At 71.7% G+C, this 55,883-nt stretch carries 55 protein-coding genes and 1 riboswitch (2 of these 56 only partly in view); of the genes, 28 read left to right on the top strand and 27 right to left on the bottom strand.

Features of this window, described 5'->3' with window-relative positions:
* On the bottom strand, positions 1 to 285 hold the 5' end (the start) of the coding sequence (locus IEY82_RS24495; RefSeq protein ID WP_189126538.1) for a tetratricopeptide repeat protein. Its footprint begins 606 nt before the window's first position; only the first 285 of its 891 coding nucleotides appear in the window; it begins with the start codon at positions 283 to 285; its stop codon lies beyond the left edge, outside the window.
* Between the two features lie 345 nt (positions 286 to 630).
* On the opposite strand from IEY82_RS24495, the gene IEY82_RS24490 reads away from it, so the two are divergent.
* Positions 631 to 1,683: a glycoside hydrolase family 113 protein gene (locus IEY82_RS24490; protein ID WP_189126537.1), complete on the top strand. Its 1,053-nt coding sequence runs from the start codon at positions 631 to 633 to the stop codon at positions 1,681 to 1,683.
* Positions 1,684 to 1,851: 168 nt separating this feature from the next.
* Positions 1,852 to 2,559, top strand: a complete 708-nt coding sequence (pgeF, locus tag IEY82_RS24485) for a peptidoglycan editing factor PgeF (RefSeq protein ID WP_189126536.1) — start codon at positions 1,852 to 1,854, stop codon at positions 2,557 to 2,559.
* Between the two features lie 492 nt (positions 2,560 to 3,051).
* Here pgeF and IEY82_RS24480 read toward each other — a convergent pair whose 3' ends face one another.
* Positions 3,052 to 3,978 carry a maleylpyruvate isomerase family mycothiol-dependent enzyme gene (locus IEY82_RS24480; RefSeq protein ID WP_194518800.1) on the bottom strand — a complete coding sequence of 309 codons (927 nt, stop codon included), beginning with the start codon at positions 3,976 to 3,978 and terminating at the stop codon, positions 3,052 to 3,054.
* A complete protein-coding gene (locus IEY82_RS24475) occupies positions 3,978 to 4,535 on the bottom strand; it encodes a sigma-70 family RNA polymerase sigma factor (RefSeq protein WP_225263113.1) in 558 nt (185 codons plus the stop codon). Before IEY82_RS24475 ends, IEY82_RS24480 begins: the two co-directional genes overlap by 1 nt.
* 150 nt (positions 4,536 to 4,685) lie before the next feature.
* On the opposite strand from IEY82_RS24475, the gene IEY82_RS24470 reads away from it, so the two are divergent.
* Together IEY82_RS24470 and glgX are read left to right on the top strand one after the other, a co-directional pair.
* Complete coding sequence (locus tag IEY82_RS24470; protein ID WP_189126533.1) at positions 4,686 to 5,111, top strand: OsmC family protein; 426 nt, start codon at positions 4,686 to 4,688, stop codon at positions 5,109 to 5,111.
* Positions 5,112 to 5,144: 33 nt separating this feature from the next.
* A complete protein-coding gene (gene glgX / locus IEY82_RS24465; protein WP_189126532.1) occupies positions 5,145 to 7,268 on the top strand; it encodes a glycogen debranching protein GlgX in 2,124 nt (707 codons plus the stop codon).
* A gap of 203 nt (positions 7,269 to 7,471) precedes the next feature.
* On the opposite strand, the gene IEY82_RS24460 is transcribed toward glgX, so the two are convergent.
* Positions 7,472 to 7,876, bottom strand: coding sequence for a hypothetical protein (locus tag IEY82_RS24460; RefSeq protein ID WP_189126531.1), 405 nt, complete (start codon positions 7,874 to 7,876; stop codon positions 7,472 to 7,474).
* 146 nt (positions 7,877 to 8,022) lie between these two features.
* Between IEY82_RS24460 and IEY82_RS24455 the strand changes: the two genes are divergently transcribed.
* From IEY82_RS24455 to IEY82_RS24445, 3 genes are all read left to right on the top strand, one after another.
* Positions 8,023 to 8,748 (top strand): pyrimidine reductase family protein, encoded by a 726-nt coding sequence (locus tag IEY82_RS24455; protein WP_189126530.1) that lies wholly within the window; start codon positions 8,023 to 8,025, stop codon positions 8,746 to 8,748.
* Complete coding sequence (locus tag IEY82_RS24450) at positions 8,741 to 9,937, top strand: ATP-dependent DNA ligase (protein ID WP_189126529.1); 1,197 nt, start codon at positions 8,741 to 8,743, stop codon at positions 9,935 to 9,937. The genes IEY82_RS24455 and IEY82_RS24450 overlap by 8 nt, the downstream gene beginning before the upstream one ends.
* A 72-nt stretch (positions 9,938 to 10,009) precedes the next feature.
* Entirely contained in the window at positions 10,010 to 10,354 is a 345-nt protein-coding gene (locus IEY82_RS24445) for a hypothetical protein (protein WP_189126528.1), read from the top strand.
* Between the two features lie 110 nt (positions 10,355 to 10,464).
* Here the strand turns inward: IEY82_RS24445 and IEY82_RS24440 are convergent, their stop codons facing one another.
* Positions 10,465 to 11,814, bottom strand: coding sequence for an ankyrin repeat domain-containing protein (locus IEY82_RS24440; RefSeq protein WP_225263114.1), 1,350 nt, complete (start codon positions 11,812 to 11,814; stop codon positions 10,465 to 10,467).
* 146 nt (positions 11,815 to 11,960) lie between these two features.
* Here IEY82_RS24440 and IEY82_RS24435 point away from each other — a divergent pair, with 146 nt between their 5' ends.
* Together IEY82_RS24435 and IEY82_RS39345 are read left to right on the top strand one after the other, a co-directional pair.
* Positions 11,961 to 12,623, top strand: a complete 663-nt coding sequence (locus IEY82_RS24435) for a DUF1707 SHOCT-like domain-containing protein (RefSeq protein ID WP_189126527.1) — start codon at positions 11,961 to 11,963, stop codon at positions 12,621 to 12,623.
* Between the two features lie 66 nt (positions 12,624 to 12,689).
* Positions 12,690 to 13,544 carry a sigma factor gene (locus IEY82_RS39345; RefSeq protein WP_225263116.1) on the top strand — a complete coding sequence of 285 codons (855 nt, stop codon included), beginning with the start codon at positions 12,690 to 12,692 and terminating at the stop codon, positions 13,542 to 13,544.
* 19 nt (positions 13,545 to 13,563) lie between these two features.
* Here the strand turns inward: IEY82_RS39345 and IEY82_RS24425 are convergent, their stop codons facing one another.
* From IEY82_RS24425 to IEY82_RS40175, 6 genes are all read right to left on the bottom strand, one after another.
* A complete protein-coding gene (locus IEY82_RS24425; RefSeq protein WP_189126526.1) occupies positions 13,564 to 14,418 on the bottom strand; it encodes a sirohydrochlorin chelatase in 855 nt (284 codons plus the stop codon).
* Positions 14,400 to 15,128, bottom strand: coding sequence for a phosphoadenylyl-sulfate reductase (locus tag IEY82_RS24420; RefSeq protein WP_189126525.1), 729 nt, complete (start codon positions 15,126 to 15,128; stop codon positions 14,400 to 14,402). Before IEY82_RS24420 ends, IEY82_RS24425 begins: the two co-directional genes overlap by 19 nt.
* A gap of 136 nt (positions 15,129 to 15,264) precedes the next feature.
* Complete coding sequence (locus IEY82_RS24415; protein WP_189126524.1) at positions 15,265 to 16,938, bottom strand: nitrite/sulfite reductase; 1,674 nt, start codon at positions 16,936 to 16,938, stop codon at positions 15,265 to 15,267.
* A 109-nt stretch (positions 16,939 to 17,047) separates the two neighbouring features.
* On the bottom strand, positions 17,048 to 17,131 hold the full coding sequence (locus tag IEY82_RS40380; protein WP_354532976.1) for a putative leader peptide: 84 nt from the start codon (positions 17,129 to 17,131) through the stop codon (positions 17,048 to 17,050).
* Between the two features lie 61 nt (positions 17,132 to 17,192).
* On the bottom strand, positions 17,193 to 17,318 hold the full coding sequence (locus IEY82_RS39950; protein WP_263648104.1) for a hypothetical protein: 126 nt from the start codon (positions 17,316 to 17,318) through the stop codon (positions 17,193 to 17,195).
* A gap of 8 nt (positions 17,319 to 17,326) precedes the next feature.
* A complete protein-coding gene (locus IEY82_RS40175) occupies positions 17,327 to 17,584 on the bottom strand; it encodes a hypothetical protein (RefSeq protein WP_308425863.1) in 258 nt (85 codons plus the stop codon).
* A gap of 38 nt (positions 17,585 to 17,622) precedes the next feature.
* Between IEY82_RS40175 and IEY82_RS24410 the strand changes: the two genes are divergently transcribed.
* The 4 genes from IEY82_RS24410 to glyA all read left to right on the top strand — a co-directional run bounded on the left by IEY82_RS24410 (position 17,623) and on the right by glyA (position 20,997).
* Positions 17,623 to 18,138, top strand: coding sequence for a TIGR03084 family metal-binding protein (locus IEY82_RS24410; protein ID WP_225263176.1), 516 nt, complete (start codon positions 17,623 to 17,625; stop codon positions 18,136 to 18,138).
* 44 nt (positions 18,139 to 18,182) lie between these two features.
* Entirely contained in the window at positions 18,183 to 18,578 is a 396-nt protein-coding gene (locus IEY82_RS24405) for a YccF domain-containing protein (protein WP_189126523.1), read from the top strand.
* Between the two features lie 40 nt (positions 18,579 to 18,618).
* The gene (locus tag IEY82_RS24400) at positions 18,619 to 19,557 is read left to right on the top strand and encodes a YihY/virulence factor BrkB family protein (protein WP_225263118.1); all 939 of its coding nucleotides are present in this window, start codon (positions 18,619 to 18,621) and stop codon (positions 19,555 to 19,557) included.
* Positions 19,558 to 19,642: 85 nt separating this feature from the next.
* Positions 19,643 to 19,719: riboswitch (ZMP/ZTP riboswitch) on the top strand.
* 24 nt (positions 19,720 to 19,743) lie between these two features.
* Complete coding sequence (gene glyA / locus IEY82_RS24395; RefSeq protein ID WP_189126522.1) at positions 19,744 to 20,997, top strand: serine hydroxymethyltransferase; 1,254 nt, start codon at positions 19,744 to 19,746, stop codon at positions 20,995 to 20,997.
* 147 nt (positions 20,998 to 21,144) lie between these two features.
* Here the strand turns inward: glyA and IEY82_RS24390 are convergent, their stop codons facing one another.
* The 3 genes from IEY82_RS24390 to IEY82_RS24380 all read right to left on the bottom strand — a co-directional run bounded on the left by IEY82_RS24390 (position 21,145) and on the right by IEY82_RS24380 (position 24,020).
* Positions 21,145 to 22,461, bottom strand: a complete 1,317-nt coding sequence (locus IEY82_RS24390) for a CHRD domain-containing protein (RefSeq protein ID WP_189126521.1) — start codon at positions 22,459 to 22,461, stop codon at positions 21,145 to 21,147.
* A 291-nt stretch (positions 22,462 to 22,752) separates the two neighbouring features.
* The gene (locus tag IEY82_RS24385) at positions 22,753 to 23,475 is read right to left on the bottom strand and encodes an anti-sigma factor family protein (protein ID WP_189126520.1); all 723 of its coding nucleotides are present in this window, start codon (positions 23,473 to 23,475) and stop codon (positions 22,753 to 22,755) included.
* Positions 23,472 to 24,020, bottom strand: a complete 549-nt coding sequence (locus IEY82_RS24380; protein WP_225263120.1) for a sigma-70 family RNA polymerase sigma factor — start codon at positions 24,018 to 24,020, stop codon at positions 23,472 to 23,474. Before IEY82_RS24380 ends, IEY82_RS24385 begins: the two co-directional genes overlap by 4 nt.
* Positions 24,021 to 24,309: 289 nt before the next feature.
* On the opposite strand from IEY82_RS24380, the gene rsgA reads away from it, so the two are divergent.
* Together rsgA and IEY82_RS24370 are read left to right on the top strand one after the other, a co-directional pair.
* A complete protein-coding gene (rsgA, locus tag IEY82_RS24375) occupies positions 24,310 to 25,407 on the top strand; it encodes a ribosome small subunit-dependent GTPase A (protein WP_189126519.1) in 1,098 nt (365 codons plus the stop codon).
* A 70-nt stretch (positions 25,408 to 25,477) separates the two neighbouring features.
* On the top strand, positions 25,478 to 26,107 hold the full coding sequence (locus tag IEY82_RS24370; RefSeq protein ID WP_189126518.1) for a phosphoribosyltransferase: 630 nt from the start codon (positions 25,478 to 25,480) through the stop codon (positions 26,105 to 26,107).
* 27 nt (positions 26,108 to 26,134) lie between these two features.
* Here the strand turns inward: IEY82_RS24370 and IEY82_RS24365 are convergent, their stop codons facing one another.
* Complete coding sequence (locus IEY82_RS24365; RefSeq protein WP_189126517.1) at positions 26,135 to 26,464, bottom strand: ATP-binding protein; 330 nt, start codon at positions 26,462 to 26,464, stop codon at positions 26,135 to 26,137.
* Between the two features lie 273 nt (positions 26,465 to 26,737).
* Between IEY82_RS24365 and IEY82_RS24360 the strand changes: the two genes are divergently transcribed.
* Complete coding sequence (locus IEY82_RS24360) at positions 26,738 to 27,628, top strand: Sco1979 family transcriptional regulator (RefSeq protein WP_189126516.1); 891 nt, start codon at positions 26,738 to 26,740, stop codon at positions 27,626 to 27,628.
* Positions 27,629 to 27,741: 113 nt separating this feature from the next.
* Positions 27,742 to 27,975: a DUF397 domain-containing protein gene (locus tag IEY82_RS24355; RefSeq protein WP_189126515.1), complete on the top strand. Its 234-nt coding sequence runs from the start codon at positions 27,742 to 27,744 to the stop codon at positions 27,973 to 27,975.
* A 193-nt stretch (positions 27,976 to 28,168) separates the two neighbouring features.
* On the opposite strand, the gene IEY82_RS24350 is transcribed toward IEY82_RS24355, so the two are convergent.
* From IEY82_RS24350 to IEY82_RS24335, 4 genes are all read right to left on the bottom strand, one after another.
* Positions 28,169 to 28,480: a WhiB family transcriptional regulator gene (locus IEY82_RS24350; RefSeq protein WP_080036407.1), complete on the bottom strand. Its 312-nt coding sequence runs from the start codon at positions 28,478 to 28,480 to the stop codon at positions 28,169 to 28,171.
* A gap of 102 nt (positions 28,481 to 28,582) precedes the next feature.
* Positions 28,583 to 29,467, bottom strand: a complete 885-nt coding sequence (locus tag IEY82_RS24345) for a sucrase ferredoxin (protein ID WP_225263124.1) — start codon at positions 29,465 to 29,467, stop codon at positions 28,583 to 28,585.
* 105 nt (positions 29,468 to 29,572) lie between these two features.
* Positions 29,573 to 31,072 (bottom strand): glycerol-3-phosphate dehydrogenase/oxidase, encoded by a 1,500-nt coding sequence (locus tag IEY82_RS24340; protein ID WP_189126513.1) that lies wholly within the window; start codon positions 31,070 to 31,072, stop codon positions 29,573 to 29,575.
* Positions 31,035 to 31,604 carry a TetR/AcrR family transcriptional regulator gene (locus tag IEY82_RS24335; protein WP_189126512.1) on the bottom strand — a complete coding sequence of 190 codons (570 nt, stop codon included), beginning with the start codon at positions 31,602 to 31,604 and terminating at the stop codon, positions 31,035 to 31,037. Before IEY82_RS24335 ends, IEY82_RS24340 begins: the two co-directional genes overlap by 38 nt.
* A 31-nt stretch (positions 31,605 to 31,635) precedes the next feature.
* On the opposite strand from IEY82_RS24335, the gene IEY82_RS24330 reads away from it, so the two are divergent.
* Complete coding sequence (locus IEY82_RS24330) at positions 31,636 to 33,192, top strand: FAD-binding oxidoreductase (RefSeq protein WP_189126557.1); 1,557 nt, start codon at positions 31,636 to 31,638, stop codon at positions 33,190 to 33,192.
* A 13-nt stretch (positions 33,193 to 33,205) separates the two neighbouring features.
* On the opposite strand, the gene IEY82_RS24325 is transcribed toward IEY82_RS24330, so the two are convergent.
* The gene (locus IEY82_RS24325; RefSeq protein ID WP_189126511.1) at positions 33,206 to 33,616 is read right to left on the bottom strand and encodes a hypothetical protein; all 411 of its coding nucleotides are present in this window, start codon (positions 33,614 to 33,616) and stop codon (positions 33,206 to 33,208) included.
* Between the two features lie 128 nt (positions 33,617 to 33,744).
* On the opposite strand from IEY82_RS24325, the gene IEY82_RS24320 reads away from it, so the two are divergent.
* Together IEY82_RS24320 and IEY82_RS24315 are read left to right on the top strand one after the other, a co-directional pair.
* A complete protein-coding gene (locus IEY82_RS24320; RefSeq protein WP_225263125.1) occupies positions 33,745 to 35,235 on the top strand; it encodes a metallophosphoesterase family protein in 1,491 nt (496 codons plus the stop codon).
* 20 nt (positions 35,236 to 35,255) lie between these two features.
* On the top strand, positions 35,256 to 36,821 hold the full coding sequence (locus IEY82_RS24315; RefSeq protein ID WP_229697664.1) for a bifunctional 3'-5' exonuclease/DNA polymerase: 1,566 nt from the start codon (positions 35,256 to 35,258) through the stop codon (positions 36,819 to 36,821).
* A 79-nt stretch (positions 36,822 to 36,900) separates the two neighbouring features.
* Here the strand turns inward: IEY82_RS24315 and IEY82_RS24310 are convergent, their stop codons facing one another.
* The 5 genes from IEY82_RS24310 to IEY82_RS24290 form a co-directional block, all read right to left on the bottom strand.
* Positions 36,901 to 38,175: an MFS transporter gene (locus tag IEY82_RS24310; RefSeq protein WP_225263127.1), complete on the bottom strand. Its 1,275-nt coding sequence runs from the start codon at positions 38,173 to 38,175 to the stop codon at positions 36,901 to 36,903.
* A gap of 164 nt (positions 38,176 to 38,339) precedes the next feature.
* On the bottom strand, positions 38,340 to 40,586 hold the full coding sequence (locus tag IEY82_RS39340) for a serine/threonine-protein kinase (protein ID WP_225263128.1): 2,247 nt from the start codon (positions 40,584 to 40,586) through the stop codon (positions 38,340 to 38,342).
* Between the two features lie 157 nt (positions 40,587 to 40,743).
* Entirely contained in the window at positions 40,744 to 42,123 is a 1,380-nt protein-coding gene (locus tag IEY82_RS24300) for a YlbE family protein (protein WP_189126508.1), read from the bottom strand.
* Positions 42,120 to 43,457, bottom strand: coding sequence for an AllF/FdrA family protein (locus tag IEY82_RS24295; protein WP_189126507.1), 1,338 nt, complete (start codon positions 43,455 to 43,457; stop codon positions 42,120 to 42,122). The genes IEY82_RS24300 and IEY82_RS24295 overlap by 4 nt, the downstream gene beginning before the upstream one ends.
* 23 nt (positions 43,458 to 43,480) lie before the next feature.
* Positions 43,481 to 44,332, bottom strand: a complete 852-nt coding sequence (locus IEY82_RS24290; RefSeq protein WP_189126506.1) for an oxamate carbamoyltransferase subunit AllH family protein — start codon at positions 44,330 to 44,332, stop codon at positions 43,481 to 43,483.
* Between the two features lie 130 nt (positions 44,333 to 44,462).
* On the opposite strand from IEY82_RS24290, the gene IEY82_RS24285 reads away from it, so the two are divergent.
* The 8 genes from IEY82_RS24285 (at position 44,463) to IEY82_RS24250 (ending at position 53,516) form a co-directional block, all read left to right on the top strand.
* On the top strand, positions 44,463 to 46,076 hold the full coding sequence (locus tag IEY82_RS24285) for a PucR family transcriptional regulator (RefSeq protein ID WP_189126505.1): 1,614 nt from the start codon (positions 44,463 to 44,465) through the stop codon (positions 46,074 to 46,076).
* An 11-nt stretch (positions 46,077 to 46,087) separates the two neighbouring features.
* Positions 46,088 to 46,291, top strand: coding sequence for an RNA-binding S4 domain-containing protein (locus IEY82_RS24280; protein ID WP_189126504.1), 204 nt, complete (start codon positions 46,088 to 46,090; stop codon positions 46,289 to 46,291).
* 553 nt (positions 46,292 to 46,844) lie between these two features.
* Positions 46,845 to 48,203 carry a uracil-xanthine permease family protein gene (locus tag IEY82_RS24275; protein ID WP_189126503.1) on the top strand — a complete coding sequence of 453 codons (1,359 nt, stop codon included), beginning with the start codon at positions 46,845 to 46,847 and terminating at the stop codon, positions 48,201 to 48,203.
* On the top strand, positions 48,200 to 49,072 hold the full coding sequence (locus IEY82_RS24270; RefSeq protein WP_189126502.1) for an FAD binding domain-containing protein: 873 nt from the start codon (positions 48,200 to 48,202) through the stop codon (positions 49,070 to 49,072). The genes IEY82_RS24275 and IEY82_RS24270 overlap by 4 nt, the downstream gene beginning before the upstream one ends.
* 9 nt (positions 49,073 to 49,081) lie before the next feature.
* The gene (locus tag IEY82_RS24265) at positions 49,082 to 49,558 is read left to right on the top strand and encodes a (2Fe-2S)-binding protein (RefSeq protein WP_189126501.1); all 477 of its coding nucleotides are present in this window, start codon (positions 49,082 to 49,084) and stop codon (positions 49,556 to 49,558) included.
* A gap of 4 nt (positions 49,559 to 49,562) precedes the next feature.
* The gene (gene cutA, locus IEY82_RS24260; RefSeq protein ID WP_189126500.1) at positions 49,563 to 51,911 is read left to right on the top strand and encodes an aerobic carbon-monoxide dehydrogenase large subunit; all 2,349 of its coding nucleotides are present in this window, start codon (positions 49,563 to 49,565) and stop codon (positions 51,909 to 51,911) included.
* A gap of 18 nt (positions 51,912 to 51,929) precedes the next feature.
* Entirely contained in the window at positions 51,930 to 52,949 is a 1,020-nt protein-coding gene (locus tag IEY82_RS24255) for a leucine-rich repeat domain-containing protein (protein WP_189126499.1), read from the top strand.
* A gap of 117 nt (positions 52,950 to 53,066) precedes the next feature.
* On the top strand, positions 53,067 to 53,516 hold the full coding sequence (locus IEY82_RS24250; RefSeq protein WP_189126498.1) for a hypothetical protein: 450 nt from the start codon (positions 53,067 to 53,069) through the stop codon (positions 53,514 to 53,516).
* Between the two features lie 163 nt (positions 53,517 to 53,679).
* Here IEY82_RS24250 and cydB read toward each other — a convergent pair whose 3' ends face one another.
* The gene (cydB, locus tag IEY82_RS24245) at positions 53,680 to 54,567 is read right to left on the bottom strand and encodes a cytochrome d ubiquinol oxidase subunit II (protein ID WP_189126497.1); all 888 of its coding nucleotides are present in this window, start codon (positions 54,565 to 54,567) and stop codon (positions 53,680 to 53,682) included.
* Between the two features lie 10 nt (positions 54,568 to 54,577).
* Positions 54,578 to 55,883 carry the 3' portion of a cytochrome ubiquinol oxidase subunit I gene (locus tag IEY82_RS24240; protein WP_189126496.1) on the bottom strand. Its footprint extends 38 nt past the window's final position, so only the last 1,306 of its 1,344 coding nucleotides appear in the window; the start codon falls outside the window, past its right edge; it ends in the stop codon at positions 54,578 to 54,580.

The raw sequence follows: 55,883 nt of genomic DNA, 5'->3' as shown, positions 1-55,883 counted from the left end.
CAGCGAGTAGGCGCTGTCCGGCTCCAGCCGCAGGGCCTCGTCGAAGTCGGACAGCGCCGCCTCGTACCTCTCGATGACGCGGTGGCTCTCGCCGCGCAGCCGCCAGGAACGGGCGTTGTCCGGCACCAGCGCGATCGACTCGGTGAGGTCGGCGATGGCCGCGTCGTGCCGCGACAGCCCGATGTAGGACTCGGCACGGCTACGCAGCACGGAGGCCCGAGACTGGGCGGCGGCCTCGGACAGCACGGGCCTCTCGTCGTGCTCCTGGAAGATCCCTTCACTCATGGAGGGAGAATCTAGCTGAATGTCTGTCATGCGGATCACGTGAGCCGCGCCGTCGGTGGCTCGGCCTGTACGCGGCGTGCCGACCGGGCCGAATCGCCGGGGATCGCCGAGTCGCCGTCCAGAAGCCGACCAGGCGACTCCGGCGCTCGGATCTGTGATCGCCGCACAAGGCTCATGCGTCCCTCTTTCGGTATTGCGTTCCCCGCATAATGTGCGTGACGCGCAAGTTGTGGGTAGAGTGTGGCGGGACGCCTGGACAGTGCCCTCCGCGAGGCGGCTGGTCGGCCGAGGGCTCGGCCGTCACCTCGCATGTCTCACTCGCACGATCACACCCGGAGGCCACTGATGCGTGCCTACGGTGTCACCTACGACACCGGCTTCCCCTCTGCCGGGACCACCACCCACGAGCCTTTCGACCCCGGCGTCGTGCGCCGAGAGATGCGGATCATCCGCGAAGAGCTGCACTGCGACGCGGTCCGCGTCACCGGAGGAGACCCGGACCGCCTTGCGACCGCCGCGGGCCACGCCGCCCGCGCGGGCCTAGAGGTTTGGTACTCACCGTTCACCAACGGCCTCACGCGGGACGAGCTGATGGCGTTCATCGTCGACGGTGCCGAACGGGCCGAACGCCTGCGCGCGGAAGGGGCTCACGTCATATTCCTCACCGGCTCCGAGATCAGCCTGTTCACCGGTGGATTTCTGCCCGGTGACAGTCTGGAGGAGCGGCTTGGCGTGATAGCCGAGCCGGCGCGGGTGCGCGCCGCGCTCCCCGAACTGCGCGTCCGCGTCCATGATTTCCTCACCCGGGCTGTCACCGCGGTGCGCGAACGGTTCGGCGGTCCGGTCAGCTACGCCTCCCTGCCCTTCGAAGGCGTGGACTGGGCGCTGTTCGACATCATCGCCACTGACGCCGGATACCGCGACGCGGCCACTGAGCACAGTTTCCGCGAAAGCCTGCGGGCGCAGACCTCGCAGGGCAAGCCGTTCGCCGTCACCGAGTTCGGTTGCGCCACCCACCGCGGAGCCGCCGCTCTGGGCGGACGCGGCGACTCCATCGTCGAATGGGACGAACACGCCCGCCCCGCCCGCCTGACCACAACCGTCACGCGGGACGAGGAAGAACAAGCCCGGTACGTGCGCGAGCTCCTCGACATCTACGACGAGGAGGGTACGGACACGGCGTTCGTCAACACGTTCGCCCGCCGGGACCTGCCGACGTCCTCCGAGCCCGGACAGGACTTCGACACCGCCAGCTTCGGCATCGTCAAGGTCCTGCAACCCGGCCGCACCGGGACGGCATATCCAGGGCTGCCATGGGAACCCAAGGCCGCCTTCCACACCCTGGCCGAATTCGGTCGCGCCAGGGCGGCCGAAACCGAGGAGAGGACGATGGCGTGACGCTGCCGACCGCGAAGCCCGTTGACCTTCGACGGCGCTCGCGCCGGGCGGCGGCCCCCGCATTGACAAAGCCGGACTTCACCTGCTTTGTGAACCGGTTGGCGCCTGACGTGCGACGCCCCCACAGGAGGCGGTCGGCTCATGGGAGCGGCCTCTAGGATCTGAGGCATGCAGCTGGCCCCGGGAGTGCACGTCGCCGTCACCGATCGCCACGGGGGAGTGAGCGCCCCGCCCTACGGGTCGCGCAACCTCGGCGGGATGGTCGGCGACGACCCCGAGGCCGTGCGCGCCAACCGGGCGGCCGTCGCCGCGGAGCTGGGCGTGCGGGCCGTCGTGTTCATGCGCCAGGTCCACGGCGCCGACGTCGCCTACGTGAACGAGCCGTACGGCGACGACCCGCCGCCTCTGGACGGCGTCTTCACGACCGAGCCGCGCCTGGCCCTCGCCTCCCTCGGCGCCGACTGCCCGGCGGTCCTGGTGGCCGACCCGGTGGCGCGGATGGTCGGCGCCGCCCACTCCGGCCGTCCCGGCACCGAGGCGGGCGTGACCACGGCGCTGGTCGAGGCCATGGCCGCCAAGGGCGCCGCACCGGCCCGGATGGTGGCGCTGATCGGCCCCGGGGCCTGCGGCCGCTGCTACGAGGTGCCCGCCGAGCTGCGCGAGCGGGTGGCCGAGCGGGTGCCCGGGACGTGGTCCACGACCTCCTGGGACACCCCGGCCCTCGATCTGCGCGCCGGGATCGAGGCCCAGCTGCGTGGGACCGGTCTCACAGACGTGCGCCATGACGACCGCTGCACGATCGAGTCGGCCGAGCTCTACTCCCACCGCCGCGAGCAGCCGGGCGGCCGGTTCGCCGGCCTCATCTGGCTCACCTGATCCGCCACCGCGGCCCATGTCAGGCGGGGAAAGGCGCAGGCGAGCCGTACCAACCCTGCCACGTCTACGGCGCCCGGCCCGCACTGTGCCGGCAAGTGAGGGCTTCAGCTACGGCGCCCAAGTCCAAGGGGCGGAGACAGGCGCTTCAGCATCGGCGAGCAGGAAGGCGTCGAAGCCTCGCCCGCTCTGCGGCGGGGCGACAGGACGGTGGGGCACCGTAGAGCGGAGGCGGGTGGGCGTTCCGGCCGACTTAAGACCGTGCCAAGTACCCCCGCGCCCGAAACAACGCCGAAGGCGAAAAACACCAGACCCCAGGCAATCGCGGTCGGCCGGAACGCCCACCCGCCTCCGCGGCCACCCGCAGAACAGACCCGCCGTAGACAAGGCCCACCCGCTGCGGCCACCCGCAGAACGGGCCCGCGTTGACAACGCCCACCCGCCGCGGCCAACTCGCGGACCGCCCGTCCGCGCGGCACCAAAGGCCGGGAACGGTCATGGCCCGGAGAGGGCCGGGGCGCTCGAGAGGACGTCGCGGGCCAGAGACAGATCACCGGACAGGTCGGCGGCGAAGGAGGAGGGATCGCCGCGACCACCCAGCAGGAAGCAGAACGACACCACGTCAGCCGTGATCCGCGCGTCAGCCCGCCGCCAGCCGTCACCCTCCCGCCAGGCGTCGAGCTCCAGGACACCGGAACCCTCCCCGCCGAGCGGAACATGCCATTCGCCCCCTCCGTCCCCGGTGAGCGTGAGAAGGACCGTACGGCCGGAGCCGTCGAGGCCCGACAGCAGCATGGTCCAGGGGAGCAGGCGCGCGCACAGGTCGGCCGTCGGATGGATGTGCTCGGGCACGGGATGCGGCAGCCGGACCCGGGCCGTCCGGGCCGCGTCGTCGGTGTGCACCCAGGTCTCCAGGCACCGCGCCAGCACGTGATCCCGCACCGCGGCCGACATCCCGTCAAGGGTCGCGGGCGTGTCGGGGGAGAGACCGGCCAGATGGCGGCAGAGGGCGTCGGCCTGGGCGCGCCAGTCACGCCTGGTCTGCTCGGGACTGCGGGCCCGTTCGTACGCCTGCACGTCAGAGGTGCGCCCGACGGCGGAGGTGGCGCCGAGGGGCGGGCCGAGGACGGGGGCGCCGACGGACGCCGCGAGCAGCCCGTCCTTGGCGGCGAGGTGGGCGACGAGCTCCTGCAGGGTCCAGCCTTCCACGATGACGCGCGACCAGTCGTCGTCGACGGCCGAGGCGAGCAGCGCGTCCATGGCGGCCACCCGGCCGGCGAAGGGCTCGGCCCAGGGGGCGGTGGGCGCCGCGGGCCTGCGCCGGGCCCTGGCGCCGGCCAGCAACTGCGGGCGCAGTGAGTGTCCGGGCACCGCGGGGTCCTCCATCAGTGCGTCCAGGTAGAGACGCTCGACGGGCTCCATCACACCTCTTCCTCTGCCAGTGCGTCGGCCAGGCGCCGCAGCGCCAGCCTGATGCGCGATTTGACCGTGCCCTCGGGCACGCCCAGCTCCTCGCCGACCTGCCGGTAGGTCCGGCCGCCGTAGTAGGCCAGCTCGATCGCCTCCCGCAGGGCGTCGGGCAGCGCCGTCACCGCCTGCTTCACCCGTCTGGCCTCGTCTGCGGCGAGCACGGTGTCCTCCAACCGGGGAGGGGAGGGCTCGAAGAGCCGGGGACCCAGCGAGGTGACGCGGCGGCGCTCCTCGGCGCGCACGTGGTCGACCGCGCGGCGGTGCGCGATCGTGGCCAGCCACGCCCGCAGCGTGCCGCGGTCGGGATCGTAGGTCAGCGGACGTTCCCAGAAGACCAGGAACACCTCCTGCGTGATGTCCTCGGCGATCACCCGGTCCCTGGTGACGCGCAGCGAGAGACCGAAGATCAAGGAGGAGAGCCGATCGTAGACCTCTCCGAGCGCGGCCTCGTCGCCGCCGACCACCCGCTGGTGCAGCAGGCGGTCGTCGTACGGTGCCTCCACTGGCACCACACTCCCGTAGATCCGGACCAAGGCGGCGGGTGCGCCGCGACCCGAGCATGACACTATTCGCCGCGGATGTTGAGTCGGATGACTCGGTCGCCGAACTTTGTCAGCCTCACGGTAATGTCGAAGATTCACGACAGAGGAGGATTCGCCATGGCCACCATCCGCACCGCCACCACGCAGTGGAAGGGCGCCCTGCTCGACGGCTCGGGCACGGTGTCGCTCGACACGTCCGGCGTCGGCACCTTCGAGGTCTCGTGGGCGTCCAGAGCTGAGGCGGCCAACGGCAAGACGTCGCCGGAGGAGCTCATCGCCGCCGCCCACTCCTCCTGCTTCTCGATGGCGCTCTCCCACGGGCTGGCCGGTGCCGGCACTCCGCCCGAGTCGCTGCGCACCAGCGCCGACGTGACCTTCCAGCCGGGTGAGGGCATCACCGGCATCGTCCTGTCCGTGCAGGGCCAGGTGCCCGGCATCACGGCCGAGCAGTTCCAGCAGGCGGCCGAGACGGCCAAGGCCAACTGCCCGGTGAGCAAGGCGCTCGCGGGCACGACGATCACTCTCAACGCCCAACTGCTATAGCAAGACCGCGATCGCATGCGACAATCGGGTCACATGCGCGAAGTTTGGCCAGGCGAGCCCTACCCACTCGGCGCCACCTGGGATGGCGTGGGCACCTGTTTCTCGCTGTTCTCCGAGGTCGCCGAGCGGGTCGAGCTGTGCCTGTTTCACGATGACGGCTCCGAGGAGCGCGTCGAACTGCCCGAGGTCGACGGGTTCGTCTGGCATGGCTACCTGCCGGGCATCCTGCCGGGGCAGCGTTACGGCTACCGCGTCCACGGCCCCTACGAGCCTTCGCGGGGGCACCGGTGCAATCCGGCCAAGCTGCTGCTCGACCCCTACGCCAAGGCCATCGACGGCGACCTGACCTGGAACGAGGCGCTGTTCTCCTACCATTTCACCGACCCGTCGAGGTTGAGCACGGCCGACAGCGCCGCGTACATGCCGAAGAACGTGGTGATCAACCCGTTCTTCGAGTGGGGCAACGACCGGCTGCCGCGCAAGCCCTACCACGAGACCGTGATCTACGAGGCGCACGTGCGCGGGCTCACCATGCGCCACCCGGCCGTGCCCGAGGCGCTGCGCGGCACCTATGCGGGCGTGGGGCATCCGGCGATCATCGATCACCTGCTGTCGATCGGGGTGACGGCCGTCGAGCTGATGCCGGTGCACCATTTCATGCCCGAGCACTTCCTGGTGGCGCGCGGCCTGAACAACTACTGGGGTTACAACACCATGGCCTACCTGGCCCCCCATGGCGCCTATTCCAGCTCGGGCACGCGGGGCGAGCAGGTGCTGGAGTTCAAGGCCATGGTGCGGGCGCTGCACGAGGCGGGCATCGAGGTCATTCTCGACGTGGTCTACAACCACACCGCCGAGGGTGACCACATGGGGCCGACGCTGGGCTTCAGGGGCATCGACAACGCCGCCTACTACCGGTTGCACGACGGTGACCGGCGCTACTACCTCGACTACACGGGCTGCGGCAACTCCTTCAACGTACGCTCGCCGCACGCGCTGCAGCTGATCATGGACTCCCTGCGCTACTGGGTGCTGGAGATGCACATCGACGGGTTCCGGTTCGACCTGGCGGCGGCGCTGGCCAGGGAGTTGCACGACGTCGACCGGCTGAGCACGTTCTTCGACCTCATCCAGCAGGACCCGGTGATCTCGCAGGTCAAGCTGATCGCCGAGCCGTGGGACGTGGGCCCCGGCGGCTACCAGGTCGGGAACTTTCCTCCCCTGTGGACGGAATGGAACGGCAAATACCGCGATATCGTGCGAGATTTCTGGCGAGGGACGCATTCCGCCCTGCCTGAGTTCGCCTCCCGGCTGACCGGCTCGGCCGACCTCTACGCCACCTCGGGCCGCCGCCCGGTCGCCTCCATCAACTTCGTCACCTGCCACGACGGCTTCACCCTCACCGACCTGGTCTCCTACGACCGCAAGCACAACCTGGCCAACGCCGAGGACAACCGCGACGGCACCGACGACAACCGGTCGTGGAACTGCGGCGCCGAGGGCCCCGTCGAGGACCCCGAGATCGTCCGGCTGCGTCACCGCCAGCGCCGCAACCTGCTGACGACGCTGTTCCTGTCGCAGGGCGTCCCGATGCTGTCCCACGGCGACGAGCTCGGCCGCACCCAGCGGGGCAACAACAACGCCTACTGCCAGGACAACGAGATCGCCTGGATCGACTGGTCACATCTGCACACCGAGTCCGACCTGCTGGAGTTCGTCCGGGGGCTGTCCAAGCTGCGCCGCGAGCACCCGGTCTTCCAGCGCCGCCGCTTCTTCCACGGCCGCCATCCCGACGACGGCCGGCGCGACCTGGTCTGGCTCACCCCCGGCGGCACCGAGATGACGGCCGGAGACTGGCACATCGGCTACGCCAAGTCGCTCATGGTCTACCTCAACGGCCGGGCCATCACCGAGCCGGGGCCGAGGGGGGAGCGCATCGTGGACGACTCGTTCCTGTTGCTGATCAACGCCCACCACGAGGACATGACGTTCACGCTGCCGAGTGAGGAGTTCGGTCCGGGCTGGTCGCCGGTGCTCGACACCAACGACGAGTCGCCCCGCGACGACGCCTTCCCCGACGAGCAGTGGGCACCGGGCGCCCTGGTCGCGGTCACCTCCCGGTCGATCCAGGTGCTGCGCCAGCCGCTGTCACCCTGACCCGGCGCACCTCCGCGCCGGGAGCCCGGCAGCGCAGAGAGTCCGGAAGTCCGGAAGTCCGGAAGTCCGGAAGTCCGGAAGTCCGGAAGTCCGGAAGTCCGGAAGTCCGGAAGTCCGGAAGTCCGGAAGTCCGGAGGTCTGGAGGTCTGGAGGTCTGGCAGCGCCGAGAGTCCGGGAGTGCCAGGAGTCACGTCCGACGCCGCTCAGGTCCCGCGCATCACGCTCGCGGTGAGAAGCACCAGCACGAACGTGACCACCCCGGCCACGCCGTGCAGCCCGACGGCAAGGAAGGGGAAGCGCCGTTCGGCGTCCCGGGCGTGCCGCCCCGCCCCGAGCCACCGCGTGAACATCACGAAGCCCAGCAGCGCCGCCACCGCCAGCACCGCGAACGCGACCCAGGCCAGCACCCGGTCGCCGGTCACCAGGTGGCCGATCCAGCAGCCCAGCGCCGCCACCGCCAGCACCGGATGCGAGAAGAGCAGCGTCACAGGGAAGCGGGTGACCTTGGCGGCCTGCCGCCGGGGCCCACCGCCCGCGAGCCACAGGTAGAGCGGGTAGATCCCCACCAGTGCGGTGAAGGCCCACGTCACAGCGGTGATCAGCCCCACCCGGACCTCCCTGGAGTCCCCGGACACCTGTCGGCCACGTTATGTACATCACGCCACGTATGCCATTCGATACGCCAAAGTGCTATGCCTGCGGTCAAAGCCACCTGTGCGGGCTGTCTGTCGGAGGCGTGTGCCAAGGTAGAGAGGTGCGGCGCATCTATCCCGACATACAGGACGATCCTGACATCGCGCAGGCCTATGCCTACCCGGCCGACCGCCCGTGGCTACGCGCCAACATGGTCGCCAGCGCCGACGGCGCCGCGTGGCTGAAGGGCCTGTCGGGCGGCCTGTCGAGCCGTGGTGACCGGCGCGTCTTCGGAGTCCTGCGCGGGCTGGCCGACGTGGTGCTCGCGGGCGCCGCCACCGTCCGCGCCGAGGGCTACGGCCCCGCCAAACCCCGCGACTCCTGGCGGGCGCTGCGCGAGGGCAGGCCGCCCGCCCCGCCCATCGCGGTGCTCAGCCGCGGCCTCGGCCTCGACTTCGGCAGCCCTCTGTTCACCGAGGCGGCCACCCGCACCATCGTCATCACCTGCGAGGCCGCCCCCGCCGAAGGCCGCAGGCAGGCCGCCCAGGTGGCCGACGTGATCGTGGCGGGCGACGTCCGGGTCGACCTGCCGCGGGCCGTGGCCGAGCTGCACGCGCGCGGCCTGACCAGGGTGCTGTGCGAGGGCGGGCCCCGGGTCAACGCCCAGCTCGCGGAGGCCGGGCTGATCGACGAGCTCTGCCTGTCGGTCAGCCCGCTGCTGCTGGGGGGCGACGCCGCGCGCATCGTCAACGGTGAGACGGCCCAGGTCAGGCTCGATCTCCGTCAGGTGCTCGAAGAGGAAGGCGTCCTCTTCTGCCGCTACATCAGGGAGTTGAGTCATGACTGAGCCCGAGCCCACCCGTGAGCCCGCCGCGCCCGCCGCCGAGGCCGTTCCCGAGGGCGTCCCTGAGGCCGCGGCCGAGCCGGAGCCGGTGCCCAACCTGCCGGTGCGGCCGCCTGTGCCGCCGATGCTGGCCAAGCCGGTCAAGGCGATGCCCAAGCAGGACGGCACGCTGTTCTACGAGCCGAAGTGGGACGGCTTCCGCTGCATCGTGTTCCGCGACGGCGACGAGGTCTACCTGGGCAGCCGCAAGGAGCGGCCGTTCACGCGCTACTTCCCCGAGCTGGTCGAGGCGGTCAGGGCCGAGCTGCCCGACCGGGTGGTGGTCGACGGCGAGATCGTGCTGCCGCGCGGCTCCCACCTCGACTTCGAGGCGTTGCAGCAGCGCATCCACCCGGCGCTCTCACGGGTCACGATGCTGGCCGAGCGGACCCCGGCCTCGTTCGTGGCCTTCGACCTGCTGGCACTCGGCTCGGAGTCGCTCATGGAGGCGCCGTTCGCCGAGCGCCGCGCGCGCCTGGAGGGCATCTTCGGCCAGGCCGGCGAGTCCGTGCGGCTGACCCCGGTCACCACCAACGACGAGCAGGCGGCCGAGTGGTTCGAGATGTTCGAGGGCGCGGGCCTCGACGGCATCATCGTCAAGCCGGGCGACCAGCCCTACGTCCCCGACAAGCGGACGATGTTCAAGGTCAAGCACGAGCGCACCGCCGACGTGGTGATCGCCGGCTACCGCGAGCACAAGACCGGGCCGATCGTGGGCTCGATCCTGCTCGGCCTCTACGGCGACGACGGCAGGCTCCACCATGTGGGCGTGGCCGCCTCGTTCCCGATGGCCCGCCGGGCCGAGCTGGTGGAGGAGCTCAAGCCGTACATCGCCGACCTGGGCGAGCACCCGTGGGGGCACTGGGCCGAGCAGGCGCAGGCCACCATCGGGCAGCCCGCCGCCGGTCCCGCGACCGGCGGCCAGCGGGTGCCCGGCGCGATCTCGCGGTGGAACGCCAAGAAGGATCTGTCGTTCATCCCGCTGCGGCCGGAGCTGGTGATCGAGGTGGCCTACGACCAGATGGAGGGCGACCGGTTCCGCCACACCGCCCAGTGGCGGCGCCTGAGGCCCGACCGCACCCCTGAGTCGTGCACGTACGAGCAGCTGGAGCGGCCGATCTCGTACAACCTCGACGACATCCTGGCCCGCTGAGCCGCTTCGACGAGGCGGCTCCGTTCCGGACGGGCTTTGCGCAGAGCTGGTTATCGCGCTATATCTCGTCATATGAGCACCGGTGATGAGCTGCGCGCCGCCGTGTCCGCGCGCCGCGACCTCGGCCCCGACTTCGAGGACGCGGTCGTCGAGTCCTTCCTCGACAAGATGGGCAAGGAGATCGACCGGCGGGTGGACGAGCGCGTCGCCGCCACCACGGGCAAGGGCAAGAAGGCGGCCAAGTCGGGCGGGCCTGGCCACGGCCAGCGGCTGGCTCTGGCGATCGTCTCGCTGAGCCTTGGCACGCTGGCCACCCTCGCCCTCACCGCCACCCAGGGCAACCCGTGGGTGATCCCCGCCATCTGGTTCGCGATCGTCCTGGTCAACGTGGTCTTCACCACCGTCGGACGCGACTGACGACGCGGGCTGCTCCGGCCGGCGGCCGAGCACGCCGCCGCCGAGCACACCGCGACCGAGCACACCGCGACCGAGCAGGGCCTTGCCCACGGCGAGACCGGCCAGGCCGGTCAGAGCTTGGCCGAGGCCTCCGTCACCAGCTCGCGGGCGTAGTCGTCGTCGCTGTCGGCCAGCACCCGCTTGACCCCGTGGGCCGCTCGGGCGTCGCCCCGCTCCGCCAGCCCGCGCGTGGCCTCGGCGACCGTACGCAGATCGGCGTCGTCGAGCCGGGCGGCCAGGGCCTGGCGGATCTCCGGGGTGTCGGCGGCCACCGAGGCCAGACCGGACGTGGCCCAGTCGCGCACCTCGTCGTCGGTGTCCTCGGTCATGGAGATCAGCAGGGCCAGGCCCTCGGCGTGGTCGGGCGGCAGCACGTCGGCCAGCGCGATCGCGTCGGTCATGGTGCGCTTGTGACCGGGCCGCTGGATGATGTCCAGGACGTCCGGCAGGGCCCGCGGGTCGCCCTGGTGGCCGAGCGCCGCCAGCACCGAGCGGAGCACCTGCGGGTTGCCCTCGGTGGTCGCCATCTTCCGCAGCAGCGGCAGCGTCCGGTCGAGGTAGGGCTTGTCGTCCTCGGTCACCCCGAACTGGGCGATCGCGTCGACCCCGAACTCACGCTCCCTGGCGTCCTCGCTCACGCAGAGCTTGGCCAGCGCCTCGTAGGTCTCGTCGTCGGCCCGCTTGCCCAGCGTGTCGGCCACGATCCACCACGTCTCGGCGTCCTCGTCGGTGTCGCGGTGCGCCAGGGCCCGCGCGACCAGCTGCTCGAAGGGGGTGTAGGCGCCCGTGGCGTCCTCCAGCAGGGTGGCGATGGCCGCGTGCCCGCGCTGCGCCTGGACCTGCTCGGTCTCGGAGCCGTCGGCGGAGCGGCCCGCGACCGTGACCAGCTCGGTGCCGTCCTTGGCGAACTGCCGGCCGACGACGTACTCCCAGTCGTCCTGGGCGATCTGGTCGAGCAGCGCCGACTCCAGGTGCACGCCCACCCAGTCGATGGCGATGTCGAGCGCGGTGTCGCCGTCGCCGTCGTACTTCTGGGCCGAGGCGCCGTGCTCCAGCAGCAACCGGACCACGCCGAGCGCGCCGCGCCGGGCGGCGAGCGTCAAGGGGGTGTCGCCGTCGTCGTTGGCGTCGTCGATCGCGGCTCCCGCCTCGATCAGCACCCTGGCGGTGTCGGCGTGGCCGTTGGCCGCGGCCCAGAGCAGCGCGGTCCAGCCGCCGCTTTCGCGGGCGTTCACCTCCGCCCCGGCGGCCAGCAGCGTGGTCGCGACCTCGGCCCGGTCCCAGGCGGCGGCGGCGCACAGTGGCAGCCCCTCGTCCTCGCCCTCGCTGGGCTGGTTGGGGTCGGTGCCGGCGGCGATGAGCTCGCTCACGGTCTGTGACTCGCCGTTCAACGCGGCCCGGTAGAGCTGTTCCTCATGCATGACTGGGACCCTAACCTGATCCGGCCGCTGGTCGGGCCAGGAACAGGTCGTGTCAGCCGCGCCGGAAGCATAGATGAATTGTCCGTATAGTGGCTATTCCGGGGCGGGGAGAGCCATAGAGGCATCAAACGCGATATGTTGCGAGTATGACTGACGCTGGTGACGTTCGCGCCTCCGACGCCGAGCGTGAAGCCGTGGTCGAGCTGCTCCGCGTGGCCTCGGTGGACGGCCGGCTCACACTCGCCGAGCTTACCGACCGCACCGAGGCGGCCTACACCGCCACCACCCATGCTGAGCTGGCCCTGCTCACCCAGGACCTGCCCGAGGGCGCGGCGCCCGCGCCGCTCCAGCCACGCGAGGGCAGGAAGCGCCGATGGTTCGTCGGCATCATGGGCGACACCAAGCGGCGCGGCACCTGGCGGATCGACCAGGAGCTGGGCGCCGTCGCCGTGATGGGCGACGTGCTGCTCGACCTGCGCGAGGCCGAGGTGCGCACCGATACGGTGGAGATCCTGGCCGTCTCGGTCATGGGCGACATCAAGATCATCGTCCCGGATGGCGTCCACATCGACCTCGACGGCATGGCGATCATGGGGGACAAGCGGGTCGACGTCGAGGAGGCCGCCCCGGGCACCCGTGCTCCGGTCGTGCGGGTGCACGCCTACACGGTGATGGGCGACGTCAAGGTGCTCGGCGATTCCCGCGTCAAGCCGCTCCAGCGGCGCTGGACGGCCTGGCGGGAGCACTGGCGTCAGCTCCACGGCGCGGACTGGGGCGACGAGCGCCGCTCGCTCGACCGCGGCCACTGATGCAACGGATGCCGGTCCCTCGCGCGTAGTCATCGGTGACCATCACCGAACAGTGAGGATCCCCCGATGCGGGACCGCTCCGAGGCCGATTTCGAGCAGTACGTCGAGCAGCGCTCGGCCCGCCTCGTCAGGACGGCCTACCTGCTGTGTCGCGACTGGGCCACGGCCGAGGACCTGGTGCAGACGGCCCTGGCCAGAGCCTGGCTCGCCTGGGGCCGGGTAGGCGAACTGCTTGAACGCGACAGCCAGGACGGTCCCTACCGGGGCGTGACCGTCGCCGACGTCGGACGCAGGGTGCGGCGGATCCGCCGGCGGCGTGTCCAGGTCCTGGGCTCCCTCACCGCCGCCGCGGCCGCCGTCGTGATGGCGGCCTGGCTGCCTTCCGCCGGTACGGCGCCCGCACCGGCCGGAGTGTGGACCGGCGAGCTGGCGCAGCCCACTCCCACGCGGACGATCTCCCTCGCCCCTCTCTACTTCGGCGCCTACGAACGCGGGGGCACGCGTGAGACGTTCAGCGCGGTCTGGGCGCCGGAGGTGCGGAAGGCCGGCTTCTGGATCACCTGCGAACCCGCCGCCCATGTGCTGATCTGGGTCAACGGCGAGCTGGTGGACGACGGGCCGTGCGAGGTGGGCCCGCGGCCCCCGGCACGGGTGGCGGGTGGCATCCCCGTCCGCGCCGGAGAGCGCAACGAGTTCGCCGTGGCCCTGATCCCCGAGACGGTGGCCGGGGCCACCGCGAAGGGCGCCGAATGGGCGGCCGAGGCGCTCTCCCGGACCGCCCCGTATCCCCTCCGGTGGCGGGTGGACGTGGTCGACGACTCGGCCTGCCTGAGCCGGCACGTCGTCGAACCGGGCTCGGGGAAGGTCATCCGGTGGGGCTGCGCCTTGGACTGCCCCCTCTGGGGAGCCGCCTCTGGGTAGCCACTCCCGAGAGCCGCCCCTAGGAAGCCGCCATGTCCGCTGGGCTGCGCAGCGCCGCGTTGTACCGCTCCAGCAGCACCCGGGCCGGCTCCGGCGCGGGACCGAGCACGCCGGCCACCACGTCGGCGCCCGCCTCCAGCGTGGTGCGCCGTACCTTGTCGGCGAAGTAGCCGGGGGCCAGCAGGTAGGGGGCGACCGCCACCCGGGGCGCGCCGGCCCGCCTGAGCAGCGCGACCGCCTGCTCGGGCGTGGGGTCGGCGGCCGACGCGTAGGCGGCGGTCACCGCCCACCACCCGCGCTCGCCCGGCCGGCCGGGGCCGGTGGACGGCAGGTGGGCCGCGCCGGCGTCGGGGTGGGGCCGACGGCTCCAGTCGCGGGCCATCTCGGCGATCACCGCGTTGGCGCGGGCGTCGCTCGAACCGGCCGACACCAGCACGACCGCTGTGTCCGGGTCGCCAGGCGGGACGCCCGCCTCGGCCAGCCGCCGTTCCAGGGCGGCCGTCAGGAGCGGGTGAGGGCCGAGCGTCGCGCCGTAGTGCAGGCGCAGCCGCGGGTCGCGTGCCCTGGCCTCGTTGATCGCCGCCGGCAGGTCCACTCTGCTGTGGTACGCCTCCGTCAGCAGCAGCGGCAGCACCACGGCCTCCTCCAGGCCGTGCAGCGCCCGCGCGAGGGTCGGGGCCGAGTGATCGAGGTAGGCGGTGCGCACCGGCAATCCGGGGCGCGCCCGCCGTACTTCGTCCAGCAGCGCCTCCACGGTGGCGGCCGCGCGCGGATCGCGAGACCCGTGCGCCACCGCCACCAGGGGCACGTCCTGGCCCGCCCCGCCTGCCAACGGGACGGGCCACACGCCGGGGTTCACAGGTGAATGCCGCATTCGACCTTCCCCAGCCCCGCCCAGCGGCCGCTGCGCGGGTCCTCGCCGTCCGCGACCTGCCTGGTGCAGGGGGCGCAGCCGATCGAGGGATAGTTGTCGTAGTGCAACGGGTTGATCAGCACCCCGTTGTCGGCCATGTAGTTGTCGACGTCGTCCTGGGTCCACCGGGCGATCGGGTTGACCTTGACCATCTGCCGCTTGGCGTCCCACTCGACGACCTTGGTCTCGGCGCGGGTGGGCGACTCGTCGCGGCGGATGCCGGAGACCCACGCCAGGTAGGGCTCCAGCGCCCGGTTGAGCGGCTCCACCTTGCGCAGGTAGCAGCACAGGTCGGGGTTGCGGCCGAACAGGCGCGGACCGAGCTCGCGGTCCTGCTCCTCGACCGTCCGCGACGGCTTCACGTCGATCACGTTGACGTCGTAGACCTGGCGCACCGCGTCACGCGTGCCGACCGTCTCGGCGAAGTGGTAGCCGGTGTCGATGAACAGCACGTCGACACCGGGCTTGACCCGGCTGACCAGATCGATGAGCAGGGCGTCGCTCATGGAGGAGGTCAGGCAGAGCCGGTCGCCGAACGTCGCCGCCGCCCACCGGATGATCTCGCGGGGAGAGGCTTCCTCAAGAAAGATCGCGGCGGAGTCGACGATGTCCTGCAGGTCGAGCGTGCCGCGCTGCTCTCTTAAACCGACTTCGATGTCCACCAGCGTCATATCTTCACTCCGATCCCGAGGAATTTCAGTTTGAAAGCGCGAGAGCAGGCCCTGCAGTACCAGCCGCCGTCGCCCTCGTACGGCTCCAGGTCCTCGTCACCGCAGTAGGGGCAGTGGAACGGGACGGCCCGCGCGCTCATCGCAGGTCCGCCTCGTCGGCCCGCTGCACCCAGTCGGCGAAGGACTCGCCGTCCTTCTTCTGGGCGTCGTAGTGGGTGACGACGCGTTCCACGTAGTCGGGCAGCGCGGCGGCGGTCGTCTTCAGGCCGCGGACCTTGCGGCCGAAGCCGGGGGTGACGCCGAGCGAGCCGCCCAGGTGGATCTGGTAGCCCTCGACCTGCTCGCCGTGCTCGTCGACCACCAGCTGGCCCTTGAGCCCGATGTCGGCGACCTGGATGCGGGCGCAGGAGTTGGGGCAGCCGTTGACGTTGATGGTGAGCGGCTCGGCGAAGCCGGGCAGCCGCCGCTCCAGCTCGTCGATCAGGTTGGAGGCGCTGGCCTTCGTCTCGACGATGGCCAGCTTGCAGAACTCGATGCCGGTGCAGGCCATCGTCTGGCGGCGGAAGGTCGACGGGTTGACCTGCAGATCGTTGGCCTCCAGCTCGGCGACCAGTGAGTCGACCCGCTCGGGCGCGACGTCGAGGATGACCATCTTCTGCTCGACCGTGGTGCGGACCCGGCCGGAGCCGTGCCGCTCGGCGATGTCGGCGATCAGGTGCAGCCGGTCGCCGTCGAGGCGGCCCACCCTGGGCGCGAACCCGACGTAGAAGTCGCCGTCCTTCTGCCGGTGGACGCCCACGTGGTCGCGCCGCGAGCCACGCGGCTGCTCCGGCGCGGGGCCGTCGGGCAGCGGCTCCTTCAGGTACTCGGTCTCCAGGACCTCCCGGAACCTCTCCACGCCCCAGTCGTTGACCAGGAACTTGATCCGCGCCCGGTGCCGCAGCCGCCGGTAGCCGTAGTCGCGGAAGATGCCGATCACGCCGCCGTAGACGTCGCCGACCTGCTCCGGCCGGACGAACACGCCGAGCCGCTTGGCGAACATCGGGTTGGTGGACAGCCCGCCGCCCACCCAGAGGTCGAACCCCTTCTCGCCGTCCGGGCCCTCGACCCCGACGAACGCCACGTCGTTGATCTCGTGCACCGTGCAGTGGGCCGGGCAGCCGCTGATCGCGGTCTTGAACTTGCGCGGCAGGTTGGAGTAGGCCGGGTCGCCGATGAAGCGCTCGTGCACCGCGTGGATCTGCTCGGTCGCGTCGAGCACCTCGTCGGTGTCGATGCCGGCCAGCGGGCAGCCCAGGATCACGCGCGGCGTGTCGCCGCACGCCTCGGTCGTGGACAGCCCGACGGCTTCGAGCCGTTCCCAGATGTCGGGCACCGACTCGATCTCCACCCAGTGCAGCTGCACGTTCTGGCGGTCGGTGATGTCGGCCGTGCCCCTGCCGTACTCGTTGGAGATGTCGGCGATCACCCGCAGCTGGCGCAGGTCGAGCTGGCCGCCGTCGATCCTGACGCGCAGCATGAAGTAGCGGTCGTCGAGCTCCTCCGGCTCCAGGATCGCCGTCTTGCCGCCGTCGATGCCGGGCCTGCGCTGGGTGTAGAGGCCGTACCACCGCATGCGTCCGCGCAGGTCGGCCGGGTCGATCGAGTCGAAGCCGTGCTTGGCGTAGATGTCGATGATGCGCTGGCGTACGTTGAGCCCGTCGTCGTTCTTCTTGCTCTCTTCGTTCTTGTTGAGAGGCTCGCGGTAACCGAGAGCCCACTGGCCTTCGCCGCGCGGGCGCTTGTGGTGCCGGCTGGCGGGAGTGCTCATTGCGCGTCCTTCGGATCATGGGCGCGCGCGGCAGTCCTCCTGCCTCGTCATCGAGTGCAGGGGTGTTGAGGATCGCGACGCGCTCAGCGGTGAGAACAGGGGTGGCTGACTAGCGGGCGTCGCAACAGATGGCACTGCGGACACGCAGAAGGTCGACGTGGCGTCGACCTACGAGCATGGGGTCCGCTGGCATGTACACGAAGATACTCTGACCGTCCGGGATGTCCAAGATGGGGTCCAGAGTCTGGACTCGATCATCCCTGGCGCAGCCAGTCCAGCTCCGACTCGTGGCTCTCCTCGCGGCTCTGGTGCTGGCAGTCGCACCAGGAGCCACCGCGGCAGTCCTCGTGGTGCTTCTCCTTGCAGCTGTCACAGATCACGCTGCACATTATTCCTTGTAGAACGATGTTCGGGTTAATGTGTCGGGCGTGAACCTGATGCCCGACCTCCTCGCCGACCTGCGAGCCGAGACCGAGTCGCTGGAGCGGCTGCTGCGCCCGCTGCGGCCCGAGAACTGGGAGCTGCCCACGCCGGCCGCGGGATGGGCGGTGCGCGACCAGATCAGCCACCTGGCCTGGTTCGACGACGCCGCGCGCACCGCGGTGACCGACCCCGTCGCGTTCCGCGCCTCGATCGCGGAGCTCACCTCCGTCGACGACCTCGCGCCGCCTCCCGGCCGCCGAGCTGCACGCCTGGTTCCGTACGGCCCGCGCCCGCAGCGCCGAGGCGTTCGCCGGGCTCGCCCCCAAGGACCGGGTGCCGTGGTACGGGCCCGACATGTCGGCCGTGTCGTTCGTCACCGCCCGGCTGATGGAGACCTGGGCCCACGGCCAGGACGTGGCCGACGCCCTCGGCGTCACCAGGGAGCCCACGGCCCGGCTGCGGCACGTCGCCATGATCGGTTTCAGGGCCATGCCGTACGGCTTCGCCGTCCGCGGGCTGCCGGCCCCCGAGGATCCCGTACGGGTGGAGCTGACGACGCCCGGCGGCGAGCCGTGGACGGCCGGACCGGCCGGGGCGGCCGACGTGGTGCGCGGCCCGATGCTCGACTTCTGCCTGCTCGTCACGCAGCGTGTGCACCTGGCGGACACCGCGCTCCAGATCACCGGCGCGACGGCCCGCGCCTGGATGGAGATCGCCCAGGCCTTCGCCGGGCCCCCCGGAGAAGGCCGCGCGCCGAGGTCGGGGACGGATCGGTAACGGTCCGGATGACCCACGCCCGGGCACGGTGACATGCTTGAGTCATGCGGACACTTCTGAATGTCATCTGGCTGGTCTTCGCGGGAATCTGGCTGGCCATCGGCTACGCGGTGGCCGGGGTCATCTGCTGCATCCTGATCATCACGATCCCGTTCGGCATCGCCTCGTTCAGGATCGCCGCCTACGCGCTGTGGCCGTTCGGACGGACCGTCGAACGCGACCCCGAGGCCGGGGTGTTCTCGCTGATCGGCAACATCATCTGGTGTGTGGTCGCCGGGATCTGGCTGGCCATCGGTCACGTGCTGACGTCGATCCCGTTGTTCATCTCGGTCATCGGCATCCCGATGGGCATCGCGAACCTCAAGCTCATCCCGGTCTCCCTGCTCCCGCTGGGAGCGCGCATCGTGGACGCCGACCGGAGCAGCGCCGTTGGGACGTAAGCTGTTCCACGGAGTCACTGCGAAAATACGTTTGGGTGCCATGACCTCAACCGACGCGCCTGCTCGGACCAAGAGGCGGCTCAGCGCCACGGCGCGTGCCCGGCTGAGCTGGGTGCGTGACTCGAAGTCGTGGGCCGTCGTCCGCGCGGCCACCAACGCCGGCGTCGCCTACCGCGTGACCGGCCTGGCGGGCGAGGCGGCCTTCTTCGCCCTGCTGTCGCTGCCGCCGTTCGTCCTCGGCCTGATCGGCGTGCTGGGCAAGCTCGGCACCTGGCTGGGCCAGGCGCAGGTCGACACGATCAAGACCTGGGTGATCGACCAGGCGGGCGTGCTGTTCACCAAGGAGACGATCGACACCATCGTCGTCCCGCTCATCAACGACGTGCTGCGCGACGACGCCAGCAAGGTCTCCATCATCTCGCTGGGCTTCCTGCTCTCGCTGTGGTCCGGCTCGCGCGCCCTCTACGTGTTCGTCGACCTCATCTCCGTCGCCTACGGCCTCGGTGAGGAGCGCGGCATCGTCAGGACGAGACTGATGTCGTTCGGCCTCTACCTGGTGGGCCTGGTCGTCGGCATCATCGTCATGCCGATCCTGGTCATCGGGCCGACGCTGCTCAAGGGCCCGCTGCCCGCCGACTACGCCGTCCTCATCGACGTGCTCTACTGGCCGGTGGTGGTCATCGGTTCGGTGCTCTTCCTGACCGTCCTCTACCACGTGAGCGTCCCGGTGCGCACGAAGTGGTACCGCGAGCTGCCCGGCGCGATCCTGGCCCTGTTCCTGTGGATCATCTGCGCCGCGGTGCTGCGGGCCGTGCTGGCCGCGTGGTTCTCCCCGGTCTCCGTCTACGGCTCGCTGGCGGCGCCCATAGCGCTGCTGCTGTGGCTCTACATCACCGCGCTGGCCGTGCTCATCGGGGCCATCCTCAACTCCGAGGTCGACCGGCTCTGGCCGGGAGTGGGCCGCACCGCCGAGGGCTGACCGGACCCGTCCGAGGAGGGCGTCGGGCCACCTGACGTGCTGATCGGGCGGATTTCGCCCTCATCGCATCCGCTATCGTCTAGGAAGACGCGACTGGCGCATTGGGTGGGATCGACCACCAGGGAGCGGAGGGAGCGGAGGCCGTGCGCCTGGGTCTTCGCCGTTGTCAATGATGACAGGGGAGTCATGAGTTCTCTCGCTAGCGTCGACCCGCAGCTCGCCGACCTCATCAAGGCGGAGGAGCGCCGCCAGGCCGACACCGTCAAGCTGATCGCGTCCGAAAACTACGTGTCCAAGGCGGTCCTCGAGGCCACCGGCACCGTGCTGACCAACAAATACTCCGAGGGCTACCCCGGCAAGCGCTACTACGAGGGTCAGCAGGTCATCGACCAGATCGAGACCCTCGCCAACGAGCGGGCCAAGGCGCTGTTCGGCGTCAACCACGCCAACGTCCAGCCCTACTCCGGCTCGCCGGCAAACCTGGCCATCTACCTGGCCTTCGCGCAGCCGGGCGACACCGTGATGGGCATGGGCCTGCCGTTCGGCGGTCACCTCACGCACGGCTGGTCGGTGTCGGCCACCGGCAAGTGGTTCAACCCGGTCCGCTACGGCGTGCGCCAGGACACCGGCCGCATCGATCTCGACGAGGTGCGCGCCCTCGCGCTGGAGCACCGGCCCAAGCTGATCTTCTGCGGCGGCACCGCGATCCCGCGCACCATCGACTTCGAGGGCTTCGCCGCGATCGCCCACGAGGTGGGCGCCGTGCTCGCGGCCGACATCGCCCACATCGCCGGCCTCGTCGCGGGCGGCGCGCACCCGTCTCCGGTGGGCCACGCCGACGTGATCTCCACCACCACCCACAAGACGCTCCGCGGCCCGCGCGGCGCCATGCTGATGGCCACCACCGACGAGCACGCCACCGCCCTCAACAAGGCCGTCTTCCCCGGCCTGCAGGGCGGCCCGCACAACCACACCACCGCCGCCATCGCGGTCGCCCTGCACGAGGCCGCCACCGACGAGTTCAAGGCCTACGCCCACCAGGTGGTCGCCAACGCCAAGGCGCTGGCCGAGGAGCTTTCGAGCCGCGGCTTCGATCTGGTGTCGGGTGGCACCGACAACCACCTGATCCTGCTCGACCTCACGCCCAAGGGCATCGGCGGCAAGCCCGCTGCCCAGGCGCTCGACCGGGCCGGGCTGGAGACCAACTACAACACGGTCCCGTTCGACACCCGCAAGCCGTTCGACCCTTCGGGCATCCGCATCGGCACCCCGTCGGTCACCTCGCGCGGCATGGGCGAGGCCGAGATGCGGCAGATCGGCGCCTGGATGGACGAGGTCGTCACCGCTCTGGCCAAGGGCGACGCCGAAGACGTCATCATCCGGGTGCACCACGAGGTCAGCGAGCTGACCTCCCAGTTCCCGGCGCCCGGCCTGTCCTGACGATCCGTGACACGTGAAACGCCCCGCCGGGCCGGCGGGGCGTTTCCTTTCGGCGCGCGGCCCGGAGTCACCGGACGTCATCCGAGGTCACGCCAGGTCATCCGAGGTCACGCCAGGTCATCCGAGGTCACCGGAGGTCATCCGAGGTCATCCGAGGAAGAGGTAGTCGGCCTGGTAGGGAACCGTCGCCTTGCTGCCCGGCCTGCAGGTGCCCGACGGGGCCAGGCCGCCCTTCGTGTTGAGCCGCAGGATCTGGGTGGTGTGGGAGAGCAGGCCGCCACCCGCCCCCGATGGGGTGGCGACCAGCACGAGCTCGGGGATGTTCCGCTCGCCGTTCGGCGTCCGGGTGACGACCTGGCCGCGCACCGCGCTGCCGTCAGGGGCCACCCATCGCGGCGGGCCGGAGACGGGTCGGACGAACGAGTGGTCCAGGCCACGCCGGAGCTTGGCCCGCACGCCGTACTGGGTGAAGGCGTATCCGTCGCCGGTCACCTTGGTGCAGGCGTAGATCTGGGAGCCGCGCCGCACGTCGGCGGTGAGCGCACGGGGGTGGCCGAACTGCCCGCCCGACAGCCGGCCGCGCACCGCCCCGCCCCCGAACTCGGTGGTGTGCAGGTTGGCGTAGTACTTTCCGGGACGCGCCGCGATGCGTCTGACGACGGAGGCCTTCACCGGGGCGTCGCCCGCCACGCCGGTCAGCTGCGCGGGCAGCCCCTGGCCCCCGGCGAACAGGTCGGCGACCACGGGACCGTTCCTGCCGGGCACGCCACGGTGGACATGGCCGGCGGTGACCGGCGAGAGCCCCGACCAGGTGGCCGTGTAGCCGATGGCCGAGCCGTGAGGGCGCAGCCACCAGACGGCCCGGCCGTCCTTGTCGCCGCGCTTCTGGCCGTCGTCCGCGCGCACCTCCTGCGCGCCGTCGGCGCTGGAGGCGAGGGTGGCCCGGTCGCTGCCGTGCAGCACGCCGTCGAGGTCGACCGGCCGGGTCAGCCGGTGGAACTGGCCGCGCACCGCGCCCTTCGGGTGCCGGGCGTCGTGCAGGTTGGCGTAGAAGCCTCCCGGGTTCTTGCTCAGCGCATCGACCAGGGCAGGATCGGCGTCGACCGCGCCCTTCACGCCGAGCGCCGTCTTCGGCAGCGTCCCCCCGAAGAAGTCCAGCTTCACGTCGCCGTTCACGCCCCTGCCGCCCAGGTGGACATGTCCGGCCGTGGGCGGGCCTATCTTGTTCCACCGCACCGCGTACGTGACCCGCCGGCCGCTGATCCTGATGACCACGGTCGAACGGCCGTCGGGGTCGCCCTTGGCGCCGACCTCGTTGGCGCCGCGCAGCCCGGCGGCGAGATAGACGTCGCCGGTCACCGCGTCGGCGGAGGCGGCGACAGGAGTGAGTGCGGAGGCGAGCGCCGCCGCGAGCAGGCCGGTGGCGAGCAGGGCTCCGGCGCGGGCCGGCTTGGGCATCGACATGATGAGTCCTCGTCAGGGTTGGCATCCGGGTACGTACGGCAGGCAGTACGAGGCCCGCGCCCCGCCGGGTTCAACCCGCGAATGGGTAAAAATACCGCTTGACCCGGGCCCGTCCTCCGCACCGCTGGTGCCCCGCACGCACGGCTCCGCCAAACCCTGAGCCCCGCTGCACGGCGGTGATCGCAGGTGTGGTTCAGAGACGCGTTCGACATGGTCACGACATGGTCGAGCCGGTCGCCATTCCAGCCGAAAGGCCCTCCCACCACGGGTGAGAGGGCCTTTGGCGAACACCTAGACGTCGACGGTGAGCAGCTTCTCGCCGTCCGTGGTGACCACCTCGAACCGGTCGATCTGGTCCAGCGGCACCGAGCTTCCGCCGTGCATGTAGAGCGGCTCCGGTTGTCCCGGCACCCCGTAGCCGGACCTGGGCACCGACCATCCCGTCATCACGTGCCGCTCGCCTGAGCGCGACACCGACACCAGCTCGCACTCCAGCGGCCCCTTCACCCCCGCCAGTTTGAGCGCGGCATGGGTGCCCCACGCCTTCGACTCCAGGACCAGCCCGCCGCTCACCCCGCCGGCCCCGACTCCGGGCACCGGGATGCCGTCGGCGTAGAACTCCTCGGCCGGGCCCTGGTGGTCGCCGTGGCCCGCCGCGACCGGGGGAGCGGCCGCGTCACCGCCGAGCTGGGTGCCGATCGTCATGCCGCCGGCCACCAGCGTGACCGCGGCGGCCAGGCCGATCAGGACGGTCCCCCTGCGCGCGCGCCGGTCGGCCCGCTGCTTGCGCCGCATCAGGTCGATCACCTCGGCCTCCCCGTCACGGGAAGGAGGGAGGTCGTCCTCCAGCGGGCCGAGCCCGGTCAGCGCGCCGGCCACGCCGGACAGCTCCGACAGCTCGGCCACGCACGACCGGCAGATCGAGAGGTGCGCCTCGAAGGCCCGCTGGTCGTCGCCGTCGAGCAGCCCGAGGGCGTAGGCGCCGACATCGGTGTGTTCGACTCGCGCGTTCACGCCGTCACCCCTCTCTCCTGCAGTGCGACACGCAACGCCCGGACCGCGTAGTAGACCCGGGACTTCACGGTGCCCACCGGGATGCCGAGCGCTTCGGCGGCGTCGTTGACCGACCGGTCCCGCAGGATCGTCTCGTTGAGGATCTCGCGGTGTGCCGGCGACAGCGCGCGGAGCGCATCCGCCACGACCACCTGGTGCAGGAGCCCCTCCATCTCGTCGGGCATGGGCACGGTCTCCAGCGGCCCGTCGCCCGACTCCTGAGGGCGGGCGTCCCTGCGCCGCCGGTCATCGATCACGATACGTCTGGCGACGGTGGCGAGCCAGGGCATCAGCGACACCGACGCGGGATCGAGCCGTTCCGCGCTCCGCCAGGCGCGGATCATGGTCTCCTGTACGACGTCCTCGGCCCACTGCCGGTCGCCCGCCGTGAGCCGCACCACGAAGGCCAGCAGCGGCCGATGGTATTCCCGGTAGAGCGCGGAGACGACCAGGTCGTCGTCCGGCCGGACGAGCCTGATCCAGTGGCTCACACGCGGCTTGCCCATGGGGGCGGCTCCCTCTGCGGAGGGCGGGGGATACGTGCCGATGCGCATCATTCCCCTTTCTCGAGTGCGTCGGCAGGGAGTACGGCCGGCGATCGGGGCGGGGTTCAACGCGCCGCGAAGATAAATGTGATTGCGACCTTCGGGACAGGGTGCGTAGAGTCCCGAAGGCGACGAGATCGAGGAGGTGAGGACCATGCGGGTTGTCCTGTTCCGCCTGCCGTCCATCAACCTCCGGGTGCCCGCCTGAGCGCTGCCCCGGGTCCTCTTCGATCCCAAAGGAATCACTCCGTTGTCCTTCGACCTTTCGCTGCTCGGCTGGACCGACGTACGTGCCGCCGAGCTTCCCGTTGACACCGTTCCCGCGCGTGTGGCGCGCGTGGATCGCGGCGCCGCCGAGGTGATCGCGGCCGACGGCCAGCACCATGTCCGATACGGCGCCCGCGTCCGCCGGGCCTCAGCCGGAGACCCGGTGGCGCTGCCGTGCGTCGGCGACTGGGCCGCCCTCAGGTGGCTGCCGGAAGGCCGCTTCGAGGTCGACGCCGTCCTGCCCAGAAGCTCCGCCTTCGTCCGTGGCGGGGTCAGCCGCGACTCGCGCGGCGGCCTGTCGGGCGACGGCCAGGGCCAGGTGCTCGCGGCCAACGTCGACATCGTGTTCGTGGCCGAGCCGTCCATGCACTCCACCGACTTCGCCGACCTGGGCCGCATCGAGCGGCTGGTCGCGCTGGCCTGGGAGTCGGGCGGCACGCCCGTCGTGCTCCTCACCAAGTCCGACCTGTTCGAGCAGGGCCTCGACGGGCTGCTCGCCGACGTGCGCGCCGCCGCGCCCGGCGTGGAGGTGCACGCCGTCTCCTCGATGCTCGGCGAGGGCGTGCAGCCGGTACGCGGCCTTCTCGGCGGCTCGCGCACCGCCGTCGTCCTCGGTCCGTCGGGCGCCGGCAAGTCCACCCTGGTCAACGCGCTGGCCGGTGGGGAGGTGATGGAGACGCAGCAGGTCCGGGCCGCCGACGGCCGGGGCCGCCACACCACGGTGCACCGGGAGCTCATCCCGCTGCCCGGCGGCGGGCTCGTCATCGACACGCCGGGCATCCGCCGGGTCGGCCTCTACGAGATGAGCGAGGGCGTCGACCTGGTCTTCTCCGACATCGAGGCCCTGGCCGGGCAGTGCAGGTTCGACGACTGCGGTCATGACAGCGAGCCCGGCTGCGCGGTGCTGGCGGCCCTGGAGAGCGGCGAGCTGCCCGAGCGGCGGCTGCACAGCTGGCGCAAGCTGCAACGAGAGGCCGCGTGGATGGCCGGCCGCACCGACGCCCGGCTCCGCAAGGAACAACAGAACAAATGGAAGATCATCCACAAGGAGATGCGCCGTTCCGGCAGGAACCGGCCATGAGGCCGCCCGGTCGCGCGAAGTCCCGGCACCTGTGACGGGACCTCGCGCGCACCGGGGGTACCACCAGGGGATGGACATCGTGTTCGCCGACCGGGCCGAAGCCGGGGCCATGCTCGCCGAGCGGCTCGCGCACCTGCGTGACCCGGTGGTGCTCGCGCTGCCGCGCGGTGGCGTCGCGGTGGCCGTGCCCGTCGCCCGCAGGCTGGGCGCCGTGCTCGACGTGCTGGTGACCCGCAAGATCGGCTATCCGCCGTCGCCCGAGCTGGGGGTCGGGGCGATCGCCGAGGGCGGCGAGCCCGTCTTCGACCACCAGCTGCTGCGCCGGCTCGGGCTCACGGCCGAGTCGGTGGCGGACGTGGTCGCGGACGAGCGGCGCGAGCTGGCCCGACGGGTGGAGACCTACCGCCAGGGCCGGCCGCTGCCCGCCCTGGCGGGGCGCGAGGTGGTCGTGGTCGACGACGGTCTGGCGACCGGAGGCACCGCGCGGGCGGCCCTCCGGGCGGTCCGCGCGGCCGATCCGGCCCGGGTGATCCTGGCCGTGCCCGTGGGCTCCCGCGCGACCGTCGAGGCCCTGCGGGAGGAGGCGGACGAGATGGTGGTGCTGGCCACACCTGAGGACTTCCGGGCGGTCGGCCAGTGGTACGAGCGCTTCGACCAGCTCAGCGACGCAGACGTGCTGGGCCTGCTGGCCGAGGCGTAGGCCGCGGCCAGCGGCCCAGCACGCCGCCTAGACCGCCAGCACGGCCCAGACGTACTTGCAGGGGCCGTTCGGGATGATCCAGCCCCATGCGGCGGACAGCGCCTCGACCAGCCGCAGCCCGCGCCCGAACTCGGCGTGGACGTCGGGGGAGGCGGCGATCGGAGTGGTCTGACTGAAGTCGCTGACCACGCAGGCCAGCTCGGGCCCGTGGCTGATCAGGCGCAGCTGGATCGCGCCGCCGCCATGCCGCATCGCGTTGGTGACCAGCTCGGAGACCACGAGCTGCGCGTCGAAGGTGACGCACTCGGAGCCCCAGGCGGAGAGCGTGTAGTCGACGAAACGCCGGGCTGTGGCCACACATCCTGGCTCGAATGTGGTCAACTGATGAAAAGGGAAGATCGCGTCGCAAGGAGTGGAACGTCCATCCAGCAGAATGGAGGACAGCCATCCGGGCGGCCGGGCCCCTATGGCGGCTGGCGGCCGAGAGTCGAAAGTCGTCATCCTGGCCCCCGAAGCGCGGTCTAGGTGATCTAGTTCCATCTTTACGGCATGCGCTTACCGATGCAAGACTTTTCATGGTTTACAGATGCAAATCGCATCTGCACGTGCAGATGATCAGGGAGTGAAGGCGTGAGCGTACCTGGTGCGGAGGGGAAGGTCCTTGGCCACTCGCTGGGGAGCCCCACGGTCCTGCGGATCCTTCTGGGCACGCAGTTGCGCCGGCTCCGCACGCGCCGGGGCATCAGCCGCGAGGACGCCGGCTACGCCATCCGCGCCTCCCATGCCAAGATCAGCCGGCTGGAGCTCGGCCAGGTCAGCTTCAAGGAGCGCGACGTGGCCGACCTGCTCACCCTCTACGGCGTCATCGACGAGGACGAGCGGGCGCCGCTGATCGAGCTGGCCCGCCAGGCCAACGCGCAGGGCTGGTGGCACAAGTACAGCGACCTGCTGCCGAGCTGGTTCGAGGTCTACATCGGTCTCGAAGGCGCGGCCTCCAGCGTCCGTACGTACGAGAACCAGTTCGTGCCGGGCCTGCTGCAGGCGCCCGGCTATGCCCGTGCGGTGATCAAGCTGGCCCACTGGGCGGCCCCTGACGAGGAGATCGACCGCCGCGTCATGCTGCGCACCATCCGGCAGAGGCGGCTGACCGGAGACAACGCGCTGACCCTGTGGGCGGTCATCGACGAGGCCGTGGTGCGCCGCGCCCTCGGCGGGCCGAAGGTGATGCGCGAGCAGGTCGAGCACCTGCTGGAGATGACCGCGCTGCGCAACGTCACCGTGCAGATCATGTCGTTCGAGCGGGGCGGGCACGCCGCGGCGGGCGGGCCGTTCAGCATCCTGCGGTTCCCCGAGCGGGACCTGCCCGACGTGGTCTACATGGAGCAGCTCACCAGCGCTCTTTACCTCGACAAGCCGGCCGAGTCCGACCGCTACACGCAGGTCATGGACCGGCTGAGCATCCAGGCCGAGTCGCCGGCCGACTCCAGGCTGTTCCTGGAGCGGTTGCTCGCCTCCATGTGACCCACTCCATACGGGGATTTTGGTCATCCCGTATATGGGCTTCGGCGCGCTGCCGTATCGTCGGCGTGCAAAGCACGGATGCACGTGCATTTGTAAGCGCGAGGAGTTTCTCCATGCATGAGTTCCGCAACGGGACGCCTGCCCGCACCCTTCCGGTCGTCTGGCGAAAGAGCAGGCGGAGCAACCCGAACGGCAACTGTGTCGAGGTGGCCACCCTGCCGTCCGGTGAGGTGGCTGTGCGCAACTCGCGTTTCCCCGACGATCCGGCGCTCGTCTACACGCGAGCCGAGATCGCCGCGTTCGTCCTGGGTGCCAAGGACGGAGAGTTCGACGACCTGATCGTCTGATTCGGGGGTCCGCGAACGACGAGAGCCCGGCGTCCGATGACGCCGGGCTCTCTTTGTGCTCGGGATTGAGACTCGCGCCTGATCAGGCAGTTGCCCCGACCGGGTTCGGCCGGGCCTGGCTGGGAGGGCCAGGCCCCGCTTCATCGGGACAACTGCGGGATCACGCGCGCTCGTGGCGCTACGGCCGGGCGGGTCAGGCGGCGGAGATGCCGGCGCTGGCGGCGCGGCGCATGCGACGGCGACGCTCGGAGGCGCGCTCGTCCTCGTTCAGGCCACCCCACGTGCCGTACTTCTCCGGACGGGACAGCGCGTAGTCAAGGCACTCGTTACGGACGGGGCACTGGGCGCAGATCGCCTTGGCCTTCCGCTCACGTACGTCACGCTCGGGCTGCCGCTCCCCGTCGGGGCCGAAGAAGAGCACGAGGTCCTCACCCCGGCACGCGGCATCATCCTGCCAACCCCAGCTGGGGCGCGGGCGGGCGAGCTGCCGACGTACCTGAGACATGAGAAAACCACCTTCGTGAGAGGTATTTCGGTAATTGAGCCGCATTGGACGCTTTTGGCGTCACTGTTCCAACGCAGGGAGGGGCCGCGGATGTTCCCGTGATCAGGTGAGGGCGAACGTGGTGTACCGCACAGGGGTGAGCCTGTCCAGCGAAACCAGCCGGTAGGTGGTGATCGTCTCGGCGCAAGCCGTACCACACGGGGCTTGCCACGCCGATGGTTCAACCACAACCCGCAACCGGACGTCGCCGCCGCTTCGCGCGCTGACTCGCACGATGGCTTCGGTGACGTCGCCGTCTGACCTGGAGGATTCCACGGCCACTGCGCCGACAGAGCACTCTCCCGTATGGGATCGGGCGAAGTGCTCGACGGCTTGCAATGGCTCAGGGATGCCTGCGCGTCCCCGGTAACGGTCGAGAATGATCTCGCCCGACCGGTACGCGTTAGCCGCTGCGATCGCAGCAGCCTGAGACATGCTGCCGTAGAAAATTCCGTGTGGCAAGCACACAAGGTTGGCGGCGTAGCGATCGCCGCCAACGTGTGACGTTTCCCACACTCTGTCCGGCAAAATTTCCGCCAGCTCACGAGCGAGGGGTAGTCCAATGCGGGCACAGCACGCATTGCGCTTGGCGTGCGTGCAGACCAGAAATACCGGCTCGTCATCCAGTATGCAGGACTCCGGGACCACTCCGGCCACCAGCGCGTCAAGGTCAAGATCGTCAGGACCTGCGATGACGCCCGAGGCCAGCCAGGGGGTGGGCCCCGTGCCGTAGGCGACTATCACACGCAGGCCCTGCTGTCGCGGGCGGGTACGCCTTCCGGGACGGCGGATGAGCTGGGGTCTGATACCGCGATCGAGCGCTCGCCGCACGAGTTCGGAGATGTTGTCAGGAAGTTCGAAGTTCTCCAGATGGGACGGCCAGGCGCCCGGGTATTCCACGAGCAACCAGAGCCGGGCCCCCACCGTGGCGCTGGCCCGCGTGGGCACGGCGCCGTCGTGGCTTCCCCCCGGATGTTCGCAGCCCCTGGTCACTCCGCCCCCTCTCGGATTAGGTAAGACTAACCTAAGAGTAAGGGATCAAGATGTGGGGGTTCAGCCCAGCGTGTCGCGAGCGGCGGGCAGGGCCGCCGCCCGGTCCTCGGGCACCAGGCCGATCCGCGTGCGGCGGTCGAGCAGGTCGCCGACGTCGAGCGCGCCCTCGTGCCTGACCGACCAGAGCAGCTCGCCCTTGGTGATGCCCAGCCCGATCTCCTCGGGGTGCTCCCGGACGAGCTCGTGCACGGCCGCCGCCTCTCCGCCGTAGCGTTCGACCAGCCGTCGCGGCACCCCGTCGGCGGGCCTGCCGGGGGCCGCGCCGACGAGCGGGAGCCGCGCGGTGCGGCAGGGGCCCGCCGTGAGGTCCGCGACCGAGACCGCCCGGTCCACCGCGTCCCGCGCCATCCGCCGGTAGGTCGTGAGCTTCCCGCCGACGACCGTGACGAGCCGGCCGTGCGCCAGCACGGCGTGGCGCCGCGACAGGTCCGCCGTGTCGTCACCGGCGTCGCCGCCGGCGGCCAGCAGCGGTCTCAGGCCCGCGTAGGCGCCCGCCACGGCGTCGCGGCCCACGGGAACCTCCAGAACCGTGTTGAGCACGTCGAGGAGCGCTCTGACGTCCTCCTCCGGAGCCTCCGGGACGTCGGGGACGGGACCGTCGACCGGCTCGTCGGTCAGGCCGACGTGGACGCGGCCGTCGGCCTGCGGCAGCACGAGGGCGAACCGGTTGCTCGCGCCCGGGATCGGCACGTGCAGCCCGGCGGTGACGCCCGGCAGCGTCCCCGGCCGCAGGACGAGGTGGGTGCCCCGCGAGGGACGCAGCCGCACCCGGGGGTCCAGCAGGCCGGCCCACACCCCGGTCGCGTTGATCACGGCCCTGGCGCGGATCGTGAACTCCTCACCGGTCAGCTCGTCGCGCACGGTGGCGCCGCCGCCGGTCAGCTCCAGCGCGCGGCAGCGGGTCAGGACCTTGGCGCCGTGCGCCGCCGCCGTTCTGGCGATGGCCACCACGAGGCGGGCGTCGTCGACCAGGCGGCCGTCCCAGGACAGCAACCCGCCCCTCAGGCCGTGTTCGCGCAGGGCCGGCGCCAGGCGGCGGGCCCGCACGGAGTCCAGCAGGGAGGGGCCGGGCAGCAAGGGGCGGGGCGTGCGGGCGGCGGCGCGCAGGCCGTCGCCCAGCCGGTAGCCGGTCATCAGCACGGCCGCCCGCGACCGGGACACCGCGGGCGTGAGCGGCAGCAGATAGGGGTGGGCCCTGACCAGGTGCGGGGCGGTGCGCCGGAGCAGGATGCCGCGCTCGACCGCGCTCTCGTAGGCCACGTCCACCTGGCCCCTGGCCAGGTAGCGCAGGCCGCCGTGCACCAGCTTGGAGCTCCATCTGGACGTGCCGAACGCCAGGTCGTGCGCGTCGATCGCGGCCACGCTCAGCCCGCGCGAGGCGGCGTCCAGCGCGGCTCCCGCACCCGTCGCCCCCAGCCCCACGACGAGCAGGTCGACCGGCCGTTCGGCGACGAGGGCCAGCTCATGGGCCCTCCTGCGCGCGTTCAGCGAGCTGTCCAAGGTATGCCTCCAGCAGTGCCGTGAGTTCGGCGTCGAGGTCGTCGAGCGTCACCGGATGGCGCCCCGCCGGGCCGCTCGTCCCGGGGTCGAGCATCGTGGGCGCCGACAGCAGGAACGACTGGGCCACCAGCAGCACCGCCCGGGCCTTGCGGGCGTCGCCGGTGACGCGCTGGAGCGTGTCCAGCACGGCCTCGTGGGTGGCGCCCCGGCGTTCCAGCAGGTAGGGGAGGAGCAGGTCGGGGTCGGCCTCCACGATCTTGCGCCAGAGCGGGTGCTCGCGCAGCCGGCGCACGCCCCCGACCACTGCCGCGACCGGGTCCGAGGCGTCGAGTTCGCCCAGGACCCGCACCCACTCGCGGGTCATCAGGTCGGCGACCAGCGAACGGACGTCGGGCCAGCGCCGATAGAGGGTCATCCGCGACACCCCGGCCCGGCGTGCCACGTCGGTGAGCGTGGTGCGCCGCACCCCGTAGGCCAGCACGCAGTCGCGAGCCGCGTCGAGAACTCCATCATTGTGACGAATCAACGTCATATGTCACAGTGTAGACGTGTCTACCGAATCCATGCTGTGGTCCGGCTGGGGCGACCCCGCCCTGGCCCGCGAGCTGCCCGAGCAGGTCCGCCGGCTGCTGGGCGACGTGCTGGGCGTGCGCTCGCCGGACGCTCCGGCCGTGCCCCTCGACGCGGTGCGACTGCCGCCGGTCACGCTGTCGGCCGGGCACCTGGCCGCGCTCGCCGGCGTGACCGGGCCGGAACACGTGCTGACCTCGCACGAGGCGCGGGTCCGGCACACGCGCGGCAAGTCCACCCCCGACCTGCTGCTGATGAGGGCGGGCGACGGCTCCGACGCGCCGGACGCGGTCGTGCTGCCCGGCTCGCACGAGGAGGTGACCGCGCTGCTGGCGCTCTGCGCGGCCGAGCGGATCGCCGTCGTGCCGTTCGGCGGCGGCACCTCCGTCGTGGGCGGGCTGGTCGCCTCGCGGGCCGGCTTCGCCGGGGTGGTGGCGCTCGACCTGCGCCGGCTGGACCGGCTGGTGTCGGTCGACGCCGAGTCGATGGTCGCAGAGTTCCAGCCGGGCCTGCGGGCGCCGGAGGCCGAGCGGCTGCTGGGCGCGCACGGGCTGACGCTCGGCCACTTCCCCCAGTCGTACGAGTACGCCACGCTCGGCGGCTTCGCGGCGGCGCGCTCCAGCGGGCAGGCCTCCGCCGGCTACGGCCGGTTCGACGACCTGGTGGTGGGCCTCACGGTGGCCACCCCGGCGGGCACCCTGGAGCTGGGCCGCGCGCCGAAGTCGGCGGCGGGGCCCGACCTGCGGCAGCTGGTCCTGGGCTCGGAGGGGGTGTTCGGCGTCATCACCTCGCTGCGCCTGCGGGTGCGGCCGCAGCCCGCCGAGAAGGTCTACGAGGGGTGGCGGTTCGCGTCGTTCAAGGAGGGGTCGGCCGCGCTGCGGACGCTCGCCCAGGAGGGGCCGCTGCCCACCGTGCTGCGGCTGTCGGACGAGACCGAGACCATGATCGGGCTGGCCAGGCCGGACGCGATCGGCGGCGGCGACAGCGGGTGCCTGGTGATCGCGGGCTACGAGGGGGCGTCGGTGGCCAGGCGGCGGGACGCGGCCGCCTCGGTGCTGGCGCGACTCGGCGGCACCCCGCTCGGGGCGGCGCCGGGCGAGGACTGGGAGCACGGCCGCTTCTCCGCGCCCTACCTGCGTGACTCGCTCCTCGCCGCGGGGGCGACCGTGGAGACGCTGGAGACCGCCACGTTCTGGTCCGGCCTGCCGCGGCTCTACGACGCCGTACGGCTGGCGCTGCTCGGCGCGCTCGGCTCGCCGCTGGTCATGTGCCACATCTCCCACGTGTACGAGACCGGGGCCTCGCTCTACTTCACCGTCGTCACCGCCCAGCACGGGGATCCGGTGGAGCAGTGGGCGCGGGCCAAGGAGGCGGTCACCGCGGCGATCGTCGAGGCGGGCGGCACCGTCTCGCACCACCACGGCGTCGGCCGCGAGCACCGCCGGGCGTACGCGACCGAGGTGGGGCCGGTGGGCGTGGAGATCCTGCGCGCGATCAAGTCGCGGCTGGACCCGGAGGGCATTCTCAACCCGGGAGTGCTCGTCCCCTGACCGGAACGCCGGGCTACGCCTGGTCCGGAGGCATGATCTGGGCCGCCTCCTCCGTCGCCGCGGCGGCCTCGGCGTACTGCTGGAGGGCCTCGTACACCGCGGACAGGCACCACAGGCAGGCGACCAGCGCCTCGCCCTTGGGACGCGACAACTCGACCGCCTCGATCGCGAACGGCAGCGCCTCGGCCGCGCGCCCCCGCTTGAGCAGCAGCGTGGCCGCGGTGCGCAGGGCGCGCACGAGCAGGACGGTGTGCGCCGGGTCGGCGGCGGCGAGCTCGCGGCCGCGCGTGACCGCCTCCCGGAGGTCGCGCAGCGCGCTCCGGCTCCAGCGCGGGCGGGTCGCGGCATAGGCCAGCAGGCCTTCGACGGCATCAGCGCCCGTGGTGCCGCGCCGTGTCGTATCGTCCGAACCGTTCCGGGCCATCGCAGCCCCCCTCACGGCCGACAACCGCTTGCTTGGGGCGTGAGGCTACACCATTGCGAACCTTCTGTGTCGGCTGCAGCACGGAGCGTTCGGATGCAATTCCGGAAGATCACGGCAAAGATATGGTCATGGTGGACGTCGCAGCCGAGCGTGGGAAGCAGGCCTCATCCCGGGTCTCCGAGGAGGGCGCCGGCTGGTCGTGTCAGCAGATCGGCACGTTCGAGCGGCTCAGACCGCACGACACCGGCTTCAACTGGCTCAACGTGGCGACCCTGTGGCGCTCGCGCAACGAGATCCTGGCCGGGTTGTTCGGCGACCCGTCGGGGGAGGTGCGGCAGCGCTGGGTGGCGGGGCAGCTGGAAGGCGGGGCCGACGCCGGCTTCAGGATCCGGCCCGAGGTCGGCCCGAGCTTCGACTTCCTGGTGCTGGGTGACACGGGCGAGGGCGACGCCTCCCAGTACGCCGTCGTGCCGGGCCTGCTGCAGGTGGGGGAAAGCACGGCCTTCGCCGTCATCGCGAGTGACGTGATCTACCCGGCGGGGTCGCCCAACGAGTACGGCGACAAGTTCTTCCGGCCGTACAAGGACTATGGCGCGCCGATCTACGCGATCCCCGGCAACCACGACTGGTACGACGGGCTCGGCGGGTTCATGCGGATCTTCTGCGACGCTCCGCCGCTCAAGCCCAAACCCGACACCGGCTGGCTGCGCGGGCTGCTGTGGCGCAGGCCGGAGGCCGTCGACGAGGCGCGGCTGGCCGAGGCCCGGGAGCTCAGGGGCCGGCCGTCGCAGCAGGCCGTCCAGCCCGGCCCCTACTGGGTGATCGAGAGTGACGGCCTGCTCGTCGTCGGCGTCGACACCGGCATCAGGGGGACGATCGACGCGGTGCAGACGGAGTGGCTGCGCCGCGTCTCGCGCGACCCCCGGCCCAAGGTCCTCATCACCGGCAAGCCGATCTACACCCGCAACGACTACAAGCCGTCGCCGCTGGAGGGCGGCGGCACCATCGACGACATCGTGCGCGATCCCGAGCACCGCTACGTGGCGGCGATCGGCGGCGACGTGCACAACTACCAGCGCTACCCGGTCAGGGTGGGCGACCGGGTGATCCAGTACATCGTCTCCGGCGGCGGTGGCGCCTTCATGCACGCCACCCACACCATCCGGCGGGTCGACGTGGCCGGCGTGCACGAGGACGACTTCAGGCTCTATCCGCTGCGCGGCGACTCGCTGTCGTTCTACAGCCAGCTCTACGCCAAGCGGCTCCGGATGAAGTGGATCTACCTCACGCCCGCCGAGGCCGCCTGCATCATGGCCGGCCAGATCGGCAACACGCCGGTACGCCCGCTCGACGGCCAGGTGACGATCACCCGCCGGATGAGATGGGCCGCGCGGCTGCTCGGAGCCTGGCCGTGGCCGTTCCGGCTGCCGGTCGACCGGGTCTTCCACCGCTATCTGTCGGAGTTCTCCGACTGGGACACCCCGCCGTTCTTCAAGCACTTCCTGCACCTGTCGGTCACGCCCGAACTGCTCAAGATCCGTTGCTTCGCCGCCACCGGCTGCCTGGAGCAGGAGCTGCGGCCGCCGGTGGAGGACGAGGTCGTCATCGGGTTGTCGTAGGCGCCTGGCACGCTGGAGGCGTGTACGTGGTGCTTGCGGGAGAGACGATCCTCCCCGTCCCGGGGGCGGCCCGCCGGCCGGCCGATCCGGCGCGGGCCGTGGCGGAGCTGGAACGCGAGCGTCCCCGCTGGGTCTGGGCCGACGCCCGCGAGGACTACCCGCCGCTGCTCAGCGCCGGCGTGCGGCTGTCGCGCTGCCACGACCTCGCGCTCACCGAGGGCCTGCTGCTGGCCGCCGAGGGCCGCTACGGCGAGCCCCGCTCGGCCAGGGCCGCCCACGCCCGCCTGCGCGGGCTGCCGGTGCCCGACGAGCAGCCCTCCGCGCCCGGCACCCTGTTCGCGCCCGAGCCCCTGGCCGCCGAAGCGGTGGCCGAGGTGCTGGCCGGCCAGCTGGCCCGGATCGACGCGCTGCCCGATCCCGGCCGGTTCCGGCTGCTGGTCGCGGCCGAGTCGGCGGGCGCGCTGATCGCCGCCGAGATGGGCCACGACGGCATGCCGTGGCGCCGCGACGAGCACGACGCCCTGCTCAGCGAGCTGCTCGGGCCGCGCCCCGTGCACGGCATGCGGCCCGCCCGGCTGCAGGCGCTGGCCGACGAGGTGTCGGCCGCGTTCGGTCACCCGGTCAACCCCGACTCGGTGCGGCAGCTGGTCAAGGCGTTCAAGGGCGCGGGCGTGGCGATCGAGAGCACCCGGTCGTGGGAGCTCAAGCGGATCGACCACCCGGCCGTCGCTCCGCTGCTCGCCTACAAGGAGCTGGCCCGGCTGCACAGTTTCCACGGCTGGACGTGGGCTGACCAGTGGGTGCGCGGCGGCCGGTTCCGGCCCGAATACGTGGCGGGCGGCGTGGTGTCGGGCCGCTGGGCCACCTCGGGCGGCGGGGCGCTGCAGATTCCCAAGGTGATGCGCCGGGTGGTGCGGGCCGACGAGGGCTGGACCCTGGTCGTGGCCGACGCGGCCCAGCTGGAGCCCCGGGTGCTGGCCGCGATGGCCGGCGACGTGGGGCTGGCCAGGGCGGCGGGCGAGATCGACCTCTACTCCGCGCTGGCGCAGTCGTTCGGCGGCGAGCGTGACAACGCCAAGATCGCGATGCTGTCCGCCATGTACGGCGGCACCAGCGGCGACGCCCCCAAGCTGCTCGCCATGATGCGCCAGCGCTTCCCGCAGGCCTACCGCTTCGTCGAGGACGCCGCCAAGGCGGGCGAGGAGGGCCGCCTCGTCCGCTCCTGGCTCGGGCGCACCAGCCCGCCTCCGTCCGAGCGGTGGAAGGAGATCGTGTCGGGGCCCGACGGCGGCCGGGCCGCGCGCGACCGCGGCCGGTTCACCCGCAACTTCGTCGTCCAGGCCACGGCGGCCGAGTGGGCGCTCGCGCTGATGGCGGTGCTGCGCGGGCTGTTGCCCGACCCGGCCCGGCTGGTGTTCTTCCAGCACGACGAGGTCATCGTGCACTGCCCGCTCGACCAGGCCGAGCAGGTGATCGGCGCGGTGTCCGGCGCGGCGGCGGAGGCGACCCGGCTGCTGTTCGGCCGCACCCCGGTGCGCTTCCCGATGGAGGCGGTCGCCGTCGACTGCTACGCCGACGCCAAGTAGTCGCGCCCTCGGCTGCCGCGCCGACGCCGGGTCCGCCGTCGTCCGCCACGGCCACGCCGAGTGGGCGCGCCGCCGGCCGCTACGCCGGTGTCGGGTGGTTCCGCCGTCCGGCGGCCAGCCAGACTCCGGCCAGCGCCACCATCACGCCCACCACCAGGCCGAGCACGCTGTACGACAGGCCGCCGACGATCGCGCCGGCCACGATCGTGCCGGTGGCGCCGCACACGTTCATGAGCAGGTCCGACAGGCCCTGCACCGGGGTACGACTGCCGATCGGAACCGACTCGGTGAGCAGCGCCGAGCCCGCCACCAGGCCGCACGACCAGCCCAGCCCGAGCAGCACCAGCGCCACCGTCACCTGCCAGACGCGGTGATCGGCGGTGGCGGCCAGGGCGGAGGCGCCGAGCAGCAGCGACATGCCGAGCAGCAGCACCGGCACCCTGCCCGCCTTGTCGGCCAGCCAGCCCACCACGGGCGACATGACGTACATCCCGGCGATGTGCAGGCTGATCACCAGGCCGATGACATCCAGGTTCGAGCCGTCGTGGTGCAGCTTGACCGGGGTCATCGACATGACCGACACCATCGCGGTGTGGCTCACCGCGATGATGACCAGCGCCCGGCGGGCCATCGGCGTGGCGCGCAGCGTCCGCCAGGCGTCCTTGACCGTGCCGCTCCTGGCCCGGTCGGCCGGGGACGCGCCGTCGCGCTCGCGCGCCAGCTTGAGCGGGTCGGGACGCAGCCCGATCACGATGATCAGCAGGGCCGCGGCGAAGGCCAGCGCCGCGAACGCGAACGGGCCCGCCTTCTCGGCCAGGCCCGCGTCCATGCCGATCTGGTCGGCGGGTCTGGCCAGGTTGGGTCCCGCCACGGAGCCGATGGTGGCCGCCCACACGACCAGTGACAGGTGCCTGGCGGAGTGTCCCTTCGGCGACAGGTCGGTCGCCGAGTAGCGCGCGGCCAGGTTGCCCGCGCTTCCGCCGCCCACCAGCACCAGCCCGGCCAGCAGCAGCGGCCAGTTGCCCATCGAGATGGCGGCCACGGACAGCGCGCATCCCGCGAGCGCCGCCAGGTACGCCAGCGCCAGCCCCGCGCGCCGTCCGCCCCGTCCCGCCGCCTTGGCGGTGGGCAGCGCGAGCAGCGCGGCGCCGAGCACGGTGGCGGTGCCCGCGAAACCGCTGATGACCGTGGATCCGGACAGCTCGTCCACGACGACCGAGCTGAGCGCCAGCCCGACCGCGACCCCGACCCCGCCCGCGATCTGCGCGCCGGACAGGACGCCCAGGGTGCGGCGCTGAACGGCACGGATTCGGTCATCGGGGGAAATAGCGGCCTTTGTGGGGGTGCTCGTCACTTGTGAAGTCTCGCATAGCCCATGAGATGGCCCCAAAAAGGACAAGGGCGCTTTCCCGATGGGTTCCGCCCGTCCCATTTCGTTCGGCCCGCGGACGGTGACAAGCGCCTCTCGCGACCGCGTCCCGGGGACGCGCCCGCTCCCATGACCTCCTCCCGTGTAGGTCAGGTGGTCTGGCGGAAGGTGTCCAGGAAGACCTTGCGGTTCTTGGCCTGGTCGTCCCAGGTCAGCTCCGGCATGTCAAAGGTGATCTTGTACGCGGTGTCGTCGTCGATCGTGACGTACCTGGTCAGGGCATGCATCGGGACACCGTTGGGCAGCGTGTAGGTGTACTCCCAGTCGGCCGCCTTCCAGGTGCGGAACTGGGCCGCCTGCAACTGCACCTGGATGTAGCCCTCCCGGCCGCCGTCCGCCTCCTCCCTGCCCAGCTCGGACAGGCCGCCGTCGGGCTGCGCGGTCGCCTGCTCCACCAGGATCCGCAGGCCCGAGTCCTTGGGCCCGGTGAACGTGGCCTCGCCGCCGGACGTCGTCAGCTTCCAGCCCTCGGGGACCGCCGCCGAGAAGCCCGGCGGGGTCTGCTCGGTGTAGCCGTCGGGCACCGCCGTCTTCTGGAGCGGCTGGGCCGACGCGGTCTCGCTGGTGGCGAGCGGGGCGCTCACGACGGGCTCCGGCGAGCCGCTGGAACCGATGAGCGCGATGGCCACCGCCACCGTGCCCACGGCCGCGACGGAGGCGAGGATCAGGCGGGCGGTCGGCCGTCCGTCCCGCACCCAGGCGCTGTCCTCGTCATCACCGGGCCTGCGCCTGCTTCTGTTCCTGGTCAGCCGGTCGGGTGCGCTGGGCAGGGCGGCCAGGCGGCTGCGCGGGACGTCGCGTGACAGGTCGCGCGAGTGGTCGCGGAGGTCGTCGTCCGTGGCCAGCGGCCAGGGAACGGCCCGGCTGTCGGTGGTCAGCGGCAGGATCGGCTGCGGCCCGCTCTGTCCCGGCGGGTCGCCCCGGCCGGGGGTCCGCACCGGGTGCGGGCCCGAGGGGCCGCCGAGCTCGTCGGGCGCCAGGACCGAGTACGGGCCGGACGGCCCACCGAAGGGAGGCGGGACAGGGTCGTTCGAGGTCGATGGCCCGCCGAAGGGGGGAGGGGCGGGGGCGTGTGGGCCGGACGGTCCGCCGAACGGGGGCGGGGCCGGGGCGTTCGAGGTCGCCGGCTCGCCGAAGGGGGGACGGGCGCCGGGCGCGGGCTCCGGGGACCGCTGCGGGCCGGAGGGCGGTTCGGGCCGGCGCAGCGGCCCCGAGGGACTGGTGAACGCGTCGAACCCGTCCGCCCTCGGCGGGAACTGGCCGCCCGACGGGCTCGACATCGCGTCGTACCCGTCGGAGGGGCCGCTCCCCGGGTCGTACGGCACGCGTACCGGACCGGACGGCGTCTCCACGATCCGCGAGGGCATCGGCCCGGACGGCGGGTCGAACGGCGGCAGCAGCGCCATCGGCGTCGAGTCGGCCTGCGTGGGCAGCGACGGCTGCGTCTCGGGCGTGCGCGGCCGGACCGACCCGTGCGCGTGCAGCACCCGTTCGAGCGCCTCGCTCACCTGGTCGGCGGTGAGCCGTTCGGCCGGGTTCTTGCGCAGCAGCCGCTCGATGATCGGCAGCAGCGCGCCGGCCCGCTGCGGCCTGATCGGGTCCTGCGTGAGCACCGCGCCCAGCACGGCGATCGCGTCCGGCCCCTCGTACGGCGGGCGTCCCTCCACGGCCGTGTACAACGTCGCGCCGAACGACCACAGGTCGGCCGCCTGCGTGATCGGCTGGCCGGACAGCCGCTCCGGCGGAACGTACGCGGGCGAGCCCATGAGCAGCCCGGTCTGCGTGATCGTGACGTCGCCCTCGATGGCGGCGATGCCGAAGTCGGTCAGCACCACCCGGTCGGCGGTGAGCAGCACGTTGCCCGGCTTGATGTCACGGTGCAGGATCCCGGCGGCGTGCGCGTGGCGCAGCGCGTCGAGCACCCGGATGCCGATCTCCGCGGCCTGGATCACGGGGAGCGGGCCGCTCTGCCGTACGGCCTGCTCCAGCGACCAGGCCCGGACCAGCTCCATGACGATCCACGGCCGGCCGTCCTCCTCGACCACGTCGTGCACGGTGATGATGCCGGGGTGCGTCAGCCGCGCCGCGGACCTGGCCTCGCGCAGCATGCGGCGGTGGGCGACCTGCTTGCCCGTGGTGTCGAGGCCGTACGGCAGGATCAGCTCCTTCACCGCCACGGCCCGGTCGAGCAGCACGTCGTGCGCGTGCCACACCATGCCCATGCCGCCCCGGCCGACCGGCGACATCAGCCGGTAGCGCCTGCCGATCAGGCGGCCCTGGCTCTGCGACGCGTTGCCCTCCGCGCCCGGCCCGCTGAGCACGCGGTCGGCTGCCATCTCCGCCCCCATCTCCAGCATCGTCCGTCACATGCGCCGCGCCAACTTGCAGATTATGCGGTTCGCCACGATATAGGCAGTTCATTGAAGAACGGAAGCGGAACCCCTCCTGACAAAGGGCATTACATAGCGAAATGTCGATCATCAAAAGTGATCATTAAACGGAATCGGCCAGCGCCGCCAGCGCCCTGGTGAACGCCTCGGCGGGTGGATTCACCAGGCCCGCGCCGACCTGCCCGGTGCCCGCCACGCGCCCCGCGATGCCGGTGTTGACCACGGGCAGCAGGCCCGTCCTGGCCACCAGGGTGACGTCGATGCCGACCGGTGTGCCGCGAAAGCCGAGCCCCGGGATCTGGTAAACGGGATGTTCGGCCAAAGTGATCTCGTACATCGACCGGGTGGCCGCGATGGCGTCCGACACCTCGCCGCCCACGAATCGCACGATGGCCGGGGCTGCTGCCATCGCAAAACCCCCCAGACCCGACGTTTCGGTGATAGTGGAATCGCCTATGTCTGGATTGGCATCGGCTGGGCCGTATGCACCGAGATAGAGCCCGTCCGGCACACCCGCCGGCCCGGTGAACCACCGGTCACCCAGCCCCGAGACCTGCACGCCGAAGTCGGTGCCGTTGCGCGCCATGGCGACCACCAGCGAGGAGCCCGGCACGTCCCGGGCCGCGTCGGTGCTCACCTTGCCCGCCGCCATGCCGGCGTTGAGGAAGAAGTGGTCGTTGCCGTTGACGAAGCGCAGCACCTCGGCGGCGCGCTCCGGAGCCGCGTCCACCACGGCCGGGGCCAGCTCCCGCAGCAGCAGGGAGGTGGCGGCCCGGTTGCGGTTGTGCAGCTCGTCGCCCATCTGGAGCGCCTGGGCGATCAGGGCGCGCAGGTCGATCGGGCCGGTCAGCGCGATCGCCGCCGACAGCACCGGGCCGAGCACCCGGTCCATCCAGCGCAACCGGTCGAGGACCTCGGGGCCGTACGCGCCATAGCGCAGCACCTTGCCCAGGCCCTCGTTGAGCGAGCAGTAGGCGAGGCCGCCGTGCTCGGCGTCCCGCACCTCGAACATCCACATCGACGGGCTGACCACCCCCGCCATCGGGCCCACGGTCCGGCGCCCGTGGCACGGCTCCAGCCGTACGCCGCCGGACTCCAGCAGCGAGCGGGCGCCGTCCTCGTCGTGCGCGTACCCCTCCAGCAACGTCGCGCCGATCAGCGCGCCGCGCATCGGCCCCGACGCGCGCTCCCAGTCGACGGGCGGACCGGCGTGCAGGAACGTCCGCCCGTCCAGATCCAGCACCTCCGACGCCCGCCGGACGCCCACCAGGTGCGGCCGGGCGGAGGTCAGCCGGGCGACCGCGCGCTCGTTGGCGGCCGTCCGGCGGGGATCGGCCAGCACCCTGGCCAGGGCGTCCGCGGTGCCCGGCAGAGGCGGACGCCACTCCACGGGCGTCGTGGCGACGGCCTGGGCCTCCAGCGCCTCCTGGAGCAGGCCGGCGCCGACCGTGATCACGTGCGGTGGGCCGGAGAGAAGCGTCAAGTCAGGTCCCTGGCGTGGCGGGCGGCATGGGCGTTGGAGGTGAAGACGGAGGCTCCGGCCTCGCGGAGCGCGGCGGCCTGGCGATGCAGGTCCTGGGGGTCGCCCTCGGTGCCGACCAGCGCGACGACGACGGTCGCCGGGCAGCGGGCGATCGCGTGGGCGAACGAGGCGGCCGGGTCGGGGTCGGCGGCGTGGCCGAGCACGACGTCCATCAGCACCACGTCGCCGGGCGCGGCCTTCGCCAGCGCCTCCAGCCGCAGCGCCGGGTCGATCATCGGATGGGCGCGGCCCAGCGTGTAGGCGTCGTCGCCGTAGTCGACGAACTCCCCCCGCCCCACGATCAGCCGCGCCTCCGCGCACAGCGTGCCGCCCGAGTAGACGCCCCGCACCGTGCCGGTCACCGCCTTGCCGGACCATCCGGGCCAGGCCGGCCACTCGGGCACGGACCGGCCGAGCGCCCGCAGCGCCTGCTCCGTGGCCTCGGTCAGATCACCCTCGCCCAGCAGCGCGGACACGACCGGAGTGCGCAGGCTCGCCACGACCTCGCCTACGGCCCGCGCCGCCTCGGGGGCGGGCGGCTTGGAGACGAGGACGATCAGCTCGGTGGCCGGGTCGTCGTCGAGCATGCGCAGCGCCCGCACCGTGGACAGGCCGCCCACCTCGGCCGACAGGTCCCTGCCGCCCACGCCGAGCACGTGGCTGACGCCCGTTCCGGCCAGGTCCAGCAGCGACGTCACCTGCTGGGCGCCGGTGCCGGACGCGGCGACCAGCCCCACCGGACCGGGCCTGAGCACGTTCGCGAAGCCGAGGCCCACGCCGGCGATCACCGCCGTGCCGCAGTCGGGGCCCATGACCAGCACGTCGCGCTCGTCGGCCAGCCGTTTGAGCAGCACCTCCCGCTCCACGGAGACGCCGTCGCTGAAGACCATCACCGGCAGACCGGACTGGACGGCGTCCAGCGCCTCGGCGAACGCGTGCTCGCCCGGCACCGAGACCAGCACCACGTCCGCCGGGCGGCGGGCGGCCGACCGGGTGGTGAGCGGCGGCTGCTCCGCCGCCGCCTGGGTCCGGGAGCTCGACAGGGCCGCCAGCTGACGGTCCAGCTCGCGGGTGGCGGTTTCCACGTCGTGGCCGCGGATCGCCACCAGCAGATCGGCCGGTCCCGCCGCCGGCAGGTCGAAGCGCAGGTCGCGGGCCAGAGCGAGGTTCAGCTCCGTCGCCATGGCGACGATCGCCACCTCAGTGCCGGGCAGCTCGGTCAGCGCTTTGCTCACCCGCATGAGAGCGACCGAGTCGTGATAGATCCCGGTACGCACCATCACCACATCGCCCATGACCACATCACCCGTGCCGCCGCTCACGCGGGACCGCCCAGGGCGAGGACGCTGGACAGGCCGATCGCGATGCCCTGCGCCAGGTCGGAGCCGGAGGTGTGCCCGAGGCGGTGCAGCCGCCGCACCGCGGGCTCCAGAGCCTGCCGCCCGGCGAGCCCGCGCAGCACCGCGATCACCTCGGGGCTCGCCTCGCCCCGGGCCGCGCAGTGCAGGAGCGTCGCCGAGATGGGTGTCGTACGGGTACGGGCGTCGTAGGTCACGGTCGCCGCCAGCCAGTCGGCCAGCCACACCGCGCGCTCGGTGCCGGTGCCCGCGCCCAGGTGCCGCAGCGTCACCAGCAGCCCGGCGAGCACGTCGTCACCGCTCGGCGTGAGCCCCGGCCCCAGGCCCACGAGCTGTTCGGCCGCCGTCATCACGCCCAGCAGCCAGCCGCGGGCGCAACTGCCGGCCAGCAGGTCGACGGCGTCGTTGCCGGCCAGCCCCGGACTGCCCACGGTCAGGCGGGGAGCGGCCTGTTCCAGGCGCAGCGGATCGACCGGGCCGAGTGGCGGCGCGGGATCCCACCAGCGGTGCGCCCGCAGGCTCAGCCGTCCCAGCTGGACACAGCCGTCGCCCACCCACCCCTCGTCACCGACCGTGACGTGCGGCAGGCCGGCGGCCAGCAGCACCGAGTTGGGCAGCCGGGTCGCCGCGCCCGTGATCAGGGCGATCACCGACGGCTCCACGTCCGACCTGACCTCGAGATACACGCCCGTGGAGAACGCGGCCAGGACCCGGGCCGGGGAGCGCGGCGCCTCCAGCACCGGCCGCACCGCCGAGCTCGCGGCCCCGGTCACGTGGGTACGCGGCCGCCTCGCATGAGTACCGACGGTCACCGGACCTCCTTACCGACCTTGGACCTGACCGTAGAACGGCCTCCCAACCCTCCGTACGGAGAAATTTGCCAACAGTGCGCGGGAAGGTTGGCTCTTCCTGACAGACCGGCTAAGGGGCCACAATCTCCACATGGAACCCCCCGTCCGCCTCGCCAGCACCGGAACGATCATCCACGGCGTGTCCGTCGGGGAGGTGCTCGGCGTCTCGACCCTGGCCGAGGCCCGGCTGATCGCGGGGGAGAGCGGGCTGGGCCGCATCGTGCAGCGCCTCAACGTCATGGAGGTGCCCGACGTCCTGGCCTGGGTCAAACCGCACGAGCTGCTGCTCACCACCGGCTACCCGCTGCGCAACACCCCCCAGTCGCTCGGGCGGCTCGTCGCCGACCTCGACGAGCGCGGCCTCGCGGCGCTGGCCATCAAACTCGGCCGCTACGTGGACGAGCTGCCCGCCGAGATGGTGGAGCAGGCCGACCGGCTCGGCTTCCCGCTGATCCTGCTGCCGAACGACGTCGGCTTCGACGACATCCTCAACCAGGTGCTGACCGACATCCTCAACCGGCAGGCCGCGGTGCTCGCCCGTGCCGAGGAGGCGCACCGGGCGCTGGTCCAGGTCGTGCTCGCGGGTGGCGGCCTGAACGAGGTGACCGAAGGGGTGGCCGGGCTGCTCGACGTGGCCGTCGCGGCGGTGGACGGCGGCGGCCGGGTGCTGGCCACCGCCGGGCCCCCCGACCACGTGGCGGCGTTACGCGAGTCGATCGGCCGCGAGGGGCCGGCGGTGGGCGCGGTCCGCGTGGCCGCGGGCGGCCGGGGGCGCGAACTCGCCTCGGTGCCGGTCGTGGCGGGCGGGCACCACCACGGCCGCATCGTCGCCTACAGCCCGGCGGGCGCCATCCGCGACAGCGACATCGGCATCCTCGAACGCGCCGCCACCGTCGCCGCTCTGGTCGTCACCCGGCAGGAGGCGGTCAACGCGGTCGAGAGCAAGTACCGCGCCGACTTCCTGCGCGACGTCCTCACCGGCCGGGCCGGCAGCCCCGAACGGGTCATCGCCCGGGCCCGGGCCTTCGGCTGGGACCTGGATCGACCGGTGACCGTGCTCGTCGCCGAGCTCGACCCTGACGGTGACGAGCGCAGCGCCCAGGATCGGCTCGTCGCCTGCTGGACCGCGGCGATGCGCCGGCACGACCCCCGCGGCGCGGTGGCCGGCTTCTCCCACGAGGTCGTCGCGGTCATCGACGCCGAGGTCGACGCGGCCAGGGTGGCCAAGGACGCCGCCTCCGCCTTCGCCGACATGCCGCCCGCCACGTTCTCGACCGGCACCTCCCGGCCGTCGCCCGGCGGGGGAACCCTCCCCGAGGCGTACGCGCAGGCCCTCAAGGCCGCCCGGGTCGGCCGGCAGCTGCACGGCGCCGGCGCGGTCGCCCACTTCGACCAGCTCGGCGTCTACCGGCTGCTGTCGCTCGTGAACGACACCGACGAGCTGCACGCCTTCGTCCGCGAGACGATGGGCCCGCTCGCCACCGACGACGACGCCGAGAACGCCGACCTGCGGCGCACCCTCCAGGTCCTCCTGGAGACCAACCTGAACGTGGCCGAGACCGCCCGGCGGCTGCACTTCCACTACAACACGCTGCGCTATCGCATCGGCAAGCTGGAACGCATGCTCGGCAACTTCACCGACGACCCCCACCTGCGGCTCAACCTGACCCTGGCGCTGCACGTGCTGCGGATGCGGGGCATCTAGGCTTGGCCCTCGTGGACTTCGAACTGCGCTCCGACTACATCCCGCTGTGCGACCTGCTGAAATACTGCGGCATCACCGAGACCGGCGGCATGGCCAAGCATCTGATCGCCGAGGGCATGGTGCTCGTGGACGGCGAGGTGGAGCTGCGCAAGACCTGCAAGATCCGCTCCGGCCAGCTCGTCTCGGGCGACGGCTTCGCCATCCGGGTGACCTGAGCCAGCGCGTTTCACGAAAAGTCATCATGTCATTACTCGCTGTTTACTATTGTCGCGTGCGAGCAAAAATAAACGGCCTCCCGAAGGAGGCCGTAGAGCCCGGGAACGTACCCCCGGGCGTGGTGACTCCATGTTAGGGCGTGATGGCGATGGGCGACAAGCCGAATCCGGAATTCGGCCGGGTCGGTGTCTACATTGACGGCTTCAACCTCTACTACGGCCTGCGTGAGCTGGGTCGCCGGCGCGGCCGTCGTGCGGCGGTCGCAGTTGCCGGAGGTGGTGGCGGGGCGGGACGGGGCGCGCTATCACCGGCCGCCGCACTGGAACTGAGACGGGCACCCATTTTCGGCCCGGCAGGACGGCCGGAGCCGTCTCACCGGCTCGCATGGGCGGAGTGAGTGACGGGAACGCTGGTCAGGAAAGCGAATTTGGCAGATCATGCCCGTGTGGAAGTGGGGAAACGGGCCTAATCTGCCCGCAATGGTTTAGTACCGCCGCGGAGGAGCCTGCGGGGCGGCCACCTGTCCGACGGCCCGGCTGATGAGGGGCTTTCATGGTTTTCGGCTGGACCAAACACGGTGACGGCAAACATCTGGCTCCCGGTGAGGTGGTCAGACCGGACGAGCGGCTGAGCTGGCCGCGCATGATCGGGTTCGGGGCGCAGCACGTGGTCGCGATGTTCGGCGCCACGTTCGTGTTCCCGCTGGTGATGGGGCTCAACCCGAACACCGCGATCATGATGTCCGGGGTCGCGACGATCCTGTTCCTGCTCATCGTCAAGGGCAAGGTGCCCAGCTACCTGGGCACGAGCGCGTCGTTCGTCGGCGGGGTGCTGGCGATCAGGGCGCTGTTCGGCGGTGACACCGAGGGGGCCAGCGCCATCGTGACCGGCGCGATCCTGGTCGCCGGATTCGTGCTGGCGCTGGCCGGCCTGGCCGTGCACTTCCTCGGCGTCGGCATCATCCACAAGATCTTCCCGCCGGTGGTCACCGGAGCGGTGGTCATGCTGATCGGGTTCGGCCTGGCGTACGTGGTGGCCGACTTCTACTGGCCGCAGGACCAGTGGCTGGCACTGATCACGATGCTGATCACGTTCGTGCTGGTGGTGGCGTTCAAGGGGTTCATCGGCCGGATCGGCATCCTGATCGGGCTGATCGCCGGCTTCCTCCTCTCGTGGGTCGCCGACCGGCTGTTCGGCATGGTGCCGGCCTACGTCGACGGCGCGCTCACCATCGCGCCGCACTGGCGGGTGGACTTCTCGAAGATCGAGTCGGCCCCCCTGTTCGGCTGGCCCGACCTGCACGCGCCCGACTTCAGGTTCTCGGCCGTGCTGCTCGTGCTGCCCGCCGTCATCGTGCTGATCGCGGAGAACATCGGGCACGTCAAGGCCGTCGGCGAGATGACCGGCACCGACGTCGACCCGTACATGGGCCGGGCCATCGCCGCCGACGGCGCGGCCACCGTGCTCGCCAGCGCGGTCGGCGGCTCGCCCACCACCACCTACGCCGAGAACATCGGCGTCATGGCGGCCACCAGGGTCTACTCCACGGCCGCCTACTACATCGCCGGCGTCATCGCGATCGTGTTCGGCTTCAGCCCGAAGTTCGGCGAGCTGGTCTCCGCCACGCCCGACGGCGTGCTGGGCGGCGTCACGGTCATCCTGTACGGCATGATCGGGCTTCTCGGCGCCAAGATCTGGGTCGAGAACAGAGTGGACTTCGCCGATCCGGTCAACATGGTGCCGATCGGCGCGGGCATCATCCTGGCGATCGGACCGGTGAAGCAGATGATCAGCGGTGACTTCAGGCTGGAGGGCATCGCGCTCGGCACCATCGTGGTGGTGGGCGGCTACCACCTGCTGCGCGTCATCGCGGGCAGGCGGCCGGTGCCGGTGGGGAGCGACGCAGGGTGAAGCCGCCGCCGTTCGAGTACCACGCTCCACGCGACCTCGGCGAGGCGCTGCGCATCCTCGCCGGGGTGCGCGGCAAGGTGCTCGCCGGCGGCCAGAGTCTGATCCCGCTGCTCAACATGCGGTTGATGGCGCCGGAGCACCTGATCGACATCAACCGGATCGAGTCGCTGGCCACGATCGAGACGACCCCGAGGGGCGTCACGGTGGGCGCGCTGGCCCGGCACAGCGAGGTGGAGCACTCCGGCGCCCACCCGCTGCTCGGCCAGGCGCTCCGGCTCGTCGCGCACCCCGTGATCCGCAACCGCGGCACGGTGGTGGGCAGCCTCGTGCACGCCGACCCGGCCGCCGAGCTGCCCGCCGTGCTGGCCGTGCTCAACGGTTCGGTACGGCTCGCGCGCGACGGCGCGGCGGCCGGCGACGCGCCCCTCGTGCGCGACGTGGGCGCCGCCGAGTTCTTCACCGGCCCCCTGGAGTCGGCGGTGCGGCCGGACGAGCTGGCCGTGTCGGCGTTCTTCCCGGCGTTGCCCGCGCGGACGGGCACCGCGTTCCGGGAGGTGGCCAGGAGACACGGCGACTACGCGCTGGCCGGGGTGTGCGCCGTGGTCACGCTGGACGACGACCTGCGCGTCGGCTCGGCCCGGGTGGCCTGCGTCGGCGTCGGCCCGGTGCCGATCACGGTGGACGTGACGTCCGAGTGCGACGGCCGCCCGGCCGCCACGGTCGACTGGGCGGCGGTCACGCGGGCGGTGCGGGAGGCCACCGAGCCGGAGGGCGACATCCACGCCACGGCCGCCTACCGCCTGCGGTTGGTGGGCGTGCTGGCCGGGCAGGCGCTGAGTGAGGCGGCCCGCGAGGCCGCCGCGGACTGAGGGAGGGCAGTGGAGCACGAGATCACGCTGGTCGTCAACGGCGACGCGCGGCGGGTGCGGGTCCCCGGGCGGCGGCTGCTGTCCGACTGCCTGCGCCACGACCTGGGCCTGACCGGCACCCACGTCGGCTGCGAGCACGGGGTGTGCGGGTGCTGCACGGTCCTGCTGGACGGCCTGCCGGTGCGATCATGCCTGACCTTCGCGGTGACGGTCGACGGGCACGAGATCACCACCGTGGAGGGGCTGGCCGGGCCCGACGGGCTCTCACCGGTGCAGCGGGCGTTCGCCGAGTGTCACGGGCTGCAGTGCGGATTCTGCACCCCCGGCTTCCTGTGCACGGTGACGGCGCTGCTGCGGGACAACCCCGCGCCGACCGACGACGAGGTGCGCGAGGGCATCTCGGGCAACCTGTGCCGCTGCACCGGCTACCAGAACATCACCAAGGCCGTCCACCGCGCCGCCGAGCTGCTGGCCGAGGAGACGTGATCCATTGACGACCAGGCTGTTCGGCGAGCCGGTGCAGCGCAGGGAGGACCCGCGGCTGCTCACCGGCCAGGGCCGCTACCTCGACGACCTGGGGGCGGACGCGCTGGCCGTGGCGTTCGTGCGGTCGCCGCACGCCCACGCCCGCGTCCGCGACATCGACGTGACCGCCGCCCTCGACGTCGAGGGGCTGATCGCCGTCTACACCTGGGAGGACCTGCCTGAGCGGGTCGGACGCCCGCTGCCGCTGCTCATCCCGCACCCCGCGCTCACCCACGGCCGCACCGCCTACCCGCTGGCCAGGGAGATCGTCCGGCACGTCGGGGAGCCGGTCGTCATGGTCGTGGCCACCGACCGGTACCTGGCCGAGGACGCCTGCGCGCTGATCGAGGTCGACTACGAGCCGCTCAAGCCGGTCGTCGGCCTGGAGGAGGCGGCACACGGCGCGCAACTGGTGCACGAGGACGTGCCGGGCAACGTGGGCGCCCACCTGGTGCAGGAGGTCACCTCGGCCGCCGGCCTGGGCGCTGCCGAGGCCGTCGAGGCCGCGCCGCACCGGCTGTCGTTCCGGCTCGACATCGAGCGCAGCGCGAGCATGCCGCTGGAGGGCCGCGGCGTGCTGGCCCGCTGGGACGGCTCCGACCTGCGGGTCTACTCCAGCACCCAGACCTCCACCAGCGTCCGCATGGCGATCGCCGCCGCGCTCGGCCTGCCGCTGCCGCACGTCGAGGTGATCGCCCCCGACGTGGGCGGCGGCTTCGGCGTCAAGATCGTGCACCCGTGGCCGGAGGAGATCCTGGTGCCGTGGGCGGCGATGCTGCTCGGCCGCGAGGTCAAGTGGACCGAGGACCGCCGCGAGCACTTCGTCTCCTCGGCGCACGAACGCGGCCAGGTGCAGCACGTCACCGTGGGCTTCGACGACGAGGGCCGGGTCCTCGGCCTGGACGTGTCGATCCTGCACGACCACGGCGCCTACACGCCGTACGGGATCATCGTGCCGATCATCACCTCCACGCAGCTCCTCGGCCCCTACCGGATCGGCGCCTACCGGGTCGAGTTCAGCGCCATCTACACCAACACCGTGCAGGTCACCCCCTACCGGGGCGCGGGCCGGCCGCAGGGGGTGTTCTGCATGGAGCGGACGATGGACAAGATCGCCCGCTACCTGGGCAGGGACCGCACCGAGGTGCGTGCGGTCAACTTCATCGGCCCCGACGAGTTCCCGTACGACCAGAAGATGACCTTCCAGGACGGCCGGCCGCTCATCTACGACAGCGGCGACTACCCCGAGATGCTCCGCATGCTCAAGGAGCTGATCGGCTGGGACGACTTCCGGCGGGCTCCCGGGCGGGGCATCGGCATCGGCTGCTACGTCGAGGGCACCGGCGTCGGCCCCTACGAGGGCGGGCACGTGCAGGTCACCTCCGACGGCCGGGTGCACGTCTCGACCGGGCTCACCTCGCAGGGGCAGGGCCACGAGACGGTGTTCGCCCAGATCGCGGCCACCGAGCTGGGCGTGCCCATCGAGCGGGTCTCGGTGGTCACCGGCGACACGCGCAGGTTCGGCTACGCGGTCGGCACGTTCGCCTCCCGGGCGGCCGTGATGAGCGGCAACGCGATCGCGCTGGCCTGCCGCAAGGTCCGCGCGAAGGCGCTGCGCATCGCCGCCGACGCGCTGGAGGCCGACCCCGCCGACCTGGAGATCGCCGACGGCCTGGTGCGGGTGCTGGGGGCGCCGTCGGCGTCGATCCCGCTGTCCACGGTCGCGGTGCTGGCCAACCCGCTGCGCTACGCGTTCGACGACGAGGCGGCCCGCGCCACCCAGTTCGCCGGCGCCGCCTCGCCGGACCGGCCGCCGGTCGCCGAGGGCGACGAGCCGGGCCTGGAGGGGCGCGACTACTACTCGCCGATCAGGTCCACGTTCGCCTCCGGCATGCACGCCGCCATCGTCGAGACCGACCCGGACACCGCCGAGATCAGGGTGGTCCGCTACGCGGTGGTGCACGACTGCGGGCGGCTGATCAACCCCATGATCGTCGAAGGGCAGATCCACGGCGGGGTGGCGCAGGGCATCGGCGGCGCGTTGTACGAGCGGATGGTCTACGACGGGCACGGCCAGTTGCTCAACGCCTCGTTCATGGACTTCCTCATGCCGTACGCCACGGAGGTCCCGCACGTCGAGACGGCCCACCTGGAGACGCCGTCGCCGCTGAACCCGCTGGGCATCAAGGGCGCCGGCGAGGCGGGCGTGATCCCGGTCTCCGCGGTGATCGCCTCGGCGATCGAGGACGCCGAGGGCATCGAGATCGACCGCATGCCGATCTCGCCGTCGGAGCTGTTCGAACTCCGCCATTGATCATGGCAGGATCGCCGCATGACGGAGCGGTCCACGGCGGTGCGCCAGATACGGGCCGGCGGCGAGGTGACGGAGCTGCGGGCGCCGAGCGCGGGCCTGACCGCGGTCCCCGGCACCCCGGCCGAGCTCGCCCGGGTGCGGCTGATCGACCTGGCCTGGAACGAGCTGACCGAGCTGCCTCCGTGGATCGGCGGCCTGCGGTCGCTGACCGAGCTGAGGCTCGACGGCAACCGCCTGCGCGCCCTGCCCGGCCTCACGGGCCTGACCGCGCTGCGCGAGCTGCACCTCGACGGAAACCTGCTCACGACCGTCCCCGCCTGCCCGCCGCACCTCGAAGCACTCTTCCTGTACGGCAACGCGATCGCGACGCTGCCCGGCCACCTCCCCGCCGGGCTGCGGCACCTGTCGGCCGGCGGCAACCGGCTGACCGAGGTGCCCGGGGCGCTGTGGAAGGCGGCCCGGCTGGAGTCGCTCAACCTGGCCGAGAACGAGCTCACCGAGGTGTCCCCGGCGCTCGGCGGCCTGAGCGGCCTGCGGATGCTCGACCTGGGACACAACCGGCTCACCTCGATCCCGCCCGAGCTGGGTGACCTGCGCCTCACCGGCTACCTCTACCTGAGCGACAACCGCCTCACCGAGGTGCCCGCCGCGATCGGGCGGCTCGACCGGCTGGCCTATCTCAACCTCACCGACAACCGGCTGACGCGGCTGCCCGAGGCCCTGGGCGAGATGGCGTCACTGGTGGAGCTGCGGCTCTACGGCAACCGGCTGGAGTCGCTGCCCGACGCGATCGGCCGTCTCGGCCGGTTGCGCGAGCTGCACCTGAGGGGCAACCTGCTGACCGCGCTGCCCACGTCGGTCACCCGGCTCGGCGAGCTGCGCCACCTCGACCTGCGCGCCAACCGGCTCAGGACGCTGCCGGAGGACCTGGCCGGGCTGCCGGCGCTGGAGAAGCTGGACCTGCGCTGGAACAAGCTCGACGGAGATCAGGACGTCGTGCGTCGTCTCCGGGAACGCGGCTGTGTCGTCCTGGCCTGAACACGGGCCTGAGCTGAACACGGGCCTGAGCTGAACACGGGCCTGACCTGAACACGGGGCCGAAGTGAACTCGGTTCTCAGGTGAACCCGGGCCGCGAGGGCTGCGTATCTCGGCACATGACGACATTTCCACGTCTGGCCGCCTCTGCGCTGCTGCTGGTCGGACTCGTAGCCGCCTGCGCGCCCGATGGCGGCGGCGACGGCGGCGGTTACGCCGCGGCCGGCGAGCAGCAGGCGGGGCAGCCCTCAGACGCGCCCAAGGAGAAACTCTCCGTCGAGCAGCTTTCCGCCAAGGTCGGCTGCAAGCCGCGGATGCAGGTCGACGCCGAGGACATCCGCACCGGCTACTGCAAGACCGAGGACGGCGAGTTCTTCGTCACCACGTTCGCCAGCCAGGCGGGCAAGGACGCCTGGATGGACATCGCGCCGGAGTACAACCCGCATCTGGTCGGCAACCTGTGGACCGTGCTGTCCAGCCGCAAGGTGCTCGACGCGCTCAAGGAGCGGCTCGGCGGCGACCTCCACCTCAAGGACCACCGGACCAAGAAGATGGAGACCATCGGCTGAGATCGCCCGACCGTCGGCGGACTCAGTAGCCACCCGGGCGGACGATCATCAGACCGACGACGGCGGCCCACAGCAGGTTGTGGATCCCGGAGAGCCGGTCTGGCAAGCTCCGGCCGGTCGGCCGCCAGGGGCCGCCTGGCGATCCGCGCGCCGGGCGGGGACGCTACCTCGGCGCCACCGCCACCCGAACCCGCTTTCTGAACACCCAGTACGTCCACCCCTGGTAGACGAGGACGAACGGCAGCGCGATCAGCCCGATCCAGCTCAGCATGGTCAGCGTGTAGGGGCCGGAGGCCGCCTCGGCCAGCGTGAGACCGGGCAGCGGCGCCCCGCGGAGGTCGGCGAAGACCGACACCGAGGTCAGCACGATGGCCGCCGCCGTCGCGGTGAACGCCCAGCCCTCCCGGCGCCGCCAGATGAGGGCGGCCGCCGCGGCCAGCGCGCCCATGGCGACCAGGGCGGGCAGCGAGTCGAGGCTCGACAGGGCCACGGCCGCCAGCGGCAGCACGACCGCGCTCGCGGCCAGGGCGACCAGCCGGGAGCGCCGGCGTACCCCGCCGTCGGTCTTGAGGGCGAGGAAGACGGCGCCGTGCAGCACGCACAGGCCCAGCGTGAACACCCCGCCCACCAGGGCCGCGACCGCGCTGCCGAACAGCAGGTTGGCGAAGACCGCGCCCCACAGGAAGGCCGGCAGCGCGCTGCCGATCACGATGCCGAGGTCGCACCAGGCCGGGTAGGAGACCTTGCCGCGCCACTCCAGCCCGACGCCGCGCACGATCAGGCCGACCAGGATCAGCACCACCGGCAGGTAGAAGGCGCTGAACAGGCCGGAGTACCAGGCGGGGAAGGCCGCGAACATGGCGCCCACGGCAGTGATCAGCCACACCTCGTTGCCGTCCCAGACCGGGCCGATCGTCTGCAGGCCCTGGCGGTGCTCGCCGTCGTCCGCGCTCACGAACGGCGACAGCAGCCCGACGCCGAAGTCGAAGCCCTCCAGCACGAAGTAGCCGGTCCACAGGAAGGCGATGATGACGAACCACAGGTCGATCACGGTCTCCACCTCAGTACATCAGTGACGGCTCGCGCCGCTCGGCCACGGCCGCGCGCTGCGGCTCCTCGGGGCCGTTGCGAACATGCCTGGTCAGGAGTACGGCCTCGGCCACGGCGAGCGTGCCGTACAGGAGCGTGAAGATCGCCAGTGAGATGGCCACCTCGGTCAGGCCGACGCCGGGGGAGACGCTCGCGGCGGTCAGCAGCTCGCCGGCGACCGTCCACGGCTGGCGGCCCACCTCGCTCAGCAGCCAGCCGGCCGTCACCGCCAGCAGCGGCAGCGGCAGGGCGAGCACGAACATCCGCGACAGCCAGCGGGGCATCGGCCGCCGCCGGCGGGTCAGCCACAGGCCCAGGACCGACAGGCCGACCGTGGCCAGCCCGAAGACGATCATCAGCCGGAAGGACCAGAACACCACGGCCTGGTCGGGCCGGTAGTCGCCGGGCCCGAACTCCTTCTCGAACCTCTGCTGCAGGTCCTCGGTGCCCTGCACGGTGGCGCCGAAGTCGCCGGTCGACAGGAAGCTGAGCACGCCGGGGATCTCGATGCCGGGCGCGATCGAGAACGGCGCGCCCGCGGTGTCGTGCCGCAGCCCCTCGGCGGAGGCCAGCTTCATCGGCTGCTGCTCGAACGCGAGCTTGGCCGACATGTCGCCGGTGCCCGCGACGACGAGCCCCGCGATCGCCGTCATGACCAGCGCGCCCCGGGCGGCGCCGCGCCACATGCCGTCCCTGGTCCGCAGCAGCCAGTAGCCGCACACGGCCAGCACGAACCCGCCCGCCACGATGAACGCCGAGGCCACCACGTGGGGCACCTGGGCGAGCGCGGTGGAGTTGGTGAGCACGGCCCACAGGTCGGTCATCCTGGCCTTGCCGTCCACGACCTCGTAGCCCACGGGATGCTTCATCCAAGCATTGGCCGCAAGGATGAAATATGCTGACAAATTGGACCCAATGACCGCGGCCCAGAGACAGGCCAGGTGCACCCTCTTCGGCAGCCGGTCCCATCCGAAGATCCACAACCCGATGAACGTGGACTCCATGAAGAACGCCAGCAGCGCCTCCATGGCGAGCGGCGCGCCGAACACGTCACCGACGAACGTGGAGTATTCGCTCCAGTTCATCCCGAACTGGAACTCCTGCACGATGCCCGTCACCACCCCCATGGCGAAGTTGATCAGGAACAGCTTCCCGAAGAACTTGGTCAGCCGGAGGTAGTGCTCCTTGCCGGTCCGGTGCCACGCGGTCTGCAGTCCGGCGACGAAGACGCCGAGCCCGATCGTCAACGGCACGAACAGGAAGTGATAAACGGTGGTC

The organism is Nonomuraea cavernae (assembly GCF_014646355.1).
Taxonomy (GTDB): domain Bacteria; phylum Actinomycetota; class Actinomycetes; order Streptosporangiales; family Streptosporangiaceae; genus Nonomuraea; species Nonomuraea cavernae.
This window is presented reverse-complemented; position numbering and strand designations above follow the sequence as displayed.

Excerpts from the sequence above, each read along its gene's own strand:
- IEY82_RS24490 (WP_189126537.1), top strand. The coding sequence starts at position 631 with ATGCGTGCCTACGGTGTCACCTACGACACCGGCTTCCCCTCTGCCGGG.
- pgeF (WP_189126536.1), top strand. The coding sequence starts at position 1,852 with ATGCAGCTGGCCCCGGGAGTGCACGTCGCCGTCACCGATCGCCACGGG.
- IEY82_RS24480 (WP_194518800.1), bottom strand. The coding sequence starts at position 3,978 with ATGGAGCCCGTCGAGCGTCTCTACCTGGACGCACTGATGGAGGACCCC.
- IEY82_RS24470 (WP_189126533.1), top strand. The coding sequence starts at position 4,686 with ATGGCCACCATCCGCACCGCCACCACGCAGTGGAAGGGCGCCCTGCTC.
- glgX (WP_189126532.1), top strand. The coding sequence starts at position 5,145 with ATGCGCGAAGTTTGGCCAGGCGAGCCCTACCCACTCGGCGCCACCTGG.
- IEY82_RS24450 (WP_189126529.1), top strand. The coding sequence starts at position 8,741 with ATGACTGAGCCCGAGCCCACCCGTGAGCCCGCCGCGCCCGCCGCCGAG.
- IEY82_RS24445 (WP_189126528.1), top strand. The coding sequence starts at position 10,010 with ATGAGCACCGGTGATGAGCTGCGCGCCGCCGTGTCCGCGCGCCGCGAC.
- IEY82_RS24440 (WP_225263114.1), bottom strand. The coding sequence starts at position 11,814 with ATGCATGAGGAACAGCTCTACCGGGCCGCGTTGAACGGCGAGTCACAG.
- IEY82_RS24435 (WP_189126527.1), top strand. The coding sequence starts at position 11,961 with ATGACTGACGCTGGTGACGTTCGCGCCTCCGACGCCGAGCGTGAAGCC.
- IEY82_RS39345 (WP_225263116.1), top strand. The coding sequence starts at position 12,690 with ATGCGGGACCGCTCCGAGGCCGATTTCGAGCAGTACGTCGAGCAGCGC.
- IEY82_RS24425 (WP_189126526.1), bottom strand. The coding sequence starts at position 14,418 with ATGCGGCATTCACCTGTGAACCCCGGCGTGTGGCCCGTCCCGTTGGCA.
- IEY82_RS24420 (WP_189126525.1), bottom strand. The coding sequence starts at position 15,128 with ATGACGCTGGTGGACATCGAAGTCGGTTTAAGAGAGCAGCGCGGCACG.
- IEY82_RS24415 (WP_189126524.1), bottom strand. The coding sequence starts at position 16,938 with ATGAGCACTCCCGCCAGCCGGCACCACAAGCGCCCGCGCGGCGAAGGC.
- IEY82_RS40380 (WP_354532976.1), bottom strand. The coding sequence starts at position 17,131 with ATGCCAGCGGACCCCATGCTCGTAGGTCGACGCCACGTCGACCTTCTG.
- IEY82_RS24405 (WP_189126523.1), top strand. The coding sequence starts at position 18,183 with ATGCGGACACTTCTGAATGTCATCTGGCTGGTCTTCGCGGGAATCTGG.
- IEY82_RS24400 (WP_225263118.1), top strand. The coding sequence starts at position 18,619 with ATGACCTCAACCGACGCGCCTGCTCGGACCAAGAGGCGGCTCAGCGCC.
- glyA (WP_189126522.1), top strand. The coding sequence starts at position 19,744 with ATGAGTTCTCTCGCTAGCGTCGACCCGCAGCTCGCCGACCTCATCAAG.
- IEY82_RS24390 (WP_189126521.1), bottom strand. The coding sequence starts at position 22,461 with ATGTCGATGCCCAAGCCGGCCCGCGCCGGAGCCCTGCTCGCCACCGGC.
- IEY82_RS24380 (WP_225263120.1), bottom strand. The coding sequence starts at position 24,020 with ATGGGCAAGCCGCGTGTGAGCCACTGGATCAGGCTCGTCCGGCCGGAC.
- IEY82_RS24370 (WP_189126518.1), top strand. The coding sequence starts at position 25,478 with ATGGACATCGTGTTCGCCGACCGGGCCGAAGCCGGGGCCATGCTCGCC.
- IEY82_RS24355 (WP_189126515.1), top strand. The coding sequence starts at position 27,742 with ATGCATGAGTTCCGCAACGGGACGCCTGCCCGCACCCTTCCGGTCGTC.
- IEY82_RS24350 (WP_080036407.1), bottom strand. The coding sequence starts at position 28,480 with ATGTCTCAGGTACGTCGGCAGCTCGCCCGCCCGCGCCCCAGCTGGGGT.
- IEY82_RS24335 (WP_189126512.1), bottom strand. The coding sequence starts at position 31,604 with ATGACGTTGATTCGTCACAATGATGGAGTTCTCGACGCGGCTCGCGAC.
- IEY82_RS24330 (WP_189126557.1), top strand. The coding sequence starts at position 31,636 with ATGCTGTGGTCCGGCTGGGGCGACCCCGCCCTGGCCCGCGAGCTGCCC.
- IEY82_RS24325 (WP_189126511.1), bottom strand. The coding sequence starts at position 33,616 with ATGGCCCGGAACGGTTCGGACGATACGACACGGCGCGGCACCACGGGC.
- IEY82_RS24320 (WP_225263125.1), top strand. The coding sequence starts at position 33,745 with ATGGTGGACGTCGCAGCCGAGCGTGGGAAGCAGGCCTCATCCCGGGTC.
- IEY82_RS39340 (WP_225263128.1), bottom strand. The coding sequence starts at position 40,586 with ATGGCAGCCGACCGCGTGCTCAGCGGGCCGGGCGCGGAGGGCAACGCG.
- IEY82_RS24295 (WP_189126507.1), bottom strand. The coding sequence starts at position 43,457 with ATGGGCGATGTGGTGATGGTGCGTACCGGGATCTATCACGACTCGGTC.
- IEY82_RS24285 (WP_189126505.1), top strand. The coding sequence starts at position 44,463 with ATGGAACCCCCCGTCCGCCTCGCCAGCACCGGAACGATCATCCACGGC.
- IEY82_RS24275 (WP_189126503.1), top strand. The coding sequence starts at position 46,845 with ATGGTTTTCGGCTGGACCAAACACGGTGACGGCAAACATCTGGCTCCC.
- IEY82_RS24255 (WP_189126499.1), top strand. The coding sequence starts at position 51,930 with ATGACGGAGCGGTCCACGGCGGTGCGCCAGATACGGGCCGGCGGCGAG.
- IEY82_RS24250 (WP_189126498.1), top strand. The coding sequence starts at position 53,067 with ATGACGACATTTCCACGTCTGGCCGCCTCTGCGCTGCTGCTGGTCGGA.